The organism is Pantoea sp. S61, assembly GCF_016625145.1.
GTDB lineage: Bacteria > Pseudomonadota > Gammaproteobacteria > Enterobacterales > Enterobacteriaceae > Pantoea > Pantoea rwandensis_B.
On record NZ_JACVUO010000002.1, the window covers coordinates 346,029 to 403,699 of the forward strand.

General features: G+C 52.6%; 57 protein-coding genes and 1 tRNA gene (2 of these 58 cut by a window edge). 27 read left to right on the forward strand and 31 right to left on the reverse strand.

The window, feature by feature from the left end:
• The 7 genes from murA to mlaF all read right to left on the reverse strand — a co-directional run.
• Positions 1-512, reverse strand: partial view of a UDP-N-acetylglucosamine 1-carboxyvinyltransferase gene (gene murA / locus IAE30_RS06940; protein WP_034826598.1) — the beginning only. The gene continues 748 nt to the left of window position 1, outside the view; the window shows 512 of its 1,260 coding nt (coding positions 1-512); its start codon is at positions 510-512; the stop codon falls past the left edge of the window.
• 44 nt (positions 513-556) lie between these two features.
• Positions 557-814 carry a BolA family iron metabolism protein IbaG gene (gene ibaG / locus IAE30_RS06945; RefSeq protein ID WP_021184251.1) on the reverse strand — a complete coding sequence of 86 codons (258 nt, stop codon included), beginning with the start codon at positions 812-814 and terminating at the stop codon, positions 557-559.
• Between the two features lie 114 nt (positions 815-928).
• Entirely contained in the window at positions 929-1,234 is a 306-nt protein-coding gene (gene mlaB, locus IAE30_RS06950) for a lipid asymmetry maintenance protein MlaB (protein WP_038649484.1), read from the reverse strand.
• 2 nt (positions 1,235-1,236) lie between these two features.
• Positions 1,237-1,866 carry a phospholipid-binding protein MlaC gene (gene mlaC / locus IAE30_RS06955; protein ID WP_034826602.1) on the reverse strand — a complete coding sequence of 210 codons (630 nt, stop codon included), beginning with the start codon at positions 1,864-1,866 and terminating at the stop codon, positions 1,237-1,239.
• A 14-nt stretch (positions 1,867-1,880) separates the two neighbouring features.
• Positions 1,881-2,423, reverse strand: coding sequence for an outer membrane lipid asymmetry maintenance protein MlaD (gene mlaD / locus IAE30_RS06960; protein WP_034826604.1), 543 nt, complete (start codon positions 2,421-2,423; stop codon positions 1,881-1,883).
• A 4-nt stretch (positions 2,424-2,427) separates the two neighbouring features.
• The gene (gene mlaE, locus IAE30_RS06965) at positions 2,428-3,210 is read right to left on the reverse strand and encodes a lipid asymmetry maintenance ABC transporter permease subunit MlaE (RefSeq protein ID WP_034826606.1); all 783 of its coding nucleotides are present in this window, start codon (positions 3,208-3,210) and stop codon (positions 2,428-2,430) included.
• 4 nt (positions 3,211-3,214) lie between these two features.
• Complete coding sequence (gene mlaF / locus IAE30_RS06970) at positions 3,215-4,030, reverse strand: phospholipid ABC transporter ATP-binding protein MlaF (RefSeq protein WP_038649487.1); 816 nt, start codon at positions 4,028-4,030, stop codon at positions 3,215-3,217.
• Between the two features lie 227 nt (positions 4,031-4,257).
• Between mlaF and IAE30_RS06975 the strand changes: the two genes are divergently transcribed.
• From IAE30_RS06975 to npr, 11 genes are all read left to right on the forward strand, one after another.
• On the forward strand, positions 4,258-5,241 hold the full coding sequence (locus IAE30_RS06975) for a calcium/sodium antiporter (protein ID WP_200539079.1): 984 nt from the start codon (positions 4,258-4,260) through the stop codon (positions 5,239-5,241).
• Between the two features lie 13 nt (positions 5,242-5,254).
• Positions 5,255-6,235, forward strand: a complete 981-nt coding sequence (gene kdsD, locus IAE30_RS06980) for an arabinose-5-phosphate isomerase KdsD (RefSeq protein ID WP_034826612.1) — start codon at positions 5,255-5,257, stop codon at positions 6,233-6,235.
• Positions 6,236-6,248: 13 nt separating this feature from the next.
• Positions 6,249-6,815, forward strand: a complete 567-nt coding sequence (kdsC, locus tag IAE30_RS06985) for a 3-deoxy-manno-octulosonate-8-phosphatase KdsC (protein ID WP_200539077.1) — start codon at positions 6,249-6,251, stop codon at positions 6,813-6,815.
• The gene (gene lptC / locus IAE30_RS06990; protein ID WP_034826617.1) at positions 6,812-7,390 is read left to right on the forward strand and encodes an LPS export ABC transporter periplasmic protein LptC; all 579 of its coding nucleotides are present in this window, start codon (positions 6,812-6,814) and stop codon (positions 7,388-7,390) included. Before kdsC ends, lptC begins: the two co-directional genes overlap by 4 nt.
• Positions 7,359-7,913 carry a lipopolysaccharide ABC transporter substrate-binding protein LptA gene (lptA, locus tag IAE30_RS06995; RefSeq protein ID WP_034826619.1) on the forward strand — a complete coding sequence of 185 codons (555 nt, stop codon included), beginning with the start codon at positions 7,359-7,361 and terminating at the stop codon, positions 7,911-7,913. The genes lptC and lptA overlap by 32 nt, the downstream gene beginning before the upstream one ends.
• Positions 7,914-7,918: 5 nt before the next feature.
• Entirely contained in the window at positions 7,919-8,644 is a 726-nt protein-coding gene (gene lptB / locus IAE30_RS07000) for an LPS export ABC transporter ATP-binding protein (protein WP_034826621.1), read from the forward strand.
• Between the two features lie 48 nt (positions 8,645-8,692).
• Positions 8,693-10,126 carry an RNA polymerase factor sigma-54 gene (gene rpoN / locus IAE30_RS07005; protein WP_038649494.1) on the forward strand — a complete coding sequence of 478 codons (1,434 nt, stop codon included), beginning with the start codon at positions 8,693-8,695 and terminating at the stop codon, positions 10,124-10,126.
• Between the two features lie 21 nt (positions 10,127-10,147).
• The gene (gene hpf, locus IAE30_RS07010; RefSeq protein ID WP_034826627.1) at positions 10,148-10,435 is read left to right on the forward strand and encodes a ribosome hibernation promoting factor; all 288 of its coding nucleotides are present in this window, start codon (positions 10,148-10,150) and stop codon (positions 10,433-10,435) included.
• Positions 10,436-10,597: 162 nt separating this feature from the next.
• Positions 10,598-11,080: a PTS IIA-like nitrogen regulatory protein PtsN gene (gene ptsN, locus IAE30_RS07015; protein WP_176505766.1), complete on the forward strand. Its 483-nt coding sequence runs from the start codon at positions 10,598-10,600 to the stop codon at positions 11,078-11,080.
• Between the two features lie 52 nt (positions 11,081-11,132).
• Entirely contained in the window at positions 11,133-11,987 is an 855-nt protein-coding gene (gene rapZ, locus IAE30_RS07020) for an RNase adapter RapZ (RefSeq protein WP_038649498.1), read from the forward strand.
• On the forward strand, positions 11,984-12,256 hold the full coding sequence (npr, locus tag IAE30_RS07025; protein ID WP_034826632.1) for a PTS phosphocarrier protein NPr: 273 nt from the start codon (positions 11,984-11,986) through the stop codon (positions 12,254-12,256). Before rapZ ends, npr begins: the two co-directional genes overlap by 4 nt.
• Before the next feature lie 6 nt (positions 12,257-12,262).
• Here npr and mtgA read toward each other — a convergent pair whose 3' ends face one another.
• A complete protein-coding gene (gene mtgA, locus IAE30_RS07030; RefSeq protein WP_045815873.1) occupies positions 12,263-12,985 on the reverse strand; it encodes a monofunctional biosynthetic peptidoglycan transglycosylase in 723 nt (240 codons plus the stop codon).
• 879 nt (positions 12,986-13,864) lie between these two features.
• The gene (gene arcB, locus IAE30_RS07035; protein WP_200539068.1) at positions 13,865-16,219 is read right to left on the reverse strand and encodes an aerobic respiration two-component sensor histidine kinase ArcB; all 2,355 of its coding nucleotides are present in this window, start codon (positions 16,217-16,219) and stop codon (positions 13,865-13,867) included.
• A gap of 885 nt (positions 16,220-17,104) precedes the next feature.
• Between arcB and IAE30_RS07040 the strand changes: the two genes are divergently transcribed.
• Positions 17,105-22,636 (forward strand): glutamate synthase-related protein, encoded by a 5,532-nt coding sequence (locus IAE30_RS07040; RefSeq protein ID WP_038649510.1) that lies wholly within the window; start codon positions 17,105-17,107, stop codon positions 22,634-22,636.
• 66 nt (positions 22,637-22,702) lie between these two features.
• Positions 22,703-24,457, forward strand: coding sequence for a sulfite reductase subunit alpha (locus IAE30_RS07045; RefSeq protein ID WP_045815870.1), 1,755 nt, complete (start codon positions 22,703-22,705; stop codon positions 24,455-24,457).
• A gap of 165 nt (positions 24,458-24,622) precedes the next feature.
• On the opposite strand, the gene sspB is transcribed toward IAE30_RS07045, so the two are convergent.
• The 5 genes from sspB to zapE all read right to left on the reverse strand — a co-directional run bounded on the left by sspB (position 24,623) and on the right by zapE (position 28,281).
• A complete protein-coding gene (gene sspB, locus IAE30_RS07050) occupies positions 24,623-25,105 on the reverse strand; it encodes a ClpXP protease specificity-enhancing factor (protein ID WP_200678654.1) in 483 nt (160 codons plus the stop codon).
• 3 nt (positions 25,106-25,108) lie between these two features.
• On the reverse strand, positions 25,109-25,750 hold the full coding sequence (gene sspA / locus IAE30_RS07055; protein WP_034826645.1) for a stringent starvation protein SspA: 642 nt from the start codon (positions 25,748-25,750) through the stop codon (positions 25,109-25,111).
• A gap of 327 nt (positions 25,751-26,077) precedes the next feature.
• Positions 26,078-26,470, reverse strand: a complete 393-nt coding sequence (rpsI, locus tag IAE30_RS07060; protein WP_034826648.1) for a 30S ribosomal protein S9 — start codon at positions 26,468-26,470, stop codon at positions 26,078-26,080.
• A 15-nt stretch (positions 26,471-26,485) separates the two neighbouring features.
• Positions 26,486-26,914 carry a 50S ribosomal protein L13 gene (gene rplM, locus IAE30_RS07065; protein ID WP_034826650.1) on the reverse strand — a complete coding sequence of 143 codons (429 nt, stop codon included), beginning with the start codon at positions 26,912-26,914 and terminating at the stop codon, positions 26,486-26,488.
• Between the two features lie 239 nt (positions 26,915-27,153).
• On the reverse strand, positions 27,154-28,281 hold the full coding sequence (zapE, locus tag IAE30_RS07070) for a cell division protein ZapE (RefSeq protein ID WP_038649520.1): 1,128 nt from the start codon (positions 28,279-28,281) through the stop codon (positions 27,154-27,156).
• Between the two features lie 184 nt (positions 28,282-28,465).
• Between zapE and zapG the strand changes: the two genes are divergently transcribed.
• The 3 genes from zapG to degS all read left to right on the forward strand — a co-directional run bounded on the left by zapG (position 28,466) and on the right by degS (position 31,518).
• Positions 28,466-28,870 (forward strand): Z-ring associated protein ZapG, encoded by a 405-nt coding sequence (zapG, locus tag IAE30_RS07075; protein WP_034826655.1) that lies wholly within the window; start codon positions 28,466-28,468, stop codon positions 28,868-28,870.
• A 111-nt stretch (positions 28,871-28,981) separates the two neighbouring features.
• Positions 28,982-30,352, forward strand: coding sequence for a serine endoprotease DegQ (gene degQ / locus IAE30_RS07080; RefSeq protein ID WP_038649523.1), 1,371 nt, complete (start codon positions 28,982-28,984; stop codon positions 30,350-30,352).
• Positions 30,353-30,438: 86 nt separating this feature from the next.
• The gene (gene degS / locus IAE30_RS07085) at positions 30,439-31,518 is read left to right on the forward strand and encodes an outer membrane-stress sensor serine endopeptidase DegS (RefSeq protein WP_200678656.1); all 1,080 of its coding nucleotides are present in this window, start codon (positions 30,439-30,441) and stop codon (positions 31,516-31,518) included.
• A 68-nt stretch (positions 31,519-31,586) separates the two neighbouring features.
• On the opposite strand, the gene epmA is transcribed toward degS, so the two are convergent.
• From epmA to efp, 4 genes are all read right to left on the reverse strand, one after another.
• Positions 31,587-32,564, reverse strand: coding sequence for an elongation factor P--(R)-beta-lysine ligase (gene epmA / locus IAE30_RS07090; RefSeq protein WP_038649528.1), 978 nt, complete (start codon positions 32,562-32,564; stop codon positions 31,587-31,589).
• 159 nt (positions 32,565-32,723) lie between these two features.
• A complete protein-coding gene (locus tag IAE30_RS07095) occupies positions 32,724-32,858 on the reverse strand; it encodes an entericidin A/B family lipoprotein (protein ID WP_038649531.1) in 135 nt (44 codons plus the stop codon).
• Positions 32,859-32,962: 104 nt separating this feature from the next.
• A complete protein-coding gene (locus tag IAE30_RS07100) occupies positions 32,963-33,097 on the reverse strand; it encodes an entericidin A/B family lipoprotein (RefSeq protein WP_200678658.1) in 135 nt (44 codons plus the stop codon).
• Between the two features lie 56 nt (positions 33,098-33,153).
• Complete coding sequence (gene efp / locus IAE30_RS07105) at positions 33,154-33,720, reverse strand: elongation factor P (protein ID WP_034826669.1); 567 nt, start codon at positions 33,718-33,720, stop codon at positions 33,154-33,156.
• A gap of 41 nt (positions 33,721-33,761) precedes the next feature.
• Between efp and epmB the strand changes: the two genes are divergently transcribed.
• Positions 33,762-34,790 carry an EF-P beta-lysylation protein EpmB gene (gene epmB, locus IAE30_RS07110; protein WP_200678661.1) on the forward strand — a complete coding sequence of 343 codons (1,029 nt, stop codon included), beginning with the start codon at positions 33,762-33,764 and terminating at the stop codon, positions 34,788-34,790.
• Between the two features lie 71 nt (positions 34,791-34,861).
• Here the strand turns inward: epmB and IAE30_RS07115 are convergent, their stop codons facing one another.
• From IAE30_RS07115 to IAE30_RS07130, 4 genes are all read right to left on the reverse strand, one after another.
• Positions 34,862-35,209, reverse strand: a complete 348-nt coding sequence (locus IAE30_RS07115; protein ID WP_034826674.1) for a DUF4156 domain-containing protein — start codon at positions 35,207-35,209, stop codon at positions 34,862-34,864.
• 198 nt (positions 35,210-35,407) lie between these two features.
• Positions 35,408-37,060, reverse strand: coding sequence for a chaperonin GroEL (gene groL, locus IAE30_RS07120; RefSeq protein ID WP_038649541.1), 1,653 nt, complete (start codon positions 37,058-37,060; stop codon positions 35,408-35,410).
• 45 nt (positions 37,061-37,105) lie between these two features.
• Entirely contained in the window at positions 37,106-37,399 is a 294-nt protein-coding gene (locus IAE30_RS07125) for a co-chaperone GroES (RefSeq protein WP_021507766.1), read from the reverse strand.
• Positions 37,400-37,594: 195 nt separating this feature from the next.
• Complete coding sequence (locus IAE30_RS07130) at positions 37,595-38,047, reverse strand: FxsA family protein (protein WP_038649546.1); 453 nt, start codon at positions 38,045-38,047, stop codon at positions 37,595-37,597.
• Between the two features lie 375 nt (positions 38,048-38,422).
• On the opposite strand from IAE30_RS07130, the gene aspA reads away from it, so the two are divergent.
• The 8 genes from aspA (at position 38,423) to arsC (ending at position 46,743) form a co-directional block, all read left to right on the forward strand.
• The gene (gene aspA, locus IAE30_RS07135) at positions 38,423-39,859 is read left to right on the forward strand and encodes an aspartate ammonia-lyase (protein ID WP_007886584.1); all 1,437 of its coding nucleotides are present in this window, start codon (positions 38,423-38,425) and stop codon (positions 39,857-39,859) included.
• Positions 39,860-39,976: 117 nt separating this feature from the next.
• Positions 39,977-41,278 carry an anaerobic C4-dicarboxylate transporter gene (locus IAE30_RS07140; RefSeq protein WP_200678663.1) on the forward strand — a complete coding sequence of 434 codons (1,302 nt, stop codon included), beginning with the start codon at positions 39,977-39,979 and terminating at the stop codon, positions 41,276-41,278.
• A gap of 83 nt (positions 41,279-41,361) precedes the next feature.
• Entirely contained in the window at positions 41,362-43,062 is a 1,701-nt protein-coding gene (locus IAE30_RS07145) for a protein-disulfide reductase DsbD (RefSeq protein ID WP_200678665.1), read from the forward strand.
• Between the two features lie 66 nt (positions 43,063-43,128).
• Complete coding sequence (locus IAE30_RS07150) at positions 43,129-43,707, forward strand: transcriptional regulator (protein ID WP_038649555.1); 579 nt, start codon at positions 43,129-43,131, stop codon at positions 43,705-43,707.
• A 239-nt stretch (positions 43,708-43,946) separates the two neighbouring features.
• Positions 43,947-44,022, forward strand: a tRNA-Phe gene (locus IAE30_RS07155).
• 534 nt (positions 44,023-44,556) lie between these two features.
• A complete protein-coding gene (locus tag IAE30_RS07160) occupies positions 44,557-44,910 on the forward strand; it encodes a metalloregulator ArsR/SmtB family transcription factor (RefSeq protein WP_154181999.1) in 354 nt (117 codons plus the stop codon).
• A gap of 73 nt (positions 44,911-44,983) precedes the next feature.
• The gene (locus IAE30_RS07165; RefSeq protein ID WP_200678666.1) at positions 44,984-46,267 is read left to right on the forward strand and encodes an arsenic transporter; all 1,284 of its coding nucleotides are present in this window, start codon (positions 44,984-44,986) and stop codon (positions 46,265-46,267) included.
• A gap of 47 nt (positions 46,268-46,314) precedes the next feature.
• A complete protein-coding gene (gene arsC / locus IAE30_RS07170; RefSeq protein WP_200678675.1) occupies positions 46,315-46,743 on the forward strand; it encodes a glutaredoxin-dependent arsenate reductase in 429 nt (142 codons plus the stop codon).
• A gap of 42 nt (positions 46,744-46,785) precedes the next feature.
• Here the strand turns inward: arsC and arsH are convergent, their stop codons facing one another.
• The 7 genes from arsH to IAE30_RS07205 all read right to left on the reverse strand — a co-directional run bounded on the left by arsH (position 46,786) and on the right by IAE30_RS07205 (position 53,611).
• Positions 46,786-47,508 (reverse strand): arsenical resistance protein ArsH, encoded by a 723-nt coding sequence (gene arsH, locus IAE30_RS07175; RefSeq protein WP_200678684.1) that lies wholly within the window; start codon positions 47,506-47,508, stop codon positions 46,786-46,788.
• The gene (locus IAE30_RS07180) at positions 47,505-47,840 is read right to left on the reverse strand and encodes a helix-turn-helix transcriptional regulator (RefSeq protein WP_097098149.1); all 336 of its coding nucleotides are present in this window, start codon (positions 47,838-47,840) and stop codon (positions 47,505-47,507) included. The genes arsH and IAE30_RS07180 overlap by 4 nt, the downstream gene beginning before the upstream one ends.
• A 44-nt stretch (positions 47,841-47,884) precedes the next feature.
• Positions 47,885-49,096 carry an MFS transporter gene (locus tag IAE30_RS07185; RefSeq protein WP_234472680.1) on the reverse strand — a complete coding sequence of 404 codons (1,212 nt, stop codon included), beginning with the start codon at positions 49,094-49,096 and terminating at the stop codon, positions 47,885-47,887.
• 252 nt (positions 49,097-49,348) lie between these two features.
• Entirely contained in the window at positions 49,349-50,353 is a 1,005-nt protein-coding gene (locus tag IAE30_RS07190) for a site-specific integrase (protein ID WP_154181995.1), read from the reverse strand.
• 76 nt (positions 50,354-50,429) lie between these two features.
• Positions 50,430-51,914: a TraI domain-containing protein gene (locus IAE30_RS07195; protein ID WP_200678691.1), complete on the reverse strand. Its 1,485-nt coding sequence runs from the start codon at positions 51,912-51,914 to the stop codon at positions 50,430-50,432.
• Between the two features lie 128 nt (positions 51,915-52,042).
• Positions 52,043-53,029, reverse strand: a complete 987-nt coding sequence (locus IAE30_RS07200; RefSeq protein WP_200678693.1) for an ArdC family protein — start codon at positions 53,027-53,029, stop codon at positions 52,043-52,045.
• A 78-nt stretch (positions 53,030-53,107) separates the two neighbouring features.
• Positions 53,108-53,611 carry a hypothetical protein gene (locus tag IAE30_RS07205; protein ID WP_200678695.1) on the reverse strand — a complete coding sequence of 168 codons (504 nt, stop codon included), beginning with the start codon at positions 53,609-53,611 and terminating at the stop codon, positions 53,108-53,110.
• Between the two features lie 146 nt (positions 53,612-53,757).
• Between IAE30_RS07205 and IAE30_RS07210 the strand changes: the two genes are divergently transcribed.
• Positions 53,758-54,666, forward strand: a complete 909-nt coding sequence (locus tag IAE30_RS07210) for a putative phage abortive infection protein (RefSeq protein ID WP_200678697.1) — start codon at positions 53,758-53,760, stop codon at positions 54,664-54,666.
• Here the strand turns inward: IAE30_RS07210 and IAE30_RS07215 are convergent.
• Positions 54,661-55,548, reverse strand: a complete 888-nt coding sequence (locus IAE30_RS07215; protein WP_200678699.1) for an integrase domain-containing protein — start codon at positions 55,546-55,548, stop codon at positions 54,661-54,663. The genes IAE30_RS07210 and IAE30_RS07215 overlap by 6 nt on opposite strands.
• A gap of 822 nt (positions 55,549-56,370) precedes the next feature.
• Between IAE30_RS07215 and IAE30_RS07220 the strand changes: the two genes are divergently transcribed.
• Positions 56,371-56,709, forward strand: coding sequence for a hypothetical protein (locus IAE30_RS07220; RefSeq protein ID WP_200678701.1), 339 nt, complete (start codon positions 56,371-56,373; stop codon positions 56,707-56,709).
• A 1-nt stretch (position 56,710) separates the two neighbouring features.
• On the opposite strand, the gene IAE30_RS07225 is transcribed toward IAE30_RS07220, so the two are convergent.
• Positions 56,711-57,671, reverse strand: partial view of a conjugal transfer protein TraG N-terminal domain-containing protein gene (locus IAE30_RS07225; protein ID WP_200678703.1) — the 3' portion only. Its footprint extends 551 nt past the window's final position; 961 of the gene's 1,512 nt are visible here — the last part of the coding sequence; its start codon lies beyond the right edge, outside the window; it ends in the stop codon at positions 56,711-56,713.

Consider the following 57,671-nt stretch of genomic DNA (forward strand, 5'->3'; position numbering starts at 1 on the left):
CTCATGATGGTCACGGTCGCGCCAACGCTGACTTTGTCCATGACGATATGCGCGCCTTTCAGGCGGCCATTAACGGAAGCTTTGACATAACCTTCTTCCAGTTTAATTTCCGCACCCAGTTGCTCAAGGCCAGTGATGTGCAGATCAACCGGACGTGCACCAATAGCACAGCCGCCTGGCAATGAAACCTGACCCTGACCAAAACGCGCCACCAGCGGACCCAGTGCCCAAATCGAGGCACGCATGGTTTTCACCAGATCATACGGCGCGCTGAAGACATTAACTTCGCGAGCATCAACGTGAACCGAACCATTACGCTCAACGCGCGCACCCAGCAAATTCAGCAGCTTCATGGTGGTATCGATATCACGCAGCTTCGGCACGTTCTGAATTTCAACCGGCTCTTCTGCCAGCAGCGCAGCAAACAGAATTGGCAGCGCAGCATTCTTCGCCCCGGAAATGGTCACTTCACCACTTAAACGGGTGGGGCCTTGCACACGAAATTTGTCCATTAACGGCTCTCAATTATCTATCAACAAATCAACCGGCGAGATACTTAGAAACCGTTGAGTTTACGGTCGCGCGCCCACTCGGCTGGGGTATAAGTTTTAATGGAAACCGCATGAATACGGTTATCCGCAATGTATTCCATCAGCGGCGCATAAACAGCCTGCTGTTTTTTCACACGGCTCAGTTCACCGAACATCTCACCCACCGCGATCACCTGAAAATGACTGCCGTCGTTGCTGAGAACATGTACTTCATCTAATGGCAGCGCCTGCATCAGCACGGCTTGAACTTCACTATTTTCCATCGCTCTTTGCTTCACTTAATAATAATAAGGCGGATATCTTAGAGGAAAGCGCCTGACTCTTAAATACGCAAAAGCCCCTGAATAAATCAGGGGCTTTTGGCGATGACAACGTAATCAGGCGATTTTTTCCGCAGAAACAATAATCTGCTGTAGGTTATACAGCGCAATTAATGACTGGAGTTTGTCGTTGATACCGGTGAAAACTGGCGTGCTACCTTGTGCCCGCGCGATCTCGCGAAGATGGACTAACAAAGCCAGCCCCGCTGAATCCACTCGCTCCAGCGCCGCGACATCAATGGTCGCGACATCCACCATGGCGGTTTCACGGTCATGCCACAATGACAGCAGGGTATCGCGATCCAACATGCCGCTTAAAGATAGCGTGCTGGCATTGCGCTGCCAGCGTAACGGTTCGCTCATGCTTACTGTTTATCCAGAGTGATAGGCTGTGCTGCGTAGGTCTTCAACTGCGCGGTCAGACCATCAATGCCCTTGGTACGCAGCAAATCACTCCACTCATTTTGTTTGGTGGTGATCATACTGATGCCTTCAGCCACCATATCATAGGCCTGCCAGTTGCCGGTCTGGCTGTTCTTGCGCCACTGGAAATCAAGACGCACAGGCGGACGGCCGTTCGGATCCAAAATAGTCACGCGAATCGCCACGATATTCGCATCGCCAATCGGCTGCGGTTGCTGAATCTGGTAGGTTTGGCCATGGTACAGCGCCAGCGCCTGGCCATAAGCCTGCGCCAGATAATCGCCAAATGCGGCAAAGTAAGCGTCGCGTTGCGCGGGCGTTGCTTCACGATAATAGCGGCCCAGCACCAGCGCACCCGCGTACTTGATCTGTACATACGGCAGCAACTCCTGACGCACTACCTCACGCAGATAGTTAGGATCCTGCTTGATTTTAGGTTGCTCGTTTTTCAAGCGGGTGAAGGTCTTCGCCGCCGCTTCATTCATCAGTTTATAAGGATCGCTCTGATCCGCTGCATTGGCCGCCAGCGGCACAATCGCCAGCATGGCAATCATCAGGAAACGTTTAAACATCGTGTTTTACCTCTCTATTCCGTTGTAGCAGGTGCTGCCGGAGCAGGCGCACTCTCGGTGCCCTGCTTTTGATTATCGTTTTTGTTATCGCCGCTCTTGTAGAGGAACTGGCCGATCAAATCTTCCAGCACCATCGCGGATTTGGTGTCACGCAACGTGCCGCCATCTTTCAGCATAGCCGAACCCAGTTCTGGATCATCAAAGCCTAAATTCAGTGCGAGGAACTGTTCACCCAGCAGACCTTGCGTGCGAATGGCCAGCGAGCTGGTGTCCGGGATTTTGTCGGCATATTGATCGCTGATGTCCATGGTGACACGCGGCGACAGCGTTTTATCATCCAGCGAAATATCCGTGACACGACCAATCACCACACCACCAATTTTCACCGGTGAGCTGACTTTTAGGCCGCCAATATTATCGAAAGTGGCATACAGCTTCCATGTCGGTTCGGTGCCAAGTGACTTGAGATCGGCCACGCGCAGGCTGAGGAATAACAGTGCCAACAGTGCTGCCAGCATGAAGACGCCAACCCAGATTTCGTTTTTCTTGCTTTGCATTGCATCAATTCCCAAACATCAGTGCTGTCAGCACAAAGTCCAAACCGAGTACCGCCAGTGAAGCATGCACTACGGTACGCGTTGTCGCCCGACTAATCCCTTCCGAGGTCGGGATGGCATCATAGCCATTGAACAGCGCAATCCAGGTTACCGTCACGGCAAAGACTGCGCTTTTAATGATGCAGTTGATGACATCGGTGCGGAAATCCACGGCATTTTGCATCGCTGACCAGAAGAAGCCAGGATCGATGCCTTTCCATCCCACGCCCACCAACGCCCCACCGGCAATACCGACTGCCGTAAAGATCAAGGCTAGCAGCGGCATGCTGATAAACCCTGCCCAGAAGCGCGGCGAAACCACGCGACGCAGCGGATCAACGGCCATCATTTCCATACTGGAGAGCTGTTCGGTGGCTTTCATCAAACCAATCTCTGCCGTCAGGGCTGAACCCGCACGTCCTGCAAACAGCAATGCCGTGACCACGGGACCCAGTTCACGTAGCAGCGATAAGGCCACCAGCATGCCGAGACTGGTTTCAGCGCTGTAGGTCGTCAGCACCAGATAACCCTGCAGGCCCAGCACCATACCAATGAATAAACCCGAGACCACGATGATCAGCAGCGACAGCACACCCACGCTGTACAGCTGTTTTACCAGCAGTGGCGCGTGGCGACGGAAAGCGGGTTTACCCACTAGCGCATGAAACAGCATCAAGCCTGCACGGCCAAACGCCGCGCAAGTATTAATTCCCTGACGTCCAAGTGACGCCAGCGCCTTTAGCAACATCAGTTTACGTTCTCCCTGCACGAGTCAGATCGCTGAGGTAATCCCCGGCAGCGAAGCGGAATGGCACTGGACCGTCCGCATGACCCTCAATAAACTGGCGCACGCGCGGATCGGGATTTTCCCGCAACTCCGGCGCGCTGCCCTGGGCAATAATCTTTTGACCGGCAACAATATAGGCATGGTCAGCAATGCTCAAGACCTCTGGCACATCGTGTGAAACCACAATGCAGGTCACACCTAACGAGTGGTTCAATTCATCGATCAATTTCACCAGCACGCCCATGGTAATCGGATCCTGGCCGACAAAGGGCTCATCGAACATGATCAGGTCCGGCTCCAGCGCAATCGCGCGCGCCAGTGCGGCACGGCGCGCCATACCACCAGAGAGCTCGGCCGGCATCAGTTTGGCTGCACCGCGCAGGCCGACTGCTTCCAGCTTCATCATCACCGTGCTGTGCAGCAATTCCGGCGGTAACTGTGTGTGCTCACGCAATGGCCAGGCAACGTTATCAAAGACGTTAAGATCGGTAAAAAGTGCACCCGACTGGAACAACATGCTCATTTTTTTTCGCACTTCATACAATTTAGTGCGGGAAAGCGTCGGGATATTCTGGTCACGGAACCAGATTTCCCCATTATCCGGTTGCAACTGACCACCAATCAGGCGCAGCAGCGTGGTTTTTCCAATCCCGGATGGCCCCATAATAGCGGTCACTTTACCCGCTGGCACGGTAAGCGAAATGTCATCAAAGATGACGCGGTCTCCGCGAGTGAAGCTGACGCCACGAACCTCAACCAGATTCGTTTTTTGCTGGATCATCGTTACCTCTTTATGCGGATCGGGCGTAATCAAAGTCGTGGATGGTAGCCTGGTAGACCACAATGCACGATAGTTTTACAGAAACTTACCCGTCAGGTGTGGCGAAAACGGCCTTAAAATTTACTTTTGCCTCTCAGACAGTCAAAATCAGCGCCTGTTTCCGCGCGCGCAATGTATTTACCTGTCGGACAAGGTTTGCCGACACACCTATCCATCAAGGATTTTTCATGTTCGTAGCCACTGCCCTGCTGTTTATTGGATTGATTTTACTGGCTTACGGTGCTGACCGTCTGGTTTTCAGTGCCGCGATCCTGTGTCGATCCTTCGGCATTCCTCCGCTGATCATCGGCATGACAGTGGTAAGCATTGGCACATCGTTACCCGAACTGATCGTTTCTTTTTCTGCAGCGCAGCATGGGCAAATGGATTTAGCTGTAGGGACGGCACTGGGCTCAAACATTACCAATATTCTGCTGATCCTCGGCGGTGCCGCACTTTTGCACCCATTGACAGTGCACTCCAATCTGATTCGGCGCGAACTCCCCCTGATGCTGCTGGTCTCACTGCTGAGTGGCATCATGTTGTTTGATAATCACCTTAGTCGACTTGATGGCATCGCGCTGCTGCTGATTGCGTTGGGTTATCTGCTGATCGCCATTCGCATCGCCCGCCGCGCAGAACGGGATAACAACGACACGTTAACGCGCGAACAATTGGCTGAGCTGCCGCGCGATGAAGCTGGTAATACCGTGGCCTTTCTGTGGCTGGCGGTGGCGCTGATTATTCTGCCGATGTCGACGCGGATGGTGATCGATAATGCCACCGTGTTTGCCGACTATTTTGGTGTCAGCGAGCTGGTCATGGGTCTGACGTTGATTGCCGTGGGCACCAGCCTGCCTGAACTGGCTACCGTACTGGCGGGTGCATTGAAAGGTGAAGACGATATCGCTATCGGTAACCTGATTGGCGCTAATATCTTTAATCTGGCCATTGTGCTGGGCCTGCCCGCGCTGGTGCACCCCGGCAGCGTTGATGCACACGCTTTCGCACGAGATTACTGGGTGATGTTAGGTGTCAGCGTGCTGTTCGCCCTACTCTGCCTGTTACGCAAACGCCGGATTGGCCGCATAGCGGGCTCTCTTTTGTTATCGGGATTTATTGCGTGGGTTCTGTGGCTGTGGCTCAGCCCTGCGCTCATCACAAGTTATTAAGGACGGACTGACCATGTCACATCAGCAACCGGTTTTTGATTACCAACAGGCAGGTAAAGCGGTACTGCGCATCGAACGCGAAGGGCTGGAGCAGCTCGATCAGTATATTAACGCCGACTTTAGCCGCGCCTGCGAAATGATCATTGCCTGCCGTGGAAAAGTGGTGGTGATGGGCATGGGCAAATCCGGTCATATTGGTGCAAAAATGGCAGCGACTTTCGCCAGCACCGGCACGTCTTCGTTCTTTGTTCATCCTGGTGAAGCCAGCCATGGTGACCTCGGCATGGTGACAGCTAACGACGTGGTGATCGCTATCTCTAATAGTGGCGAGTCGAACGAAATTCTGGCCCTCATCCCGGTCCTCAAGCGACAGAAAGTGCCGTTGATTTGCCTCACCAGTCGTCCGGAGAGTGCCATGGGGCGTGCCGCTGACGTGCATTTATGCGTGAAGGTTCCACAGGAAGCGTGCCCGCTCGGTCTGGCACCGACCTCCAGTACTACCGCCACGCTGGTGATGGGCGATGCGCTGGCGGTTGCGCTGCTGGAAGCACGCGGCTTTACGCAGGAAGACTTCGCGCTGTCGCATCCCGGTGGCGCACTGGGCCGCAAACTGCTGCTACACGTGAGCGATATTATGCACAGTGGTGACGAGATCCCACACGTCAGCCGCGATGCGTCGCTGCGGGATGCGCTGCTGGAAATTACGCGCAAAAACCTCGGCCTGACGGTGATTGTCGACGACCTGATGAAAATCGAAGGCATTTTCACTGATGGCGACTTACGCCGCATCTTCGATATGGGGATCGATTTCCAGTCAGCCAGCATTCAGGATGTGATGACGCGCGGCGGGATTCGCGTGCGCCCGAATATGCTGGCTGTCGACGCACTGAATCTGATGCAAAACAAAAACATCACTGCGGTGTTGGTCGCCGATGACGATCGTCTGCTCGGTGTGGTACATATGCATGACATGCTGCGCGCTGGCGTAGTTTGAACAGGAACAAAGAATGAGTGTTGAAACCACGATGATCGATACCTGCTATGGCCCGGTGAGTGCCGATGTAATGGCTCGGGCGGCGCGGATTCGCCTACTGATTTGCGATGTCGACGGTGTGATGTCTGACGGCGTGATTTACATGGGCAACAACGGCGAAGAATTGAAGGCCTTTAACGTCCGTGACGGCTATGGTATTCGCTGCCTGCTGACCTCTGATATCGAAGTGGCTATTATTACTGGCCGCAAAGCGAAGCTGCTGGAAGATCGTTGCCAGACGCTCGGCATTACGCATCTTTATCAGGGACAATCAGATAAGCTTTTGGCGTGGCGTGAACTCCTGGATAAACTGTCATTATCTGCTGAGCAAGTGGCTTACATCGGCGATGATTTGATCGACTGGCCAGTGATGGCGGAGGCCGGTTTGAGTGTGGCCGTCGCCGATGCCCACCCCGTGTTATTACCTCGTGCACACTTCGTCACCCGCATTGCCGGTGGCCGTGGTGCGGTACGTGAACTCTGCGATCTGATTTTGATGGCGCAGAACAAATTTGAGGATGCCAAAGGGCAATCAGTATGAGTAAGAGCAGGCGTTGGATAACGCTGATTTTGGCCTTGATCGCCCTGGTGCTGATCGGCTGGAATCTCACCAACCAGGACGATAGCGAAGCGCCGGTGGCGACCAATAGCCAGGAGCCAACCTATACCAGCGAGAAGTCCCATTCTGTGGTGTACAACCCCACGGGCGCGCTGGCGTACAAACTGATCTCGGATAAAGTGACTTACTTTGCGGCAGATGAGGTGAGCTGGTTCGATAATCCGGTTGCAACCACGTATGATGAAAATAAAGTGCCCACCTGGACGATACGTGCCGATAAGGCAAAGCTGACCAAAGATCGTATGCTTTATCTTTACGGTCACGTTGAAGTGAATACCCTGACCCAGGATTCTCAACTTGAGCGCATTATTACCGATACGGCTCAGGTTAATCTGGTCACCCAGGATGTGACATCTGACGATCAAGTCACCCTATTTGGCCGCAGTTTTAATTCCACTGGCATGAAGATGCGCGGCAATTTACGAACCAAGAATGCCCAGCTGCTTGAAAAGGTCAAAACTTCCTATGAAATCCAAAATGAACAAAAACAGCCTTAAGTTGTTGTTGGTGAGCGCCTTACTGGCGACCAGCCTGCCCGCGCTGGCCCTGACGGGCGATTCTGACAAGCCCGTTAATATTGATTCGGTGAATCAGGCGCTGGATCTGCAAGGCAACGTGGCGACCTTTACCGGCAATGTCATCGTGACTCAGGGTTCAATCAAAATCACCGCTGACAAGGTGGTGGTCACACGTCCAGGTGGCGACAGTAAAAAAACTATCGTGGATGCCTACGGCGCTCCCGCCACCTTCTACCAGATGCAGGATAACGGCAAACCCGTGCAGGGCCACGCCTCAAAACTGCATTATGAGCTGGCGAACGATTTCGTTGAACTGACGGGCAATGCCTTCATTCAGCAGCTGGACAGCAACATCAAAGGCGATCGCATCACTTACCTGGTGAAAGAGCAGAAAATGCAGGCGTTTAGCCAGGGCGAAAGCAAACGCGTCACCACCGTACTGGTGCCGTCGCAGTTGCAGGACAAAAACGGCTCGTCCACGAGCCCTAAAAAGAGTAACTGATCGCTATGGCCACATTAGTCGCTGAAAACCTGGCGAAAGCCTATAAAGGCCGCCGCGTGGTGGAAGATGTCAGCCTGCAGGTAAAATCTGGCGAGATTGTCGGCCTGCTAGGTCCAAACGGTGCCGGCAAGACTACCACATTCTACATGGTTGTCGGGATTGTGCCGCGTGATGCAGGCCGCATCGTGATCGATGACGAAGATATCAGTATTCTGCCGCTGCATGCGCGAGCGCGCCGTGGTATTGGCTATCTGCCGCAGGAAGCGTCAATCTTCCGCCGTCTAAGCGTGTTCGACAATTTGATGGCAGTGTTGCAAATCCGCGATGATTTAACGGAAGAGCAGCGTCAGGATCGTGCCAATGAATTGATGGAAGAGTTCCACATTGAGCATCTGCGTGACAGCATGGGCCAGGCGCTTTCCGGTGGTGAGCGACGCCGTGTTGAAATCGCTCGCGCTCTGGCAGCCAACCCCAAATTTATCCTGCTGGATGAACCTTTTGCCGGTGTTGACCCGATCTCAGTCATCGATATCAAAAAAATCATCGAACACCTACGCGACAGCGGTCTTGGCGTGTTGATCACCGATCACAACGTGCGTGAAACGCTTGCGGTGTGCGAACGTGCTTACATCGTGAGCCAGGGACATCTGATCGCGCATGGCACGCCTGATGAAATTCTTGCAGATGAGCAGGTTAAACGGGTTTATTTGGGCGAAGAGTTCAGACTCTGATAAGGTGTCGTTATTCACGACATTTGCTTAGGAAATTCAAGCAGAATTATGAAGCAAGGTTTGCAACTCAGGCTCAGCCAACAGCTGGCGATGACCCCACAGTTGCAGCAGGCCATTCGTCTGCTGCAACTCTCTACGCTTGAACTCCAGCAGGAACTGCAACTGGCGCTGGAAAGCAATCCGCTGCTTGAGCAAACCGATCTACATGAAGAAGTCGATTCACGTGAGCATCAGGAGAGCGACTCGTTAGACACACGTGAAGCCCTCGAACAGAAAGAGATGCCCGAGGAGCTTCCACTCGACGCCACCTGGGATGAAATCTACACCGCGGGCACGCCTTCTGGCACGGGTACCGATTACCAGGATGATGAGCTGCCGGTTTATCAAGGCGAAACCACCCAGTCACTGCAGGACTACCTGATGTGGCAAGTGGAGCTCACGCCGTTTACGGATACCGACCGCGCGATTGCCACTTCAATTGTCGACGCCATTGATGACACGGGCTATCTCACCGTTTCCGTCCAGGACATCTGCGACAGCATTGGTGATGAAGATCTGACGCTGGAAGAGGTTGAAGCGGTGCTGAAGCGTGTTCAGCGCTTTGATCCTGTCGGTGTCGGTGCTCGTGATCTACGTGACTGCTTGCTGGTGCAACTTTCACAATACGCTGCCGATGCGCCAATGCTGGCAGAAGCGCGGTTGATCGTCAGTGAACATCTGGATCTGCTGGCCAACCATGATTTTCGCAGCCTGATGCGTGTCACACGCCTCAAGGAAGACGTGCTGAAAGACGCGATGCTGCTGATTCAGTCACTCGATCCCCGTCCCGGCCAATCGATCAACACCAGCGAACCCGAGTATGTGATTCCTGATGTACTGGTGCGTAAAACCAGTAAGCGCTGGACCGTTGAACTGAATTCAGACAGTTTGCCGCGCCTGAAGATCAATCAACATTACGCCGCGATGGGCGGCTCCGCGCGTAACGACAGCGACAGCCAATTCATTCGCAGTAATTTGCAGGAAGCCAAATGGCTGATTAAAAGCCTCGAAAGCCGCAACGACACACTGCTCAAAGTGACGCGTTGTATTGTCGAGCAGCAGCAGGCGTTCTTTGAACAGGGCGAGGAATACATGCGGCCGATGGTGCTGGCAGATATCGCCCAGGCCGTGGATATGCATGAATCCACCATTTCCCGTGTGACCACGCAAAAGTACCTGCACAGCCCGCGTGGCATCTTTGAATTAAAATATTTTTTCTCCAGCCATGTGAATACCGAAGGCGGTGGCGAAGCCTCTTCCACGGCGATCCGTGCACTGGTGAAGAAATTGATCTCCGCGGAAAACCCCGCAAAACCCTTGAGCGACAGCAAACTCACCTCCATGTTATCCGATCAGGGCATCATGGTGGCGCGACGTACGGTTGCTAAATATCGCGAGTCTTTATCTATACCGCCATCAAACCAGCGCAAGCAGTTGGTTTGACCGAACGAAGAAGGAAGACCTATGCAGCTAAACCTGACCGGACTGAATGTTGAAATCACTGAACCGCTGCGCGAATTTGTAAATAGCAAATTTGCCAAACTGGAACACTACTTTGATCGTATCAATCAGGTTTATATTGTTCTGAAAGTGGAGAAAGTGACGCAGATTGCGGAAGCAACACTGCACGTCAACGGCGGAGAGCTGCACGCCACAGGGGAAGCGGAAGACATGTACGCGGCCATCGACGGGTTAATCGACAAGCTTTCCCGTCAGCTGACCAAACACAAAGACAAACTGAAAAAACACTAACCTTCATGCTTGCAGAGTGCTGACCGATTCGGCACTCAGAGCGCAAATGGGGCGGGTTAACCGCCCCGTTTTGTCATCTGCGCAAGCGCCAACGGGAGACTCGCCATTGTGCTATGAATGGCGTTAACCTTGCGGCTATGTGAACTCGCAAGTGAAACGATGATGAACAACGATCTGACACTGGAATTGAGCTCGGTCCTCTCACTGGACTGTACCCGTAGCGGCGTACACTGCCAGAGTAAAAAACGCGCGCTGGAAATTATCAGCGAGTTGGCAGCAAAGCAGCTCAATCTGCCGCACCAGACACTATTTGAAGCCATTCTGACCCGCGAACGTATGGGCAGTACGGGCATTGGCAACGGTATCGCCATTCCGCATGGCAAACTGGAAGAGGATACGCTGCGCGCCGTTGGTGTGTTTATCAGCCTCGACCAACCGATCGCCTTTGACGCCGTGGACAATCAGCCGGTTGATCTGCTGTTTGCTCTGCTGGTGCCTGCAGACCAGTGCAAAACCCATTTGCATACGCTGTCGCTGGTCGCTAAACGTCTGGCGGACAAAACCGTCTGCCGCCGTTTGCGTGCGGCACAGAGTGATGAAGAACTCTATGCCATTATCACAGAAGCTCAGGAAGAACACTCTTAAGCGACAGACACATTTACCGACCTATTCGTCGGTTTAAAACGGGAGAAATGTGATGGTGCTGATGATCGTTAGCGGTCGGTCAGGCTCAGGAAAATCGGTCGCACTGCGTGCCCTGGAAGACATGGGATTTTACTGTGTCGATAATCTGCCCGTGGTGCTGCTACCGGAATTAGCGAACACCTTAACAGAGCGCAATATTTCGGCGGCCGTCAGCATTGATGTGCGCAACATGCCTGAATCGCCGGAGGTGTTTGAAACGGCGCTCAATAATCTGCCGGATTCGTTTTCACCACAGCTACTGTTCCTGGACGCCGATCGCAACACACTGATACGGCGTTACAGTGATACTCGCCGCATCCATCCGCTCTCCAGTAAAAATCTGTCACTGGAAAGCGCGATTGATGAAGAGAGTGACCTGCTTGAGCCTTTGCGTTCGCGGGCAGACCTGATCATTGATACTTCCGAAATGTCGGTCCATGAGTTGGCTGAAATGCTGCGTACGCGCCTGTCTGGCAAACGTGAGCGTGAGCTGACCATGGTGTTTGAGTCCTTCGGCTTCAAACACGGCATCCCAATTGATGCCGATTACGTCTTCGATGTGCGTTTCCTGCCAAACCCGCACTGGGATCCCAAGTTGCGCCCGATGACCGGACTAGATCGTCCGGTTGCGGCTTTCCTCGACCGCCACACTGAAGTGCATAACTTCATTTACCAGACGCGCAGCTATCTGGAGCTGTGGTTGCCGATGCTGGAAACCAACAACCGCAGCTATCTGACGGTCGCGATTGGCTGTACCGGTGGTAAACACCGTTCGGTTTACATCGCCGAACAGCTGGCAGATTACTTCCGTTCACGCGGCAAAAATGTGCAGTCTCGTCATCGCACTCTGGAAAAACGTAAATCATGACCGTGAAGCAAGTCGTTGAGATTCGCAATAAGCTGGGCATGCATGCGCGCCCGGCAATGAAACTGTTCGAGTTGGTGCAGAGTTTTGACGCAGAGGTACTACTGCGCAATGAAGCCGGTACGGAAGCCGAAGCCAGCAGCGTGATTGCGCTGTTGATGCTCGACTCCGCGAAAGGCGGCCATATCGAGATTGAAGCCAGCGGCCCGCAGGAAGTAGAGGCGCTGGCTGCGGTGATTGAGCTGTTTGAAGCCGGGTTTGACGAAGACTAATTGCTGTTAATGCAATTTGTAGCGAGCGAGGAAACCTTCCCCACCTAACTGACGCATCTGGCGCATTATCCACTGCTGGCGCATTCGTATATACCCGGAAGGTGCATCAGCGCGGAAGCGAATCGGGTTTGGTAGTACCGCCGCCAGCAGCGCCGCTTCAGAAATCGTCAGACGACTGGCTGGTTTGTGGAAGTAGCGCTGTGAAGCCTCTTCCACACCAAACACGCCGTTGCCAAACTCCGCAATATTCAAATATACCGTCAGAATGCGGCGTTTGGTCCACACCGTTTCGAGTCCAACGGTTAAACCGGCTTCGAGCCCTTTTCGCACCCAGCTGCGGCCATCCCATAAGAACAGGTTTTTTGCGGTCTGCTGCGACAGCGTTGAGGCACCACGCATCTGTTCTGAGCCATCGTTATCCAGCACTTTTTGTATCGCATCAACATCAAAGCCCCAGTGCTCCGGAAATTTTTGATCTTCAGAAGCGATCACGGCCAGCGCCATCCACGGAGAAATCTCATCCATGCTGACCCAATCGGAGTGCGCCACATAGTCGAACCGACCACTGAACCAGGCACCCAGTTGACGCTCCACCATCACCGCAGAAAACGGCACTGGTAAAAAGGCAAAGATCACGATGCCGGCCAGCCAAATTCCCAACCACGCCAGCAGCACTTTAGCAATCAGCACTTTAAGGCGTTGCCCCATTTTCCCTTTACTCTTACTCATGCAATTTACTCTTACCTGTTCCCTGCATTAATCAATGCACCCCGGTCACAATTTTGATTACCTGTAATCCTGGGCAAAACTTTACCGCCTATCGCGTGAAAGTTAGAGATGAAGTTATTACCTGCGTCATCATCGTTCCTCTATTAGAGCCAATCACATCAAGCACTTCCATCATAAGGGAATCGGTTCCATGGTGAAAAACCCAGCAAAACCCTTACAATCGGATACTTCATACAAAGTGATAAAGATCACGTTTAAACTTTCACAACACTTAACAATAAACTTTCAAAGCATTTGAATAAGCGCACTGATGCGCGCAGCCGTTTCAATAAACGTGGCTGAAATCGCGTCAACATCATCATGATTAGCCCTGACAATGGTAAAGGATTTAGCCTTCCGTTTGGTTTACATTGCACCGCAAAACCTTAAACTGGAACTTTCTGCAGAGGGTTTCCAAAACGTTTTGGATAACCCACCAGAACCACCTTATTTGTTACCTAATATCAGCATGTTAAGCTCACTTAACTCTGATTTTTCGGCTGATTAGGAATTTCGGCGCAGCTGTCAGGCTTTTCCTGCTTCCGGCTGAAGGAAATTCAGGCAAAAAGCAGAACAATTGGTCAAAAATAGTGCAATACGGCAAAGAAATTAATTCCTTGCTTGACTGTGTCAGCAAATTAATGTTTTCTGTATTTAATCGCTGCTCAACTTCACACAATTTAATGAATCTTGTCACAAGCGTTGGCGAATTTGTTAAGGTGATTTCGAAGCGTTAACCAATACCATACTGTTGCTGATCCATTCGACTTCTAACGATAGCAGCAGTACCCATTTCCCTGGTGTTGGCGCAGTATTCGCGCACCCCAGTTTCGACTGGGGTCATTTTTTTCTGGCGTCCGAAGATTTTTCCCTTTCAGCTACCCACTCGCGTAACACGTTAACGTCATGCAGCCACTCATGTTTTAATTCGTCGATCCACTCCTGCACGTTGTCCCACCATGCTGGCAGTTCCGGTGACTGTATCTGTTTCGCCAGTTTCTGCAGATGCAACAGTCCTACTGAGCCCGCAGCCCCCTTAATTTTATGCCCTTCTTCCGCAATCCCTTTTTGATCGCGCGCCATCATGTTGGAATCCAGCACGTCGAGATACCCCGGCATCATCTGTTCAAACATCGTCAGGCTTTGTGTAATCAATCCTGGGCCGACCAATTCGATATACTGCTCCAGCATCTCCACATCGAGCAGCATGCGCGAGTGTTCGTCTGAGGAGGTCTGAATCTCTTCTTCCGGCTCGCCCTGGTAATCCCAGAACTTTTTAATCATCGCCGTTAAGGCCGGCACCGCCAGCGGTTTGCTCAGCACATCATCCATACCGGCATCGAGATACTCTTTTTTGTCTTTCAACACGTTGGCGGTCAGTGCCACCAGCGGCGGTAGTGTCACGCCCGCATGGCGCTGATGAATGGCGCGCGACACATCCAGCCCGGTCATATCCGGCAATTGGATATCCAGCAGCACCAGGTCAAATTCCTGCGGATCGAACATTGCCAGCGCTTCAGTGCCGGTCATCGCCACTTCCACGCTGCATCCCAGTTTCTCCAGTACTGAGCGCGCCACAATGACGTTCAGTTCAATATCTTCAACCAGTAATACGTGCAGCGCCGGCAATGGCATGCTGTCGTCGAGATCTTCGTTTTCCACTTCATCGGCCACACGAGGTGCATTTATCTCGACCACAAAGCATGAGCCCTGCCCCGGCGCACTACTCACGCTAATATCACCGCCCATCGCCTGTGCCAGACGACGAGAAACCGCCAAACCAATGCCGGTACCGGTGGCGGGTTTTCCGCCGTGCTGATCTTTTACCTGGTAATACATGGCGAAGATCTTGTCCTGCTCTTCCTGCGGAATTCCCATGCCAGAATCCTGCACTTCAAAGCGCAGCGTTTCGTCCTGGTGATAGGCGACGCGCACCACAATTTCACCCTGCTGGGTGAATTTCACCGCGTTACCGATCAGGTTCCACAAAATTTGACGCAGGCGCGTGCCGTCAGCAGAGATGATGTGCGGCAGCGGCAGCTCCGGTGCCATCACGAACTTCAGTCCTTTCGGCTGCGCCAGTAACCCGGAGAGGTTTTCCAGATCGGCAAGGAAGCCGGTGAAGTCGAGCGGCTGATTATCCAGCTGCACTTTGCGGCGCTCGATTTTGTCCACTTCAATCACGTCATTAAAGATGTTGCCAAGCGTGATGGCCGAGACATGGATGGTTTTCAGGTACTTCAGTTGTTCCTGATTGAGATCGGTGTCCAGCAGAATGCGGCTCAAGCCGACAATGCCATTCAGTGGCGTACGCAGTTCATGGCTGATGGTTGAAATAAAGGTGGTCTTCTCACGGCTGGCATTCTCCAGCGCGTCCTGATAACGCTTACGCTCAGTAATATCGCGACCAAAGCCCATCAGGCCGCTGCGTTTACCGACGCGATCGTAATACGGCACTTTGCGGATTTCGAAGCAGGCTTTGCGCCCATCAGGATATTGCAGCCACTGTTCGTACGTCAGGGAGACGTTATGGCGGAAGACCTTTTCATCCGTCTCCAGCACCTTGGAGGCGGCATCTTCATCGTAAATGTCGCGCGGCGTCAGGCCAATCAGTTGCTTCTCGCTCATGCCCGTTAGCAACTCCATCGCGCGGTTACAGCCCGAGAACTGCTTGTCGATGTTGCGATAGAACACCAAATCCGGTGAGGCATCGAGGAAGGAGCGTAAGAAAGAGGATTGCTGTTCCAGCTCGATTTGCGCCTGTTCACGGCGCGCCATCTCTTCGCGCAGTTTATCCATCACCTGCTCGCGGGCCTGCTCCGCTTTGATACGATCGTTAATTTCCTGATTCAGCTGAGCGATGGTCTCTTTCATTTGCTGGTTAAGTTCAAGATCGCGCGTGCGCATCTCTTCCAGCTTATCGACCAGCTTCGTCAGGCGCTGGCGAGACTCTTCCAATTGATCAACCACCACCGAGAGAAAATAGACGGCCCAGGGCGTGATCAACAGGCCGAAGAACACCGATCGCACCACATCGATACTCTCAACATGGCCACGCAGTACCATGGTGACAGCCATTTGCACCACCATCGCCAGCACTACCAGTGCTGAGGCTAATAGCAGCGAGAAACGCACCAGCCCCAGCTTGACCATCAGATCAACGTAGTACTGCGCTAAAAGACGAATCTGTTTCATCACGAGCTCCCTGAACGAAATCTGGCTCATGATAGCGTAATTATCGCGGCACTGCGCCGACTCAGCGTGTCATTGCCTGCTGACTTTGCCTCATTATGGTGCATCGCAGCGCCTTTTCGCCGATGTTCGCGTCGTTATGCGTAAAGCGCTTGACTAAATCTGCCAACTGAATAATCTGGAGGGCCGCGCTTTTGCGACCCTTTTGTAACATCCCGTGCTATTCCGCCTCCCGGCAGCCATTTCATCTGATGGCTGGGCCTTGTTATTGCATATTCATTCAACTTTAACGCTATTTTACTCACAATCAGCCTGATTAATTTTACTAATGACAGCCCTATTTTGATTCAAATATGACGCCATAAGAAAAACAGATACATGCTGTGCGTGAAACCGCCCCAACAGAATTTTATGCTGATGGAATAGAGTTATTCAGCATTGTTTAGATATCTGAGGCGTACCTCACAGTGAGACGGCTCACACTTCATAGGGGAATCAGAATCGTCAGATTGACAGTTATTTACGTAATAAATTGTTCATAATCATAAAGTTAATTGGCAAAACAGCCGATTACCCGCAACAAAGCTGGCTATTTGACCTGAGTTCGCTTTCCCGATAAGTTGGAATTCCGCTGGATGCTTTCCAGTCGGGACTGAGTCTCGGCATATCTATGCAGCAAGAAACTCCCTCTGGATGCAAGTTATCTCCCGTAAGAGACCGGAAGTAAGAGCAGCTCATCAAGGACGAGACCATACTCTCTTGAGAGCCTTTGCTCGGTATTGCGACGTCCGCGTTTAAGCGGCGAAAACGAATTTGATACAGCACGCAGCAGTGCTCTGTGCTTGAAATAATGCAGGTAATGTCAAAAGCAGTTTAAGGAGACCCTCAATGTCCACTCAAAAACCTCATCCCTATGGTTTGTATGATCCCTCAGCCGGTAGTGATAGCTGTGGTGTTGGGTTTATTACCCGTAAGGACGGCGAGCAGACCCATGAGATCCTGCAGATGGCGCACAGCGCACTGTGCACAGTACCGCACCGTGGCGGTATGTCTGCTGAGGGCGTGGGCGATGGCGCAGGTGTCAACGTCGACCTTTCTCTGAACTTCTTCCGCAAAGTGACAGGCCAGCCACTGGAAGCTGGCCGCTTTGGTGTGGGTAACTTCTTTGTGCCAAAAGATGCTGAGCTGCGTGCTAACGCAGAGCGTCTGGTCGAAGAAACCCTGGCCGCCCATAACTTCCCTGTGCTGATGAAACGCGATATGCCGTTGGACGGCAGCGTGACACGTCCAGCCGCCCTGCCATTCCAGCTGCCGATTGTGCAGTGGATTTTTGCGGCGCCACAGGAAGTCACTGAACAGATCGAATTCGAGCGTCACATCTATCGTGCGCTGCTGGATATCGAAGCGCGTGCCTTTACAGAAAGCGAATTCGGCGGTCTCTATCCGCTGTCGCTCTCTTCCCGTACTCAGGTATTCAAAGCACGCCTGAACTCAAATGAAGTGATCCCGTACTTCAAAGATTTGACCGATGTGGACCATCAGGTGCGTGGGCTGTTCTTCCATACCCGCTTCTCCACCAACACCGATCCGCACACCACCATGGCACAGCCGTTCCGCCTGATGGCGCACAACGGTGAGCTGAACACCGACCGTAAAAACCGCATCGCAGAAGCGGCATTGATGCTGGCGCGCGGTAAGAAAATCGTGCGTCCGAAAGGCCAGTCCGACAGCTCGCGTCTGGACCAAAGCATTCATAGCCGTTTGATGGAAGATAACCTCGACCTGATCAACGCCGTCGTCTCAATGATGCCGCCAGCGTGGGAAAACGACACCTCACTGTCAAATGAAGTGCGCGCGATGCTGGAGTACTTCTCTCTGTATGAAGAGAAGAACGATGGCCCGGCAGCGTTGATCTTCGGTAATGGCGAAGTGATCGGGGCGCGCCTTGACCGCCTGGGCCTGCGCCCATTGCGTTCTGTCGAAACCGCCGAGTACATCGGTGCGATGTCCGAAGCGGGTCAGATTGCCTTCCCACCGGAAAGCGTACTGCGTCGTGGCCGTATCGAAGCGGGCGGCATGCTCTATTACGATCACAAAGAAAAACGCTCTTACACCACGGTGGAAGCGCTGGAAAAACTGGCAGCAGAGAAAGATTACCTTTCACTGCTGAGCGCGGCTCGCGTGGACCTGCACGATCTGCCGGAAATTCAGGCAGAACAGCTGGGTTCACCGCTGCGCTATCGTGGTGACCTCAAAACCTATCAGCGTTTTGTGGCGTACTACTACAACCAGGAAAGCTTCAAATTCATGATGGACCCGATGCTGCAAACCGGCGCTGAGAAGATCTCGGCGATGGGTTACGGCAACGCCATCAATGGCCTGTCCGACCACGAAGGCGGCATGGCGCACTACTTCTCACAACGCTTTGCTCAGGTCACCAACCCGCCGCTGGATTCGATCCGCGAAGCGGACGGCATGACATTGCGCGTGGCACTGGGTGCGAAGCCGCACTTGGGCCGCAGTAAAGGTCAGCAGGTTATCGTGCCCACGCCGATCCTGACACACCTCGATATGCTGCGTCTGCGCGAGCAAACCGTCGCACCTTATGCGCGTTTCGAGATGCTGTATGAGCCGGTCATCGGCAAAGATATCGTCAGCCGCGCCGCCAACGCCAAAGCGCTGGAAAACGCCATTGATAATCTGGCACAGCAGGTCGTGGATTTCGCACGCCAGCAGGGCGGCATTGCGGTGATCACCGACCGCCACATCTCTTCAACTCACGCGGCGATTCCTATGCTGTTGATGGTCTCTGCCATCAACCAGCGTTTGGTGCAGGAAGGTCTGCGTCTGGATGTTTCTCTGGTGGTAGAAAGCGGCCAGAGCATCTCTTCACACCACATCGCTGCAACCTTGGGCTTTGGTGCGTCAGCGGTTTACCCGCTGGGCGTACAGATGCGCGCGGAAGAGAAATATGGCGAAGGCGAAGAAGGTAACAAAGCCTTCAAACGCTATGCCAAAGCAGCCGAAAAAGCCTTGATGAAGACCATGGGTAAAGTGGGTCTCTGTACTGTTGAGAGCTACAGCTGTGGCGAATTCTTTGAACCTAACTTCCTGAATACCGACGATCCGGTTCTGAAGAAGTACTTCCCGAATATCAAAACACCGGTCGGTGGCGCGGGCTTCCCGGCTATCGCCCAGATGGCGGTTGACTGGCACCAAAGCGCACTGAAAATTCAGGGCGAGGCCGAAGTGCCACTGCTGGGTCTGTTCAAAGAGCGTGCGGAAGGTGCAGGTCACTCTTACGGCACCATCGCCGTGCGTACCTTTATTGATATGACGGAACAGCCGATTCGCTTCGCGGACAAAGCACGCGAAGAGGACAACTTCATCCGTCTGATGACGCTGGCCAAACTGGACAATGCCTTCAGCATTAAAGCTGACGCATTCAAAGACAGTAGCTTCGAACGCATCCCGAACGAGGTCATTGACTCACTGGCGATCACGCCGGATTACCGTCAATTCTCCAGCCTGATGCACGCCGAGCGTAAACGTCGCCCAGCGGCACTGCGTGACATCCTCGCGCTGCCGTGTGATTTGACCCACGTTGACAGCGAAGCGGAGTTTGGTCGCAAACTCGGCCGTTACTCACTGGTCAACAACGGTTTTGCCACCCGTGGATTGAAGTGTGAAGCCGTGGAAGGCAGCCTGAACCAGTTCGAGTTGCGCCTGATTGATTCCATCGCGGGCCTGAAGCCAGAAGATGAACGTCTGGAAGCGCTGGCACGTGCACTGAAAACCCGCTTTAGCAACGACATCGAAAGCAGCAGCGTGGCCGATGGTGTATTGCACATCACCGCTTACGGTAAAGCGGCAAATTACCTGTCACTGATCTTTACCGCGTTGCCTTCGCTGCCACTGGAAGAAATCCAGCCGGCACACGAAATTACCCGCACTTTCGCCTCCGGTGCGATGAGCCACGGAGCGCTGGTTGCGCCTGCGCACGAAGCCGTAGCGCACGGTACCAACATGGTTGGTGGCATGAGTAACTGTGGTGAAGGTGGCGAGCACTATTCGCGTCACGGCACCATCCGCGCTTCACGCATCAAGCAGTTGGCATCGGGTCGTTTCGGCGTATGGGCGGCATATCTGGCCGACCCGATGCTGGAAGAACTGGAGATCAAAATTGGTCAAGGCGCGAAGCCAGGTGAAGGCGGACAGCTGCCTGCACCGAAAGTGACCGTGGAGATCGCCGCAGCGCGTGGCGGTACACCAGGTGTTGAGTTGGTTTCACCCCCACCGCACCACGATACCTACTCTATCGAGGATTTGGCACAGCTGATCCACGATTGTAAAGCCGCACGTGTTCGCGTCATCGTGAAACTGGTGTCCTCTGAAGGCATCGGCACCATCGCGGTTGGCGTGGCGAAAGCGGGCGCAGACGTGATTAACGTGGCAGGTAACACCGGTGGTACCGGTGCGGCCTCGGTCACCAGCCTGAAATACACCGGCCGCGTTGCTGAAATCGGTATCGCGGAAGTGCATCAGGCGCTGTGTGCTAACGGCCTGCGTGACAAGGTGCAGCTGCGTTGCTCCGGTGCACAACAAACCGGTAGCGACGTGATCAAATCTGCCCTGCTCGGTGGCGACAGCTTCGAGTTCGGCACCACCGCGCTGATGATGCTGAAATGCGTGATGGCGAAAAACTGTAACGTTAAATGCCCAGCCGGTTTAACCACCAACGCCGAAGCCTTTGATGGCGATCCGCGTCAGCTGGCGCAGTACTTCGTTAACGTGGCGCAAGAAGTGCGTGAATTCCTCGCACGCCTCGGCCTGCGTTCACTGCGCGAAGCACGTGGCCGTTCTGACCTGCTGCACCTGATGGATCATCCACTGGAAGTCGGCAAGCTGGATCTGCGTGCGATGTTGACCGTGGTGCCAGAGCAGAAAATCGCGAAGCCGGTCTATCTGGAGAAAGATTTTGAGCTGGATGATAGCTGGGTTGAAGAGCTGAAAACGCAGCTGATCGGCCAGGCGAGCCGCGATATCGCGCTCGGCGCAGGCATCACCCTGAACAACCGTAACAAGAGTGTTGGCGGCCAGTTGGCCATCGACATCGAACGTATGCTGAACCACGAGCTGTCTGCTGAACAACGTGCTGCACTGCCAGCGGTGTTCAAAGACGATCGCGGCCGTCATTACCTGGCACCGCGTACCGTAAACATCCACACCAGCGGATCTGCCGGTCAGTCATTTGGCGCCTTCTGCAACGATGGTATGCAGATGAAGCACTACGGCACCTGTAACGACGGCGTAGGTAAAGGTCAGTGCGGTGGCGAGCTGGTGGTGATGTCACCAGGTGGCGGCGCACAAGACAGCGACGGCAACGTGCTGATTGGTAACTTCGCGCTGTTCGGTGCGACCGGTGGTCGCTTGTTCGTACAGGGCCAGGCGGGCGACCGTTTTGCGGTTCGTAACTCTGGCGCTACTGCGGTAGTCGAAGGCGTCGGCGATTTCTGCTGCGAATACATGACTAACGGTGCGATTCTCAACCTCGGCACCTTTGGTAAAGGTTTCGGCAACGGCATGAGCGGTGGTTTCGCTTACCAGTATGACCCGTACGGTGCACTGGCAGGACACGCAGCGGGTGATTCCGTGCTGTTCGGTTCAATCGCTGACGAAGATGAATTGGCGCAGGTTCACAAGCAAGCAGTGCTGACCATGCTGAACTGGCACCTGGAAGCCACCAACTCGCCGCGCGCAGCCTGGCTGCTGGAGAATTGGGAAACCGAGTGCCACCACTTTGTCTACGTGATGCCGCGTTCGCTGCTGCTCTATCAAGATGGTGGCGAGATCCTGAAAGCGAAATCACGTAAGGATTTGCTGGAAGAACTGTCAACCTCACTGGCTGCGCATCAGGTTGCCAAATTCAAGGCAGCATGGCGCACCGGCAAAACCATTGCGGATGGCGCCGTACCGGCTTACGGTGCGACGGATACAGCGGAAATGTTCGTGCTGCTCAACAACTACACCGTATTGAGCTTCGCGCAGCAACTGGCGCTCGGCAAACTGCCAAAAGGTACTGCCGTTGAAGACCCTGCGGTTGAGAAAGCGGTACGCAATTTGCTGATGACGGAAGACTTCGCGCTGGTGAGCAAACTGCAACGCCATGCACGCTCAGCGATTGAAAGCTACAGCGATGACGAACTGGCTAGCCTGATTGCAGCAAAACGTATGTCCGATTACAAAGCAGCCTTAACGCAACGCAACATTCGCTCCATGGACAGCCTGGCGACCTATGGCTGGATCATTTATCAGGATGCCCGCAACCGTGAGGTGCTTGGCCATCTGCCTGATTTCGAAGAGCTGTTTGCACGCGCCGCGCTGCCAGAAATCGCCGCTGCTGTCGGGAAACTTTCCTGATAGCAGCACCAATGAATGTGTGTATATTGACTGAACATCACGAGACGGGTTTGAGTACAGATATCCATGAAGATTCCTTACATTCCTGAAGATGCGCCGTTTAACGGCGAACAGAAATACTGGCTGGCGGGTTTTCTCGCCGGTCTCCACTCGCGTCTGTTGGTATTAGAAGATAAGCAGACGGCACCTGCGGCCGGTGGCGCCACCAACACGCAGTTGCACATTCTGTTCGGTTCACAGACCGGCAACGCAGAAGCGCTGGCGCAAACTGCCGCTAAAGCCGCGCGTGCCAAAGGTCTGGTGCCGGTGGTTCAGGCATTGGGCGAAGTAGACCTGGACGTGTTCGCCACCATGCGTCATGTGCTAATTGTCACCTCCACCTACGGTGAAGGCGAGATGCCGGACAATGCCCAGCTGTTCTGGCAAGCACTCTCAGCCAGCACCGCGCCACGTCTGGAGCAGATGCACTTTGCTATCCTGGCGATCGGCGATACCGGCTACGATGGCTTCTGCCAGGCCGGTAAATTCTTCGATATGCGTCTGGAACAGCTGGGTGCAAAACGCGTCTTTGACCGCATCGACTGCGATATTGATTTTGAAGAGCCTTCCAGCGCATGGATTGGCGACGCGATGCCACAGTTTGCCGCCAGTGCCGGTAGCAGCGGCACGGTGTTAGAGAGCGCGCCAGAAGCACCGGTGATTCCAGGTAGCAACAAGCAAAACCCTTATGCTGCAGCGCTGGCGACGAACAAGCGTCTGTCTGGCGAATCATCGGCGAAAGATATTCGCCACTTTGAATTCGATCTCACTGACAGCGGCCTGAAATATGAAGCCGGTGACGCATTGGGTGTCATCCCAGTGAACGATGCTGAGCTGGTTAGCCTGTTGCTGAGCGAGCTGAAAGCGGACTATGAAACCCCGGTGCCAGGCTTTGATCGTAACCTCGGCGATCTGCTGACCTACCAGTTCGAGATCTCCGAACCATCGCGCAAGCTGATTGAGTGGGTGGGTCAACACACTGCCAACCAGGAACTGCTGCACGTATTACAGCACGACGATAAAGACACCCTGGCTAACTGGCTGTGGGGCAAAGACACGCTGGACCTGCTGCAGCTTGAGCTGAAGCGCACTCTGTCTGTGCCAGAGTTCGTGGCGATGCTGCGTCCGTTGCAACACCGTGCGTACTCCATCTCCTCCAGCTCCAAAACGCATCCGAATCAGGTGCACCTGACGATTGCTTCCGTGCGCTATCACAGCGGTGGCCGTGAGCGTAAAGGCGTCTGCTCTACCTATCTGGCCGAGCGCGTGCGCCGTGGCGAGAAGCCAGCGATCTTTATTTCGCCAAACAAAGCGTTCCGCGTGCCGGCTAACGGCAATGCTCCGCTGATCATGGTTGGCCCTGGCACCGGTATTGCTCCGTTCCGTGCGTTCTTGCAGGAACGTCAGTCAACGGGTGCTGAAGGTAAGAACTGGCTGTTCTTTGGCGATCAGCATCAGGAACACGACTACATCTATGAAGATGAGCTCAACGGCTGGCAGCAAAGCGGTCTGTTAACACATCTCGACCTGGCGTTTTCACGCGATCAGGAAGAGAAGATCTACGTACAGAACCGTATGCTGGAAAAAGGCGCTGAACTGTATGCCTGGCTGCAGGATGGCGCGTACTTCTATGTTTGTGGCGATGCTTCACGCATGGCGAAAGACGTGGATGCAGCGCTGTATGAAGTGGTGCGCCAGTTTGGTGGCCTCTCCAGCGAACGTGCAGCGGCTTACATTGACCAGTTGAAGAAAGATAAACGCTATCTGCGTGACGTCTACTAAGACCCATAAGAGGAAGCTGATGAGCTTCCTTTTTAACCTCTGCTGTCGCAGCACGCTGAATCGCGCCATGTAACAGCGGTTCAGATGTGCGATCAATCGCGCCGTTATTGAGAAGTGCATCCATAAAGAAACGGGCCAATTGGCCCGTTTCTTATTTCATGCGATTTACTTCACCACGCGTAATGAAGGGCGCCCACCACGCGGTGGCGGTTCATCATCCGGCGAGTGATCGTTATCAGCCGCATCGTCGGGACGATCGCCATCAATCACAGACATCATCGTCTCTTCCTGGCCTTCCTTTTCGTTGGTTTCCAGCTCGTAAGCCGGTTCCGGTTCGAACATGGTACCTGCACCGTTTTCACGTGCGTAGATGGCCAGCACAGCGGCCATTGGCACAGAAACTTGGCGCGGCACGCCGCCGAAGCGCGCATTGAAACGCACTTCGTCATTGGCGAGGTCGAGGTTACCGACAGCGCGCGGCGCAATGTTCAGAACGATCTGGCCATCACGCGCATACTCCAGCGGCACCTGCACACCAGGCAGATTGATGTCGACCACCAGATGCGGCGTTAACTGGTTGTCGAGCAGCCAGTCATAAAACGCACGCAGCAGATATGGACGACGAGCCGTTAGTTGCGACATTTCCATACATTAGCCCCGGGCTTGCAGGCGCATTTCACGTTCCGCTTCCGTTAATGAAGCGAGGAAAGAGTCACGTTCAAATACGCGCGTCATGTAGCCTTTCAGCTCTTTAGAACCGGCACCAACCAGTTCAACGCCCATTTGCGGCAGGCGCCACAGCAGCGGTGCCAGGTAGCAATCAACCAGGCTGAACTCTTCGCTCATAAAGAACGGCGTGCGAGAGAACAGCGGGGCAATCGCCAGCAGCTCTTCACGCAGTTGTTTGCGCGCGGCATCTGCTTCAGCGTTGTTACCGGTTTCGATTGCGCGCATCAGGGTGTACCAGTCCTGCTCGATGCGGTGCATCATCAGACGGCTTTCACCACGGGCAACCGGATAAACAGGCATCAGCGGTGGATGCGGGAAACGCTCATCCAGGTATTCCATGATGATGCGTGATTCATACAACGTCAGTTCACGGTCGACCAGCGTTGGTACAGTGCGATACGGGTTGAGGTCAATCAGATCCTGCGGCAGGTTATCCGTTTCAACCTGCTCGATCTCCACGCTGACGCCCTTTTCAGCCAGTACAATACGTACTTGATGGCTAAAAATGTCAGTCGGACCGGAAAACAGCGTCATTACCGAACGTTTGTTGGCAGCGACAGCCATGAAAACCTCCAAGTTTGTTCACAAAAAGATACTGCGAATAGCCAACCACGCGGCGACTCACCTGCTCATCAGATTCGCACGCAGCCAACGTCAGTGGCGCTTTTCCGTCGTCCCGACAGAAATAACGCGCACAACGCTCCGGCTTGCGGGCGCAAAGTGTCAGTGAGTTTACCAGATTTTAAGCAGCTTGTGGGGCAGGGATAATGATTTGCGGGCAAAATGCGGGTAAAGCTCGCGTTTTTAGCGTGAAAAATCGTGAATGGCGGCAATAAAAAACCCGCCGAAGCGGGTTTTTTGAGCAAATTGTGTCTGCCGAAGCAGCAACAATTAACGCTTAGAGAACTGCGGACGACGACGTGCTTTACGCAGGCCGACTTTCTTACGTTCAACTTCACGTGCGTCACGGGTAACGAAGCCCGCTTTACGCAGTTCAGGACGCAGAGACTCGTCGTATTCCATCAGAGCGCGTGTGATACCGTGACGGATCGCACCAGCCTGACCAGAAATACCACCACCTTTAACAGTGATGTACAGGTCAAATTTACCAACCATATCAACCAGCTCCAGCGGCTGACGCACGACCATGCGTGCAGTCTCGCGACCGAAGTATTGCTCCAGTGAGCGCTGGTTAATTACGATGTTACCGCTACCCGGCTTGATGAAGACGCGAGCGGCAGAGCTTTTGCGGCGACCAGTGCCGTAGTTTTGAGTTTCAGCCATTGCCTATAATCCCGATTAAATGTCAAGAACTTGCGGTTGCTGCGCCGCGTGAGTGTGCTCGTTGCCTGCGTAAACTTTCAGTTTACGGTACATAGCACGACCCAGTGGGCCTTTCGGCAGCATGCCTTTAACCGCGATTTCAATCACACGCTCAGGACGGCGCTCGATCATCTCTGCAAAGGTCGCTTGCTTGATACCACCGATGTGGCCAGTGTGGTGATAGTAAATCTTGTCAGTACGCTTGTTGCCGGTTACAGCAACTTTCTCAGCGTTCAGAACGATGATGTAATCACCGGTATCAACGTGCGGAGTGTATTCCGCTTTGTGCTTACCACGCAGACGGCGCGCCAGTTCAGTCGCCAGGCGACCCAAGGTTTTGCCCGTTGCGTCAACAACATACCAGTCACGCTGTACGGTTTCTGGTTTAGCTGTAAAAGTTTTCATTGAAAAGCTTACCCAAATAAAAAGTTACACGTTGGTGAAATCCCAAACGCTAAGTAAACGATTGAGGCTCACACGACCATTTTGCCCAGCAAGCCACCCCTTCAAGTGAGTTACCGGATCACATCGAGTTCTTGGGAAAGAAAACCGATGCTGTAACGTGGGGTCGCAAGATTATAGAGAAGTCGAACTCAAAGATCGAACCTTTTTGCATCGAAATCCTGCGATTTTTGCCCACGTCATTAGGGCAGATGCGGCAGACGCAAATACTCTTCGCTTTGCATCTCCTGCAAACGCGACAAGCAGCGTTGATACTCAAACTTCAGGCGCGTGCCCTGATAAATTTCAAACAATGACGTTTCGGCCGCCACCACCAGTTTCACGTGGCGCTCGTAGAATTCATCGACCAACGCCAGGAAGCGGCGCGCCTGATCTTCCGTCTTGTAAATCATCACCGGCACATCATACAGCAATACGCTGTGGAAGCGGCGTGATAGCTCGATGTAGTCATGCTGGCTACGCCCGGTGCCGCACAGCGTGAGGAAATCGATCGCCAGCACGCCTTCGTTAACGCCCAGCGTTGGCATCTCACGATGGTTAATGTCCAGCACGGGGGCATCTTCACGCGGCTTACCTGAAAGCGCGCGGAACATGCGCTCCATTTCGGCATGCGTGTCCTCATTGAGCGGGAAATTCCACAGATGGGCTGACGTGAGGGTACGCAAGCGATAGTCGATACCCGCATCGACGTTCATCACATCACAATGACGTTTGATCTGCTCGATGGCGGGCAGAAAACGCGGGCGCTGCAGGCCATTGCGATAGAGATCGTCAGGCGGAATATTGGAAGTCGCCACCAGCGCAATGCCGCGATCAAACAGCGCTTGCATTAGCGTACCCAACAGCATCGCATCCGTAATGTCTGAAACGAAGAATTCGTCGAAGCAGAGAATATCGGTCTCCGCTTTAAAGCGGTCGGCCACGATCAGCAGCGGATCGCTATGGCCTTGTAACTGCGTCAGTTCTTCATGGACGCGCAGCATAAAGCGGTGAAAATGCAGACGAAGTTTGCGGTCGCCAGGAATAGACTGAAAAAACAAATCCATTACCCAGGTTTTACCGCGACCCACGCCGCCCCACATATACAGCCCGCGCACCGGGGCTTCGCTGCTGCTTTTCTCTTTACCCATCAGCTTTGACAGGCGGCCAAACAGCCCTTTCGCCGCAGGTTCCTGCGAGGGCTTGCGGGCAATCAATCCTTGCTGGATAGCATCTAAACGGGTAATGGCTTCACGTTGTACATCATCCGGGCGGAACTCGCCCTGTGACAGCGCCTGCTCATAGCGGGCAAGCGGAGATGAGGTTTGCATGGTTCTCTCAGAATCCCTGAAAAAGTCCGATTCACGGGTCGGTTGGCGAAAATTAGGCCGCTCTACAGTAAGCGATGCAGCCCGATAGTTCCACTTCCATAAGATTATTGGTTATAGTGGCTGCTATTGAAGTGGAAACAGAAGCAATGCCCTACGAAGCAACGGAAATTACACGGGAGTCATTATGACCTGGGAATACGGGCTGATTGGTTTAGTGATTGGCATTATTGTCGGCGCAGTCGTTATGCGTTTTGGCAACAAGAAGCTGCGTGAGCAGCGAAGCATGCAGTACGAACTGGAAAAATCGAAGGCTGAGCTGGCAGATTATCGTGAAGAGCTCACCAACCACTTTGCGCGCAGCGCAGAATTGCTGGACAACATGGCACATGACTACCGCCAGCTGTATCAGCATATGGCGAAGGGTTCGAATGACCTGCTGCCAAATCTGCCGGGCGAAAAAAATCCGTTTGCTTATCAGTTAACGGAAGCCGAAGCGGACAATGACCAAGCACCGGTGCAAATGCCGCGTGATTACTCTGATGGCGCATCGGGTTTGCTGCGTGGTAGCGACCGTACTCCGCGTAAATAATCCTTTTGGGGCACAGCTTAGCTGTGCCCTTTTTGTTTTCCGAACACTTACGCCAAACTACTGTCACACTTTCTATCCCCTTTCTTCTTTCGCAGCGAGAGCGTTGTAGCAATGAAAAAACAAGCACGACTGTTAAGCGCATTAGCCTTGAGTATTGGGATGAGTCTGGCGGCAACGCCTGGCGCGATGGCGACGCTGCCCGCACAGGTGCAGGGACAAGCACTGCCGAGTCTGGCACCCATGCTGGAAAAAGTTCTGCCCGCGGTCGTTAGCGTGCATGTTGAAGGCACCGACAGCGGCCAGCAGGCACAGGATATTCCTGAACCGCTAAAGCGCTTCTTTGGCCAGGCACCGGGACAATCCCAGCCGCAGCCGTTTGAGGGCCTTGGTTCAGGTGTCATCATTGATGCGGCTAAAGGTTACATTCTCACCAACAATCACGTGGTAAACGGTGCCGATAAAATCAGCGTCCAGCTCAGCGATGGCAATGAATATGATGCCAAGCTGATTGGCCATGATGAGCAAACCGATATCGCGCTGATCCAGGTTGAAGGCGCTAAAAATCTGACGCAGGTGAAAATCGCCGACTCCGACGCGCTGAAAGTGGGCGATTTTGCCGTGGCTATCGGTAACCCCTTCGGTCTTGGCCAAACGGCCACCTCCGGCATTATTTCGGCGCTCGGCCGCAGCGGGTTGAACCTTGAAGGTCTGGAAAACTTCATCCAGACCGATGCAGCAATCAACCGGGGTAACTCTGGCGGTGCGCTGGTGAACCTGAATGGCGAGCTGATTGGTATCAACACCGCGATTCTGGCCTCCAGTGGCGGCAACATCGGTATCGGCTTCGCGATCCCAAGCAATATGGCGATGAACCTCGCGCAGCAGCTGATTCAGTCTGGTGAAGTGAAGCGTGGTCAGTTGGGCATTAAAGGCACCGAAATGACGCCTGACATCGCCAAAGCCTTTAACGTTGACGCGCAGCGCGGTGCCTTTGTTTCTGAAGTGCTGCCTAATTCAGCGGCGCAGAAAGCGGGCATTAAAGCGGGCGACATCATCACCTCCATCAATGACAAAGCGATCACCAGCTTTGCCGAGCTGCGCGTAAAAGTGGGCACCACCCCACCAGGTCAGCAGGTGAAAATTGGTCTGCTGCGTGAAGGCAAACCGGTGACTGTGACCGTGACGCTGGAACAGAGCGCGCAAACCACCGCCAGCGCCCAGCTGATGTCTCCGGCGTTACAAGGTGCCACCTTGAGCGATGGTGCCTCTAAAGCCGGTGATAAAGGCGTGAAAGTGGATGCCATCGAAAAAGGCACGCCAGCGGAGCAGGCAGGTTTGCAGAAAGATGATGTGATTGTCGGTGTGAACCGCGATCGTGTGACCTCGCTGGCTGAAATGCGTAAAGCGCTGGAAAGTAAACCCGCGATCCTGGCACTGAACGTGGTGCGCGGCGACGAGAGCATTTACTTACTTATGCGATAATCCTCGTAACAGGCGGACAAGCAGGTGTTTGTCCGCCTTTCTCATGTTATTCTGCCCAGCGATCCCACCTTTCCTGAAATAACACCATGTTTCTTAAACTTTTGCGTTCTGTGGTGATGGGCCTGATCGTAGCGGGTTTGCTGCTGGTTGCGATTCCTGCGCTGCGTATGAGCAGCAACGTCACCTTTGATCATGACAACAGTGATGATGAATCCCCCGTGAGTTTCAATCAGGGGGTGCGCCGCGCTGTGCCTGCGGTGGTCAACGTCTACAACCGCAGTGCCCATGGCAACAACAATCGCGGTATCACCACGCTGGGTTCTGGCGTGATCATGAACATGAAAGGCTACATTCTCACGAACAAGCATGTGATTAATAACGCCGACCAGATCATCGTGGCGTTGCAGGATGGCCGCTTCTTTGAAGCCACTTTAGTGGGTTCAGATGCGATGACCGATTTAGCGGTGCTGAAGATCAGCGCCACTAACCTGCCGGTGATTCCGATTAACGCGAACCGTATCGCACATATCGGCGATGTGGTGATGGCGATTGGTAACCCCTACAACCTCGGGCAGACCGTCACTCAGGGCATTATCAGTGCCACCGGGCGCGTGGGCTTGAGCTCATCAGGTCGTCAAAATTTCCTGCAGACCGATGCATCCATCAATCAGGGCAACTCAGGCGGTGCGCTGATTAACTCGCTCGGCGAACTGATGGGCATTAACACCCTGACATTTGATAAAAGCAATGATGGCGAAACGCCGGAAGGGATTGGCTTTGCGATTCCAACCGCGTTGGCAACCAAGATCATGGATAAGTTGATTCGTGACGGTCGGGTCATTCGTGGCTATATCGGCATCACCGGCCGTGAGCTGCCGCCGCTACACGGTCAGGGCAGCAGTCTGGATCGTGCACAGGGTATTATCGTCAGTGAGGTTACGCCAGGCGGGCCAGCCGACCAGGCAGGGATTCAAGCCAATGATGTGCTTTTACAGGTGAACGGCAAACCGGCGCTGTCGGCGCAGGAAACCATGGATCAGGTCGCCGAGATTCGTCCAGGATCGGTGATTCAGGTGCAGGTTCTGCGTAACGAACAGAAGATGATGCTGCCGGTCACTATTCAGGAGTTTCCAGAGGCACCTGCCGCTCCCACGACACAGCAGTAACGATGAAATGAACAGCGGCGCAATATGCGCCGCTGTTGTCTGAATCACCCTATCCCGAGCAAGAATAATTAGCTACGATCCACCGGGAAGGCAATCACGTCGCTTAATGCATTGGCTTTCAACGCCAGCATAATCAAACGATCCACACCCAACGCCACACCTGAACAAGCAGGCATGCCATGTGCCAGCGCATCCAGCAGGTTGGTATCAATCGGATGCTGCGGTAAGCCACGCGCTGCACGGCGACGATTATCCTGCTCAAAGCGCTGACGCTGTTCGCGGCTATCGGTTAACTCGCGGAAGCCGTTAGCCAGCTCCACGCCTTTGTAATACACCTCGAAACGCTCAGCGACGCGATGATCCTCAGTGCTGATTTCGGCCAATGCCGCCTGACTGGCCGGGAAGTGATACACGAAGCACGGTTTGTCGTTACCAATCTTCGGTTCAACACCCAGCATAAACAGCAGCTGCAACAAGGTATCACGGTCTTCTTCACGGTTCGCCAGTTCACCCTCACCCAACTTCGTCGCGGCTTCACGCAGCTGCGTTTTATCCGCTGACAAAGGATCAAGTTCCAGATGGCGAATAAACGCCTGCTGATACGATAAAGATTCGGCGCTATCGCACTCCAGCACCTGCTGCATCAGATCATCGACTTCATTCATCAGGCGATACATATCATAGTGAGGACGATACCACTCCAGCATGGTGAACTCTGGATTATGATGACGACCTGCCTCCTCATTACGGAAGCAACGCCCCATCTGATAGATCGGGCCACTGCCCGCCGCCAGCAGGCGCTTCATATGATATTCCGGGCTGGTCATCAGCCACAGATCGCGCCCTTCCGCTGCGCCTGGACCCACAAAGCGCGTCTGGAATGGGACCAGATGGATATCCGTGATGGTCGCCTGGCTCATTGCCGGGGTATCGACCTCCAGCACGCCGCGATCGGCAAAGAAACGCCGAATTTCCGCTAAGATAGCGGCGCGTTTCAACAAATTGGCAATGGGTGCGCTCGGCTGCCAGCTTGCCGTTTCGCTCATGTTGGTGACTCCTTATACACATAAGGGGGAGAAGTCTACCCGTATTGGCTACGGCAAACAACGGCGTGACGGGATCGAAGGCGTTAGCGGTGCTTTTTCAGACAAAGAAAGAGGGAGTCAGGAAATCCGGTACGAAATCGGGTTTCGCACCGGTTTGGATCACTGTGCGCTGCGCTGAATCGCTTTGCCACCGGCCTGAACGTCCTCGCCAACACCACGGGTGGTGTTGCAGGCGGTCAACACAGAGGAAAGCACCAGAACAGAAAGAATCGCGACAATACTTTTCTTTAACATAGCCATATCCTTGTTGGTTGCAATAAAAGTACAGCCATTCAAGCATAGACCTTATACACGACCTTGCTGGCTAAGCCGCTGAGAAAAGGCGGCGCCCTCGCAATTTATTTATCAGTTGCGCGTGAAATGGCACCGCCCAAATGGGAGACGTCTTCACCAAAGCCGTGGAAAGTGTTGCAGGCACTCAAAGCAGAAGAGACCAGCAACGCAAAAACAGCCAATTTCGCCATCTTTTTCATTATTCTGAACTCATAAAGGAAAAAAGGCGCATCGAGTGATGCGCCTGATTTGGCAATTATTTTACGCGCGAAACGTATTCGCCAGAGCGGGTGTCAACTTTAACCACTTCACCAATCTGCACGAACAGTGGAACTTTGATCACTGCGCCAGTAGACAGGGTCGCTGGCTTGCCGCCGGTACCGGCAGTATCACCTTTCAGACCTGGATCTGTTTCGATGACTTCTGCTTCGATGAAGTTCGGTGGCTGAACAGCGATCGCTTTATCGTTCCACAGGGTAACGATACAATCCGCATTGTCCTGCAACCATTTGGTCACGTCGTCCAGCACTTTAGATTCGATCTGATACTGCTCGAAAGATTCTGGGTGCATGAAGTAATAGAAGTCGCCGTCGTTGTAAGAGTACTGCAGCGTCATATCACGAACGTCTGCGCCTTCGGCAGAGTCGGTAGATTTGAAGGTCTTCTCAACGCGAGAACCGGTCAGCAGACGACGCATTTTAACGCGTGCAAATGCCTGGCCTTTACCCGGTTTAACGAACTCACTGGCTTCGATGGCATATGGCTCGCCTTCGAACATGATTTTAAGACCGGGACGGAAATCGTTGCTAAGATAAGTCGCCATAAAGGCCCTCTGTAAATATTGAACTGGTAATAGCCAAAAAAATGGCAAACATTGTAACCCTAAATCCCCCCATCAGAGAAGATTGGTTGCAGCAACTTGCTGATGTTGTCACCCATCCTACTGAATTACTGCAACTTTTATCTCTCGAACAGCATGCGGATCTGGCCGCAGGCAACGATGCGCGCAAGCTTTTTGCGCTGCGCGTGCCGCGTGCCTTTATTCAGCGCATGACGCCAGGCGATGCAAACGACCCCCTTTTGCTGCAGGTGGTGACCAGCCGTCAGGAGTTTGTTGATGCGCCAGGTTACAGCACTGACCCGCTGGATGAGCAAAGTAGCGTGGTGCCCGGTTTATTGCATAAGTATCGCAACCGTGCGTTGTTGCTGGTGAAAGGTGGCTGTGCGGTTAACTGCCGCTACTGCTTCCGTCGCCATTTCCCCTATCAGGATAATCAGGGCAATAAGCGCAACTGGCAGGCGGCGATTGATTACATCGCTGAGCATCCAGAGCTGGATGAGATTATCTTCTCGGGTGGCGATCCGCTAATGGCCAAAGACCATGAGCTGGCGTGGCTGGTCGGCGCGCTGGAGAAAATCCCGCACCTGAAGCGTCTGCGCATTCATAGCCGCCTCCCGGTAGTGATCCCCGCACGCATTACCGAAGGGTTATGCCAGATTCTGGCCGAAACGCGCCTGCAAGTGCTGATGGTGAGCCATATCAACCACGCGCAAGAGATTGACGATGAGCTGCACTACGGCATGCAGATGCTAAAACGTGCGGGCGTCACTTTACTTAATCAAAGCGTGCTGCTGCGCGGTATCAATGATGATGCACAAGTGCTGGCTAACCTGAGCAACGCGCTGTTTGATGCCGGCATTCTGCCCTATTACCTGCACGTGCTGGATAAAGTACAGGGCGCGGCGCATTTCTTTGTGTCGGATGATGAAGCCCGTGCGCTAGTGCGCCAGTTGTTAACCATGGTATCGGGTTATATGGTGCCGAAGCTGGCGCGCGAGATTGGTGGTGAGCCGAGCAAAACACCGCTGGATTTACAGCTACGTCAGGAATAACCGCCGCGCGAGACATTGCGCCCACAAAAAAAAGCCGCATCAGCGGCTTTTTTTACATATCTTTCATACCATTACGGGCACTTATACACCTGACCAGACATTTTGCTGTCAAGCGGTGCGAAAGCTGAGAGCAGGTTCTGCGTTGGGCTGGTTGCACCGTAAATCACGTTGCCACCCATCTCTGCCGCGCGGTTACGCAGGTCATTGGCTGCGCCACGCAAAGAACTGCCTTCACCGCCTGATCCGCTCAACCAGTTGCTCTGTGAGCCGGTGACATTGCCCAGCAGCTGACATTGGCTTCCAGGCTGTTGGTCAACGAAAGTGACACGCTGTCCGCCGGAACTCAGTTGATTGGAGCTGCTGCAGCCCGCTAGCAGTAAAGTCCCTACCGCCAGTCCGAGCAAGAGGTTAATCCGCATTGTAATCCCCATTTATTATCATCAGTGTCGGGCGGCAGCTTAGCAGAAAAGCACACTTTATTTCTGAACATTCATTGCCCTAAACCCGCAAAGCCGAAGTATTGCGCTCATACTTATACCTTGTTCGCCACCAAAAGAAAAACCCCCGACCGTTTCCGATCGAGGGTTTTTCACGTGACTTAAGCAGTCAGGGGCAAATTACATCATGCCGCCCATTCCGCCCATGCCACCCATGCCGCCAGCGCCACCTAAATCAGGAGCATCGCCTTTAGGCAGGTCGGTCACCATCGCTTCGGTGGTAATCATCAGGCCCGCAACAGAAGACGCGTACTGCAGCGCAGAACGGGTCACTTTGGTTGGGTCCAGGATACCGAAGTCGAGCATGTTGCCGTACTCTTCAGTCTGTGCGTTGTAGCCGTAGTTGCCGTCGCCCGCTTTCACGTTGTTAGCAACAACAGATGGCTCCTCACCGGCGTTAGAAACGATCTGACGCAGAGGTGCTTCCATTGCGCGCAGCGCAACTTTGATACCCACGTTCTGATCTTCGTTCTGACCTTTCAGGCCGGAAGCAGCGATTTTCGCTGCAACGCGAACCAGTGCAACACCACCACCAGCAACCACGCCTTCTTCAACCGCAGCACGGGTAGCGTGCAGGGCATCTTCAACGCGTGCTTTCTTCTCTTTCATTTCAACTTCAGTGGCTGCGCCCACTTTCAGAACGGCTACGCCGCCTGCCAGTTTCGCTACGCGCTCCTGCAGTTTTTCTTTGTCGTAATCAGAAGTGGCTTCTTCGATCTGCTGACGGATCTGAGTGACACGGCCCTGGATTGCGCCCTGATCGCCCACGCCATCGATGATGGTAGAAGTATCTTTGTTGATCACAACACGCTTAGCCTGACCCAGGTCTTCCAGGGTGGCTTTTTCCAGGTCCAGACCGATCTCTTCAGAGATAACGGTACCGCCAGTCAGGATAGCGATATCCTGCAGCATTGCTTTACGACGGTCGCCGAAGCCTGGTGCTTTAACCGCAGCCACTTTCACGATACCGCGCATGGTGTTAACCACCAGTGTTGCCAGTGCTTCGCCTTCAACATCTTCAGCGATGATCAGCAGTGGTTTACCGGCTTTTGCAACCGCTTCCAGTACTGGCAGCAGTTCACGGATGTTAGAGATTTTCTTATCGGCTAACAGGATGAATGGAGCATCCAGTTCGATAGCACCCGTCTCTGGCTTGTTGATGAAGTACGGAGACAGGTAGCCGCGGTCGAACTGCATACCTTCAACCACGTCCAGCTCGTCCTGCAGGCCGGTGCCTTCTTCAACGGTGATAACGCCTTCTTTGCCCACTTTCTCCATCGCGTCAGCGATCAGAGTACCCACGGATTCGTCGGAGTTAGCAGAGATGGTACCTACCTGAGCAATCGCTTTAGTATCCTGGCAAGGAACAGACAGCGCTTTCAGCTCTTCAACGGCTGCAGCAACGGCTTTATCGATACCGCGCTTCAGGTCCATTGGGTTCATGCCAGCCGCAACAGCTTTCAGGCCTTCGTTCACGATAGACTGAGCCAGAACGGTTGCAGTGGTGGTGCCGTCGCCCGCAGCGTCGTTCGCTTTAGAGGCCACTTCTTTCACCATCTGTGCACCCATGTTTTCGAACTTGTCTTCCAGCTCGATTTCACGCGCAACAGAAACACCATCTTTGGTGATGGTCGGTGCACCAAAAGATTTATCCAGAACCACGTTACGGCCTTTCGGGCCCAGGGTAACTTTTACTGCATCTGCCAGTACGTTCACGCCACGCAGCATTTTTACGCGCGCGTCATTACCGAATTTTACGTCTTTAGCTGCCATTTCAAATATCCCTTAAATTCGTTTCGTTCAGTGAATTACGCGTAATTACGCTTCGACAATCGCCAGGATGTCGCTTTCAGAGATGATCAGAACTTCTTCGTTGTCGATCTTCTCAGTTTTGGCGCCGTAGCCTTCGCTGAAGATAACCAGATCGCCAACTTTCACGTCCAGCGGCTTAACATCGCCGTTTTCCAGGATGCGGCCATTACCCACAGCCAGAACTTCACCACGAGTTGATTTGCCAGCTGCAGAGCCGGTCAGAACGATACCGCCAGCAGATTTAGCTTCAACTTCTTTACGCTTGACGATAACGCGATCGTGCAACGGACGAATTTTCATTTGGTAGCTCTCCTTTGAGAAATCCAATCATTCAGTTTTTTGGGTTGAGCCGGACTGCATGGCTTCCGGCCTCGTGGAGAGAGAGATAGGGTCACTAAAAAGGGCTTTCAAGGGGAAAAAAATAAAAAATTTTCGTTTGCGTAACAGATGGCGAAAAAGGCAGCAAAAAGGCGGCTTACGCCGCCTTGGTTAGACTCAGTGATCTTTATCGTGGCCAATACGATCCTGATCCTTTCGTTCGTATTCACCATCCATGGTATAGCCACTGTCCGGCCCTGCGCCGGGTCCGCGCCACACACGCAGATGCGGCATTAATTTCAGCGTCAGGTGCTTCTGTACCGGCGGTAACAGCAGCAGCAGGCCAAGAAAGTCAGTAAAAAATCCCGGCAACAGCAACAGAAATCCTGAGATGATCAGTGAAACGCTTTTGGTCATCTCCGCCGCTGGGCTTTCATTGCGCGCCAGCTTCTCCTGCATCAGACGGAAGTTCTTCATACCCTGGTTCTTCACCAGCGACACACCGATGCACGAGGTGAAGATCACCAGTAGCATGGTGAGCAGCACGCCGAGGGCATGTGCAACCTGAATGAAAATTGAGATCTCAATCCAGGCCAGAACAAAAAAAATCACGAACGGTATCCAGCGCACCGATATCTCCTGTGAGTAGGGCTGCCTCGCTTCTTGCCAGGCAGCAGAAAGGGATGGTCTGTCTGACCGTATTGATAGAGATGGGCATCTCAACCCGTGATTTCAACCGATCCTGCCAAATTTTTCCCACTGACTTAAAATTGCGAACTACATCACATATCGTTATTACCGCTGGGCCAGTAAATGCCCGTAAAGTGATCTGTGCACAAACAATTCTGTAACAACAGAATATGATCGTGCCCGCCAGCCCGAAGATGGATAATATGTCGGCACTGGTATTCCACGACAATATAATTGCTTCACCTGCACAGTGATTGTCGCCCGACCATCCCGGTCGCCCGGCAGTGACACCGCAGAAATAATAAGAAGGTAATCATGGCGAACAACATTCGTATCGAAGAAGACCTGTTAGGCATGCGCGAAGTCCCGGCAGACGCTTACTACGGTGTTCATACTCTGCGTGCGATTGAAAACTTCTACATTAGTAACAACAAAATCAGTGACATACCGGAGTTTGTTCGCGGTATGGTGATGGTGAAAAAAGCAGCCGCGCTCGCCAACAAAGAGCTGCAAACAATCCCTCGCAACATCGCAAACACCATTATTCAGGCCTGTGATGAAGTGCTGAATAACGGTAAATGCATGGATCAGTTCCCGGTTGACGTCTACCAAGGCGGCGCGGGTACCTCGGTTAACATGAACACCAATGAAGTGCTGGCGAACATCGGCCTGGAGCTGATGGGCCACCAGAAAGGTGAATACCAGTACCTTAACCCGAACGATCACGTGAACAAGTGTCAGTCCACCAACGACGCTTATCCTACCGGTTTCCGTATCGCGGTTTACGCCTCCATCCTGAAATTGCTGGATGGCATTAGCCAACTGAGCGAAGGCTTCCAGCGTAAAGCGGTCGAGTTCGAAAATATCCTCAAGATGGGTCGTACCCAGCTTCAGGATGCGGTACCGATGACGCTGGGCCAGGAGTTCCACGCGTTTAACGTGCTGCTGAATGAAGAAACCCGCAGCATTCTGCGCACGGCTGAACTGCTGCTGGAAGTAAACCTGGGCGCCACGGCAATCGGGACTCGCCTCAACACGCCGGATGGCTACCAGCAACTGGCGGTTCAGCGTCTGGCGGAAGTCAGTAATCTGCCAGTGGTACCTGCAGAAGACCTGATTGAAGCGACGTCCGACTGCGGTGCTTACGTGATGGTGCACTCCGCGCTGAAACGTCTGGCGGTGAAACTGTCGAAGATCTGTAACGACCTGCGCCTGCTCTCTTCCGGGCCACGTGCGGGTCTGAACGAAATCAACCTGCCAGAACTGCAGGCCGGTTCGTCAATCATGCCAGCCAAAGTGAACCCGGTCGTGCCAGAAGTGGTGAACCAGGTGTGCTTCAAGGTTATCGGCAACGACATTACCGTGACCATGGCGTCCGAAGCGGGTCAGCTGCAGCTGAACGTGATGGAACCGGTGATTGGCCAGGCGCTGTTCGAATCGATCAGCATTCTGACCAACGCCTGCTTCAACCTGCTGGAAAAATGCGTCAACGGCATCACGGCTAACAAAGCCGTATGTGAAGCTTACGTGTTCAACTCCATCGGTATCGTCACTTATCTCAACCCGTATATCGGCCACCATAATGGCGATATCGTCGGCAAGATTTGTGCGGAAACCGGTAAGAGCGTGCGTGAAGTGGTGCTGGAGCGCGGGTTGCTAACCGAAGCGGAACTGGATGACATCTTCTCGATTCAGAACCTGATGCATCCGACCTACAAAGCCAAACGCTATACCGACGAAAACGAACAGTAATCCGTTCCGGATCAAGTCGCAAAAAAGCACGCTTGTATACACTACGGCGTGCTTTTTTCTTATTGGCGGCTACAACTTTAAGAGTCAGGATCTCCCCCCGACTCAGGAGCGGAACGAATGGTGGTAGTGGAATTACTGATTGTCCTGCTGGCAATCTGGCTTGGTGCGCGTTTAGGCGGCATTGGGATTGGATTTGCTGGCGGTTTAGGTGTGCTGGTGCTAACGCTGTTCTGCGGCATGAAACCGGGTGCGATTCCTTTTGATGTGATCGAAATTATTATGGCGGTGATTGCCGCGATAGCCGCCATGCAGATTGCGGGCGGGCTCGATTACATGGTCGGCCTGGCGGAACGCCTGCTGCGCCGCCATCCACGCTACGTCACCTTCCTCGCGCCACTCGTCACCTATGTAATGACGCTGCTGGCAGGTACCGGACACACTGCGTTCTCGACGCTCCCCGTCATCGCCGAAGTGGCCAAAGAGCAAGGTGTACGCCCTTCACGACCATTGTCGATTGCGGTGGTCGCCTCACAAATCGCCATTACCGCTTCACCGCTTTCTGCGGCGGTGGTGTTCTTCGCCTCAATTCTTGAACCGCGCGGCGTCAGCTATCTGGCGCTACTGGGCGTATCGATCCCAGCCACGATGGCCGCAATATTCTGTGCCGCCGTGATTACCAGCTTTCTCGGTAAAGAGTTAAAGGATGATGAGGTTTACCAGGCGCGGCTCGCCAAAGGCGAAGTCACCCTGCGAGGCGAGCGCGTTTATGAGATTAAACCCGGAGCCAAGCGTGCCGTGCTGCTGTTCCTGATCGGCATCACAGCGGTGGTGCTCTACGCCACGGCCATCAGCGACAGTGTTGGGTTAATCAGCAACCCAGTGCTGCCTCGTAACGAAGCGATTGTGGTGTTTATGCTCACCGTTGCCACACTGATTTGCCTAACCTGCAAAGTCGATACTGGCGAAATCCTCAGCGCCAGTACTTTCAAATCCGGCATGAGTGCCTGTATCTGCGTGATGGGCGTGGCATGGCTGGGCGATACCTTTGTCAAAGCCCACCTGGCGGACATCCAGACTGCAGCAGGCGATATGTTGCAGAGCTACCCGTGGATGCTGGCGTTGATATTGTTCTTCGCTGCTACCCTGCTCTATTCACAGGCAGCGACCACCAAGGCGTTGATGCCTGCGGCACTGATGCTCGGCGTTTCCCCGCTGGCCGCAGTCGCTTCCTTTGCCGCGGTTTCGGCACTGTTCGTGTTGCCGACCTATCCCACCTTATTGGCCGCAGTAGAAATGGATGACACCGGTTCGACCCGAATCGGCAAGTTTGTGTTTAATCACTCCTTTATCATTCCCGGCGTGTTGGCGATTGCCTTCTCCGTGGCGTTTGGCTTCCTGTTTGGGAGCCTGATTCTGTAGCGCCGTTACATCCTGAAAACCTCGTGGCGAGGCGGCCGTGCTATCATCGCGGCTCATTCGCCACCGGAGCTGATTACATCCTCATGGCTGCACGACTTTCTCGCCTGATGGGCCTTTGCCTCGCAGTGCTGTTTTGCTTTTCAGCACAGGCCAATATCTTCTCACCTAACAATAACAGCCGCTTTGTGCCGGTGGATCAGGCCTTTGGCTTCGATTTCAGCCAGCAGGGCAACCAACTCACACTGAGCTGGAAGGTGAAGGACGGCTATTACCTTTATCGTCAGCAGATTCATGTGACGCCGCAGAAAGCACAGATGGCACCGCTGGCTCTGCCGTCAGGACAGCCGCATGAGGATGAGTTCTTCGGCAAGAGCGAAATCTATCCGCAGGATTTACAGGTGCCTATCACTCTGCATCAGGCTGAGTCCGGTGCCACGCTCACGGTGACCTATCAGGGCTGTGCGGCCGCCGGTTTCTGCTACCCGCCCGAAACCCGCTCAGTGCCGCTCACTCCGGTTGCCGCCAATCTCGATGCACCCGCCGTGAACGCGCAGCCTGCGCAACAGCGTACGCCACTGCCGTTTTCACCGCTGTGGGCGCTGCTGATTGGCATCGGCGTCGCCTTCACGCCGTGCGTATTGCCGATGTATCCACTGATCTCCAGCATCATTCTCGGTGGCCAGCGTCGCTACTCTGCTGGACGCCTGTTCGCGCTGGCGATGGTCTATGTGCAAGGGATGGCGTTGACCTATACCGTGCTCGGCATGGTGGTGGCCGCTGCAGGGTTGCGTTTCCAGGCTGCGCTGCAGCATCCATACGTGTTGATTGGCCTGTCAGTGCTGTTCATGGTGCTGGCGTTGTCGATGTTTGGCCTGTTCTCACTGCAGCTGCCTTCCCGTCTGCAAACACGCCTGACGCTGTGGAGCAACCGTCAGCAAGGCGGTTCATTGCCGGGCGTATTTATGATGGGCGCACTGGCGGGATTGATCTGCTCGCCCTGCACCACCGCGCCGCTGAGTGCCATTCTGCTGTATATCGCACAAAGCGGTAACCTGTGGGCCGGTGCGGGCACGCTGTGGCTGTATGCCTTCGGCATGGGCCTGCCGCTGATTGCGGTCACGATGTTTGGCAATAAGTTGCTGCCGAAAAGTGGTCCGTGGATGCAAAGCGTCAAAGAAGGTTTCGGCTTTGTGATTCTGGCGCTGCCGGTCTTTTTGCTGGAGCGAGTCGTTGGCGATGTCTGGGGATTACGTCTGTGGAGCCTGCTCGGCGTGGCCTTATTTGCCTGGGCGTTTAGCCTCAGCCTGCGCGCTAATGGCAAATGGCGCATTCTGCAAATTGTGTTGCTGGCGGCAGCACTGGTGGTCGCGCGTCCGTTGCAGGATTGGGCCTTTGGCAGCAGCGTCACTGCGCAATCTGTCGCACATCTGCCGTTTAAAACGGTGGCCAGCAGCGAGCAGCTTGATAGCGCATTGCAGCAGGCACAAGGCCGCATCACCATGGTCGATCTCTACGCTGATTGGTGTGTGGCGTGCAAAGAGTTTGAGAAATATACCTTTAGCGATGAAGCCGTGCGTGCCGATTTAAGTCAGGTACAGTTACTGCAAGCCAATGTCACCGCAAATAATGCACAGGATAACGCCCTGTTGCAGCATTTACAGGTATTAGGCTTGCCGACCATTCTGTTTTTTGACGCGCAAGGCAAAGAAATCCCTGACTCTCGCATCACCGGTTTCTTGAGTGCCGCCGACTTCCGCGCGCATTTGCACAATCTGTCGCGTTAAACGACACTGGTTGCAGGACACTGCCCGTTCGTGCGCGAGCGGGCCCGCACTCCAGAGGAGAGTCACTTGCAACGTGAACAGATTCTTGAGCATGCGCTGAATGTGCTTGAGCAAAGCGGCCTTGCCGCCACCACTTCCCTGCAGCAACTGGCGGGGGAAACCGGATTAGCACCCGAACATCTTGAACGATATTGGCCCGATCGCGATGCCCTGCTGTATGACGCGCTGCGCTATCACGGTCAGCAGATTGACAGCTGGCGCCGCCAGATACAGCTTAATGAACATCTCACGGCCCAACAAAAACTGCTGGCGCGCTATGACGTGTTATCCGAACACGTGAGCAAAGGACGTTTTCCTGGCTGCCTGTTTATCGCCGCCTGCAGTTTCTATCCGCAGCCTGACCAACCCGTGCATCAGCTTGCCGAGCAGCAGAAACGCAGCTCATGGCAGTTCACTCATGAGATTCTGGTGGATTTGGCACTGGATAACCCGACCATGGTGGCCGATCAAATGGAGCTGATTCTTGAAGGTTGTCTGAGCAAACTGTTGGTGAAACGCAACGTGCAGGATGTCGCCACCGCGCGTCGTCTGGCGGAAGATGTGCTGAGCATTGCGCTGTGCCGGCAGAATGGGGCATTAACCTGAACAAAAGGCTGCGGCAGAGTCGTCCGTTTAGTCCGCGACAACGTACAATCTTGCCATCTACCTTATCGCCCGTTCAGGTGGAGACACTGCGAGCCTCTTCACGGCCAATCCGATCGCCGATGCGCACGTTGAGATTTTGCACGACCTGCCTGAAAAGCAAGCAATCAGTCACGATTGCTACGCTTTTTTGACGAAAGCCGTTGACGGCTGAAAGCCATTAAGGTTTAATGCGCCCCGTTGCCCGGATAGCTCAGTCGGTAGAGCAGGGGATTGAAAATCCCCGTGTCCGTGGTTCGATTCCGCGTCCGGGCACCATACATCGAAGCACACTGGTTAGAAGTGAGATCTCTAACGGGTGTCTAAACGAAGATGGTGTTCAAAGCAACGGTGACTGCATTGACAGATGCATCATCCAAGATTGAACATAAAAATCTTCAAGAAAGGGTATCAGTTGCTGCTGATGCCCTTTTCTCGTTGGCGTAAATAATTGCAATCATTGTTGCATCTGTCAACCAAACCTCAAAATTCGTAAGATTTAATTAACCTCATCAATGTTAACCACCACCCATAAAAGTCGATTTCGGTTGTTACCTGATTAATTTGTTTCTTGGCATTCGCTGTAAAAAGACTGCGTGAAGGCCACTCACCGACTGCATAATCCTTCACAAATACACTCGTTACACAAAACATCACCTCATACGCGCTGTGCGCCTCCATCGAGGTAAAGTTCAAATTCATCAACAGGTGAGATAATAGCTATTCTTTTAAAACACATTACTTTTAATGAATGTGTTTTTGTTCTATCCTTTTCCAGCTGCCCCTATGGGCTTTCCTGAATAGGGACTAAGAATGCTTGCTCTGACCCCACTACAACTGTTTAAAAACCTTTCGGACGAAACGCGCCTGACACTGGTGCTGTTGCTGAAAGAAAAGGGAGAGCTCTGCGTGTGTGAGCTATCAGGGGCACTGAAACTTCCTCAGCCTAAAATTTCCCGCCACCTTGCAATGCTTCGATCCAGCGGATTACTCAGCGACCGTCGCGATGGAAAATGGATTCACTATCGCCTGTCACCACACATGCCAGTGTGGGCGGCTTCTGTCATCGAACAGGCGTGGCTGAGTCAGCGTGACGAAATTCGTGACATGGCCGATCATTCACAGCTGGACCATGCCACAACTAACGGCAGGGCTGTCTGCCTGTAAAAAAAATTTAGCTAAACACATACGAATTATCGAATGTGTTTTAGGGCTTTTAATAATTATAAACGGAGGAAGCATGCTGCTGGCAGGCGCAATTTTTATTCTTACATTGATATTCGTTATCTGGCAGCCACGCGGGCTCAGTATCGGATGGAGCGCAGTAGCCGGAGCCGTGCTGGCGCTGGCCACCGGCGTGGTTCATATCGGTGATATTCCCGTGGTCTGGCAGATTGTCTGGAACGCAACGGCCACGTTTATTGCGGTGATCATCATCAGTCTGCTACTGGATGAATCAGGATTTTTTGAGTGGGCGGCACTGCATGTTGCGCGCTGGGGCGGCGGCAGCGGAAAGCTGCTTTTCACCTATATTGTATTGCTGGGAGCGGCGGTAGCAGCACTGTTTGCTAATGATGGTGCGGCGCTGATACTGACGCCTATCGTGATAGCCATGCTGCTGGCACTCGGATTCAGCCGAGGTGCAACGCTGGCGTTCGTGATGGCGGCGGGATTTATCGCTGATACGTCAAGCCTGCCGCTAATCGTGTCTAACCTAGTCAATATCGTCTCAGCTGACTTTTTCCATCTGGGATTCAGCGATTACGCTTCGGTCATGGTGCCGGTCAATATCGCTTCAGTGCTGGCGACTCTCGCCATGCTGCACCTGTTTTTCCGCAGGGAGATCCCCGCGCAGTATGATGAGGCTAAACTCAGAAGGCCGCGTGAGGCCATTCGTGATATCAGCACCTTCCGCGCCGGATGGGTGGTCCTCGTTCTGCTGCTGACAGGCTTCTTTGCGCTAGAGCCGCTCGGGGTGCCGGTAAGTATTGTTGCGGCCATTGGTGCGCTGATCCTCTGGCTGGTCGCACGGCGCGGCCATGTAATCGATACCCGCAGAGTGCTGCGCAACGCACCCTGGCAGATAGTGGTATTTTCACTAGGCATGTATCTGGTGGTCTACGGACTGCGTAATGCCGGACTGACGGAATATCTGACCAGGTTGCTTAACGATTTTTCAACTTCAGGTGTATGGGGCGCGGCGATGGGAACCGGATATCTCACCGCACTCCTCTCATCAGTCATGAACAACATGCCAACGGTGCTGATTGGCGCACTTTCCATTGATGCCAGCGCTGCGCAGGGTGTTGTGCGTGAGGCAATGATTTACGCCAACATCATCGGCTGCGATCTTGGACCGAAAATCACGCCGATTGGCAGTCTGGCAACGCTGCTGTGGTTACACGTACTGTCACAGAAAAACATCCGCATCAGCTGGGGCTACTACTTCCGGGTCGGCATCGTCATGACGCTGCCGGTACTGACCGTTACGCTTGCAGCGCTCGCGCTGCGCCTGTCTGTCTGATGATAATCCGGGGCGGCGTATGCAGCCCCACTACACGAGGTTTTACCATGTCTGACATCACCATTTATCACAATCCCGCCTGCGGCACCTCGCGTAATACGCTGGCGCTGATCCGTAACAGCGGTGCAGAGCCTACCGTGATTCATTACCTTGAAACTCCGCCGACGCGTGAAACTCTTCAGACGCTGATTGAAGCGATGGGAACAGGAGTGCGGGCGCTGCTGCGTAAAAACACTAACCCCTATGAACAACTGGGCCTCGCCAGCGACAGCTTTTCTGATGAACAGCTGCTGGATGCCATGCTGGCTCACCCGATTCTGATCAATCGTCCGATAGTGGTGACGCCGCTGGGAACGAAGCTTTGCCGCCCTTCCGAAGTCGTGCTGGACATTCTGCCAGATCCGCAGAAAGGTCCGTTCACCAAGGAGGATGGCGAAGTAGTGATTGGCGCGGACGGTAAACGCGTCAGCCAGTAATCAGGCAACATAAAAAGAAAAACCGGCGTTTCGCCGGTTTTTTCAGATACTGCGCTGGTTAACCCTGGCTGAGAGCTGCTCCGCGCTCTCCTTTCTCTCGCTGTAGCGATCGGTCAGATATTCGCTGCGTCCGCGCGTTAACACGGTGAACTTCATCAGTTCCTCCATTACGTCCACGATGCGCTCGTAATAGGCCGACGGCTTCATCCGTCCTGCTTCATCGAACTCCGCCCAGGCTTTTGCAACCGATGACTGGTTAGGAATAGTGATCATGCGCATCCAGCGTCCCAGAATGCGCATCTGGTTAACCGCGTTAAATGACTGAGAGCCGCCGCTGACCTGCATCACCGCCAGCGTTTTGCCCTGTGAAGGCCGAACTGCGCCGGTTGAGAGCGGGATCCAGTCAATCTGCGCTTTCATCACGCCGGTCATTGCGCCGTGGCGCTCTGGTGAACACCACACCATGCCTTCAGACCACAATACCAGTTCACGTAGTTCAGCGACTTTAGGATGTGTTTCGGGGGCATCATCGGGAAGCGGCAGCCCGGATGGATTAAAAATTCTGACATCGGCGCCCATCGCCGTCAGCAGGCGGGCCGCTTCTTCCGTGGCAAACCGGCTGAAAGAGCGTTCACGTACAGAACCGTACAGCATCAGTATACGTGGCGCGTGAGCTGGCTCAGCAGTGGCCAGCTTTGCGGTTGTAATCGGTGCATCAAACAGGCCTGCATCAATATTGGGTAGCGACATATCCGTAAGGTTCATTCTGTTCTCTCTGTTAACTGTGTTGGCAGGCTCAGGCCACAGCCACCTTCTCCGCTGCAGCACTCCTCGACGAGAAAGGCCAGCAACTGCTCCAGACGTTCATACTGTGGCAGGCAAAACAGTGTGCGACCCTGACGATCCTGCCGGATAAGCCCGACAGACATCAGAGCGGAAAGGTGATGGCTCAGCGTGGATGCCGGTATATCCAGCTGCTTCTGTAAATCGCCGACCGGCAGCCCGCCGTGTCCTGCCTTAACCAGCGTTTTGTAAACGGCCAGCCTCGTAGGATGGCCAAGCTCTTTTAATGCGCTGGCCGCCGTATTCAGGTCCATAAAACCTCCTTAAATCCATACTTCCAGAATAATGGAAATATAATTTAAGTCAAACGACGTTCTTCTACTGACTTAGCCGCCTGCAGCGTTTGATTCGGCGCGCCCCGTTTGCACATAACAACCGAAATGGCAGTGATCACCAGTGCGAACATACCGCTTAATACCAGTGTACCCGGCGTGCCCAGAAAACTCAGAAGCGCAGCATATGCTGATGGTGCAAGTGCAGAGAGGATGAACCCAGGCATCAGCAGCACGCCAGTTTTGCGAGCGTATAGCTTCGGGTCAAAGAGCACCAGCGGAAGAATTGCTTTCACAACGGTTCCCAAGCCGTTAACCGCTCCATAACCCAGCACAAAGGCAGCTGTAGCAGCCGGTGTAACTGCGCCAGCCAGCCCTACAGCAAAGCAAAACGGCATTAACAATCCCGTGTACAGATTCAGACGCAGCGCAGGGACGCGACTGCCAGAGGCCACATCAAGCAGACGTGCGCCCACCTGACCGATCCCCCACAAAGCTCCGGTCAGTGCCGGTGCTCCGTAGCTGGCAAGTATCGCGGGAAAATGGGTTGAAATACCGGTTGAGACGAAGCTTATTAGCGCGATCAGTATCGAATAGAGAAAAGCATTTATGCTGTCATCACGACTGACCAGCAATGTTGGCTCCGCGCGAGATGGACTGGCATATCCCGCGTAGTGGAAGGATGGCAATATGAAAATACATGCCGCGCTGAACAATCCTGTACAACCATAAACTATCAATGCTGTACGCCAGTCAGTCACAGTCAGTAGCCCGGCGGCGACTGGCCAGAACGCGGCTGAAGCTAGGCCGCCAAGCAGCGTTACCTGAGAAATTGCTTTTCTTGCACCGGCTCCCGCAGCAGCTACCAGCACAGCAAAGGCAGCATCATAAAGAGAAAGCCGCATCCCGATCCCCGCGACTATCCAGGCCGCGATCCAGTGGATCTCTGAATGCGCGAGAGACATCATGAAGCATCCAGCACAGATCAACACGGTCCCGCTCACCATCATCTTGCGGCCACCGAAACGTGACAGGAAACGGCTAGTGAAAGGGGAAACTATACCCATGACCAACATGGCGACAGTCAGCCCGGAGAATATGGTCACCGATGACCAGCCCGTATCGTTCATGATGGCTATGCCAAATGCGCCTGGCATGTAAAACGTAATGCCCCAGTTAATAAGCTGAGATATTCCTATAATCAGCACAGATCGCGCTGTCAGTTTGTGGCTGGCCAAGTTACTACCCCTTTAGCTACCGTTGTCAGAACAGGTATTGCATCAAAAGAGATACAGCTTAATGAGTTGGTGTGGCAGGAAGATGTCTGTGCATATCTGGTTTGAAAGCACGTCAAATTTTTCTTAGCCCAAGGAAAAGGGCGAGATTGTTTTTGCTTATAACGAATAACATATTTCACTATTTATATTTTTTTCACTATAAAACAATATATATCGCGCTACATATCAAATAACATGTAGCGCATTTAAATTTCATCTAACTGGGTGTTTATCTAAATATAAACCCAGCTCGGACTCTAACGTTCTACATGTTACATCTAAATTAATATCTATATAGCCCATTGTAGTTGTGATACTTCGATGCCCGAGTAGTCCCTTTACCATTTGCAGGTTCCGATCAGGTGATTTCATTAACTCAGTAGCTAATGTATGCCTGAAACGATGGGGGGAAACGGCAAAGCCACATTCTTTGGATAATCGTCGGAAAAATGATTTTACCGGCTGTAATGTAGCAACAGGAGGTAGGTTTTCCCTTTCTTTCTCCGTCCAAAGAAACCGATTAACATCAAAAACAGCACTAATTGAATCTGCACCATTTTCAATCGCACGGCTGATCAGTAATTGAAGCTGAGGTTTTAATGGACCAACGATAGGAACTCGCCATTCTCTGTGAGTTTTACTACCGTCGAGGCGCAATTCGATCCAGTTCTCTTCAAGATTAATGTCCATCAACCTCACATGCATTAATTGGTTCACGCGCATGCCGGTATAACGCAAAGTGTCTAAAACGGTGGTCCAGAACCAGGCCGGATGCAAGGCGCAGCGCTTCATCTCAGCTATTGAGAGATCAGTGTCCAGATTAACGTGCTGCTGCATAAGCAGATAGACACGGGTCAATTGGGGTTTAGATAATGTTTTTTTACGCTTGTTATCAGCCCGAACTAGAACCTCATTGAACGGATTTTCAGTCTGAGGGATAAGATTCGCTTTCATGGCATAATTTACGATGGCGCGCATATGCGCCACTTTGTTATTCCATGTGACCGCAGACGAGCATTCGACGTTGATAACATGCCGTCGCCATTCCTGAACGTCGCGGCGAGTTATCTCACCGAGCTTCTTATCAAGGCCATAATATTTCCTGAATCCATTGACTACTTTTCGGTAACTCCACTCCGTGTGAGGGCGAAGAAATTTTACGAAAAAATATTCATCTAACAAAGATTCCCAGCTTGTATCAGTATCAACCTGACTCATAACCTTTCCTTCGATCAGCAATTAAAAGACCGCCCGATGGGCAGCAGCACTCCTCCATACACCTTCAAGAAAAGCGTCAGGGAACCACTAAAAACTGACTGTCATCCGGCACATCAGAACTACGGATGATCATCGTGGATTTGACCAGATAGCCTTTCACACGTTTATAAGGGCCGTTACGGTCGGCACTGTTGTAGAGAGTGGCAAACGTAAACCGTTTGCCGTTGTTACGCCGATGTCGGTTGAGTCTTTCAAACCCTGCCTGAACATTTTCACGCTCATCAGCAGACTGACCGGTTTGCTTCAGATATCGATAAAATATGCCCGGTACAAGCAGGAAAACAAAACCAGCGACCAGTTGCACGCGTGAATCTGCTTCATTGCACGCTATCGTTCCATTTTCGAGACCCTCAACCAGCCAGGACCAAAATGTCTCGCCGATCTGTTTCTTAGAAATCTGTGAGGTCATCTCAGGTGTGACGGGGATCGATTCTTGATCATGCGGCTGCGTTTGATAACCATCGTTGACGTATTTTTGATCACTTTCGGAAGATCCGTAGGTTGGTATCTCAGCACAATCAGAATTGTTCGCTGTAATTCGACTACCATTCTGGATGTGAAATTCAGTTATATCAGCGCCATGATCGGTTTTCTTATAATCCTCGGCGCTGATTTCAATTTCACCGTTAGTTAGATGGCTATTTTTCTTAACATCAATCTGACTAAAGTATTCCTCATAAACAGCGTCGTCATACTGCTCTGCGGGGATTTTGGCGGGTAATTCACTGACAATTTCCTGATGTAAATTGGGATTTATTGTCGCCAAATTACTAACGTTATTTAATTCGTCTGGTAATAATTTCTGCCGCACTTTGTTTAGTAATAAATGGATCTGATTTTCTGCCGAATTAATTCCGGCCAGTTCAAGAAACAAGCAATCCCTCGCATTGCGCTGTTTTTCCAACCAAGTTAACGCGCTTTTGGGCAACATTGAGACGGTAAACGCTAGCCTGATGACGCTGTCTTTTGCTGACGCTTCGGTTTGGCGCTCTACTTTGAAGCGAAATTGCATACCCGGCGCATTCGAAATCGGCTGCCAAACGTGCCCATCTTCCAGTTCTGCTTCGATGTAGAGCAATTCAGGAACGTGCCAGTAAAGTGCCAGCCAGAACACCACGCAGTTCCAGTGGCTGGACTGGGCGGCCTGATCTTCAGGTGCAGCATTGGCAGGAAACACCATGCCTTTCGATAGCTGCAGCGTGCTGACGATCTGCTGCAGAGTGAGATCCAGCAACCCGCCGACCTTGTTCCAGTCGGTGATACGTGCAGCTGGCAAATTTTGATAACGCTCGGCAAGGTTTTGCAGCGGCTCCAGGCAAAATTCTTCATAGGCAGATTTAGACAGTAACGAGCTCTGCCAGATCTTCTTGAGCAGTGCCTGCCGTGTTGATGTGCGGAGCAAAGACTGATGATTTTGCGGTGTGAAGTAGCCTTCTCGTTTAGCCGGTAATGAAGGCTGAAAATTGCTGCGTCTGAACTTGTTTTGTAATTTTGGGAACATAATTCACCTCCAGATCGGAGGCACTATCGTTCCAGGCAGCAAGTAATCACAGCCTAAAATCATTTTTGGAAAATGTGATTAAATTGCTCACTGAAAAAGAAACCATCCCCGAGGAGATGGTTTTGGTTTCAGGCGGCGTCTTCTCCAACCTCTTCATTGAGCGGCGTCAAAAGGTATTCAGATGCTTCACGTGCCATGCGGCTTGCGCGGAACAGCGCCCTTTTGTCTGACTTCAATATCGTCAACCAATGATCGATATAGCTGTCATGCTGCACTTCACCGTACACACTTAAGTGAGCGCACAGGAATGCGCTACCCAGTTCAGCGATCAACTCTTCGAACGCGTAGACTGGATCACCAAATCGACGAGTGGTTGAAGTGATGCCTTCACGATTTAAGCGCTTAATGTGCCCGCTGGAGTGTACCAGTTCATGCAACAGCGTTGACCAGTAATCCGCGCTGGTAAAAAACTGCGAAGTTTTCGGTAAGACAATTCGGTCAGCAGCAGAATTGTAATACGCGCGATTTTGTTCAATTGAAGTCACTTGAACGCCTGAAGCGTTTAGCATTTCAATTATCTGACCGTGCGTGTCAGCATCCAACTCGTCATCATCCTGATAATCCAGATTTATGGCAGGTGTTGGTGCAACTGAATCGGGCAGGTCATCGCATTGCTGCACGTTAAACAGCGGGATGCTGCGTAACATAATGCGTTGCTCCATTACCGGTTCGCCTTGTGCATTTCTGCGTGTCTGGCCAGCTTTGTCAGTGGATTCCACCTCGAAAGGTTTAAAGAATACAGCGATGGTTGATTTCTCACCCTTGCGAACATGGCCACCCAGCGCTTGCGCCTGTTTCCATGTCAGCCAGCGGTTAGATTGAAAACCTTGCTCCTCGGCAGCTAACCACAACAGCATGATGTTTACGCCGTTGTAATGGCGGCGGGTAGCAGCGTTGAATGGTATAGGTGATTCAGCGGAACGCTTGCTGTCTCTCCACGGTTTACGCCACGGTAAAACACCGCGCTCAATCGAAGCGACGATTTTGTCGGTTACTTGCTGGTAGAGATCAACTTGGTTGGTTTGTGACTTACGGGATTTGCGTTTGGTCGGCATGGGATACTCCTTACGTGGCGTATCCTTTCCCGTAATGGCGAAGTGATACGCCACTGGGCAGGTTGAAATTGAGAGTGATTACTCGGGGTTATTGAGGATTGCTTCAGGTATTGGCCATTGGCCACCTAAGTGCTTAGTTAACCACTCCTGAACATCAAGCCATTCAGCAAGCGTGCCATCCGATGAGATGTCATAGCAGCCGATGCAGAATCGATGTGCTAGCAGTAGCGTGGCTTTCACCATGAAGTCATAAGGCCGGTCTGGTGACCAGTTAAATGATGTCTTGCAGAATTCACTGCCAGACGAATGTTGGCCAAGGAAGAAACTTTCATACTCAAGATCTTCCTTCTCTTCGCCGTTAAAAGAGATAGCGGGTTGTCTGATACCGCTTTGTACAATCAGATCAGCTGGCTGCAAAAGTGGATAACGGCCATCGCTTGTGCAAAGCACCAGAGGTTGCTTATAGCCGGGAACATGCCGGTTTTGTATTATCAAGAACACGTTTGATAGCTGTACGGTGAACAGTAACCACTGATCGTCAGGTACTGATTTCAGTTGGGTGTAGCAATGACAATAGCCCATAGGTAAATCCTCCAGATGTGAAAAATGGGGGATTTATCCACTAACGGGAGTAAATCCCCGTCAGGGTGGGTAATGCGTGCCGTGCGGCGAGGTGATGAGAGAACCTTTACCATCGTGGATGGCACCCGCTCTAAAGGTGTGCGGGTATGGGGACCGGCGATTGGCGCTTCTTTCAGGTCCGTGAAGCATTCTACCGAACAAATATTTTCATAAATTTTAAGGGCGTGTCAAGATTAATGAAAGACAATCAATCTCGATGGAAAAAAATTAAAACTCATTTCTTAGCACATAAAATGAAATACATTTCACTTTCTGTTTTAGGAATGGTGATGTTTTATGCAGCAATAGTCTTGATCTTAACTTGGCCAATAGATGTGTATTCCGTTGAGAAAGCCGGTGTTTTTGGTGATAGCTTTGGCGTCATAACGTGTTTTTTCACTGCATGTGGGTTTATAGGTTTGCTAATAAATTTAGATGAACAACGGAAGTATTCTGCTCAGCAACAAGTAAATGTTAGAAAACAGGACTTTGAATCAAAGTTTTTTTACATGATGAATAATTTAAATGAAATAGTGATGGATGTTGAGTATACGATTAAAGAAAGAGGAGTAGTAACATCATTCAAAGGTCGCAGTGCAATAGAAGAACTTTTGGGTGTACTGCAACAGTATTATAGAAGATCCAGTCAGGATGGTTTTTTTGACATTGTTACGCCTGAAATTGAAAAGTTTGATGATTGTTATGAGAAGTATTGGAATCAATGGGGGCGTTTCTTATCACACTACTATACTTGGATATATAGTATATTAAAGTTTATTGATGATGATGAAAGCATTGACAAGAGTTTTTATGCGAATCTTCTGAAGGCTAAACTATCAAAACAGGAAGCCATAATTATTTTCTACACAGCATCAACAAGGCGAGGGAAAGACCTAAGAATTTTGGTCACTAAATATAATTTTTTCGACACTCTAGAAGTTAATGATCTCTTTTTCGAAGAGCATGCAGCATTTATCAATGGTGTAACTCTAATTCAAAGTTTCGGTGATTTATAAATTATAAATTCTTGCAACATAAGCACCTCGGCTATCTCCATGACCAAGATCCATTGAAACCATCGCCTCGGCTTCTTTTCTGCTGAGGCCGTTTTTCATATGCCACTCTGTAGCCTCACGCGAATACGCATATCTCAGGCTATGCGGTGCATCTTTGCCTGTAAGCCCAGCATCCTTAGCCACATTTCGGTAGCGATCGATCGCGCTCCTCAGCCCGGCTCTATCAACCAACTTGCCACTATGTTTTGCCGAATATGCCACTGCAGCTTTCAAGCTCCGCACCAGTTCATCACGTCTGACGATCGTTGTGTCTCTCGGTCTACCGCCTTTTGTACCGAAAACTACGCGCAACCGTTCATCCCCACGCGCTAGCGCCTGCTGCCACGTTTTAAGCGATTTTGCCGACTGTACGGCTTCTTCTGTTCGCAATCCGAGATAACGCGCAATCTCCATCGCCAACGCGACACCTTCGTCTTTACTGCGTACGAGGGCGAGCGCCTCGTGAAAGCGCTCGTCCGTAATCGCTGTCTTTGATCCGGCTCGACTTGCACCAGACAGGTTGAGCGCATCATTACTCAACTTCTCATGCTTAGGATCAGCCAGTTTGGTCCTACCTGCAGTGGCCAAGATCGCTCGCAGTGCCGCCATCTCGTTTTGCAACGTACGCTTTGAAATATCATCTGTTAGTCGGCTACGTACGTAATTCTCAATGTGGTGCGTCTTAATATGGTTTACATCTCTGATCTGAATGTTGAGCTTCAGCATCTGCTCAGCCAGCCGTGCTGCTATGCGCGAGCGATCGGCGACGGTTTTGAAACTACCGCCAGATTTTCTGGCCAACGTCACCAATTGTTTGCTGAACTGCTTGTTTCCTCGCGACATACATTCTCCAAAACATCTCTACCCCGACGGCACGGTTTCAGGTTGCGCTTCCTGCATCTCAGCGGATATCTGTGCATCGGGGCGGCGAAATGTTGAGTTGTTGCGAGGTCTCCACAGCTCTCAGAGCTGATCGCGGCTAATGCCGGTTCCTGATTTCTCAGGACGCCTCCGTCCGTCAGGTTCTCTGACGTCGCCTTGATATCGCGTTGATTTCCTCCTCAGATAAGTTGCCAACGTTCACTGAATGTTGGTGCGGTTGATAGTGGTAATAACGAACTACGTGTTGGTCAGACGGTAAGCGTCGTCGCATAAGGCCGTATTACGTGGTGTTGACGTATACGCGCTGCGCGCGTCACTTGGTTGTTGCTACGCGCCAACGCAAGTGACGCCGCGCAGCTTCTGCCTGTATTTGCGAGGTACGTTCGTCGCCAAATGTTCCAAATGGCGGAAACGATCACGCAAACTGGCCGTGCGCTGTAGCTAGTATCGATGAGATGAAGTTGATTGAACCGTAGTGAAGTGGTGGAAACCTTGGACGTTGCTTTTGCCCGCTACTTGCAAAGGTTGAGTAGCTTTGCCGGTTATCCCGGATGCAGCCGCCAAATGGCGTTTCTCACAGGCTGCTGAAACTTTCGCTGATGACCGCCATTAAGGTGCCCCTTTCAGGTCATAAGGGCTTTGTTGGTTGCGTAAACAACTATGGCAACGACTAAAACACTAGCAATATCGCCAGAAATGGTCAAACTTAAATCAAATTGCAAGGCTTGCAATGGGCGGCAGATTTGAGCTTAAAAGAGCGATTTTTTTGATATGGGGGAAGTGATGAATAATAACAGGAAATCACAGCATAGTTTTTTACATGTGATATTTGGAAAGTCTTCGGCTGCTTTAAATTCACTATCGATGACTGTCAGCCGAAGGCTGAATGTTCGGTTTAATTTGGCAAAAACAGTGCTTCTGTTTTTACTAATACTTTTAGCTTTGAGCATCATCTCAGGTAGTGTTTTCGCTATGACTGTTTCAATAGCAATTGGAACCGCAATCTGTGGAATTAACGTATTTCCTTCTTCTTCAAATGAAGAGGGTGAAGAAAAAAAAGAAAATGACCACAATTACGGTTCCAATGGCTCAAATGGATCTGATGGTTCAACTGGCTCATAATTTATTTTGTGATCTTAGAGCTGATTATTTCACCAGCACTGCCAGCCGCACTTTTCACACTTGATGCACCATCACCTGCCATTCGTGCTATTTCACCAATTCTAATTCCTGCCCATGAAAATGCCGCCATCCACAACGCAGGTAGCACAATAAACATCGCCCCCATAACAAAGTTCATAATCAAATCATCAGAGCTATTTTGAAACCCAGCAGCATTCCAGCGGCTATGCGTATCAGAACTATAAAGTGCTTCCATTAACCAGCTGTCGAGCCAGCGCGCCAGCTCCCACCAGAACGTCAGGAAATTAAGCGCAAACACCACAAAGCTGACGGTAATAACGGTTTTGAACTCATAACTGCCGAACGCCAATATCAGTGGAAGCATCACATATATCGCCATCAGCAATAAAGCCTGAACCATCGGTAACGCCTGACGCATCGCATCAAACGCCGGGAACGCAGCCAGACTACCCAGTGACATTCCCGCAATACCACCAATACGGCTGGCGGAGTTATCCAGTGTGAAATCGGCATTGCCACCATAACCGGCATAAGTGCGGCCATTCTGCGAAACGGTCAAACTCTCCGGACTCACCAGGCGGCGAACGATGCTCTCCTTATATTTTGTATTGTCTTTGCCCATCATTTTTAGCGCGGCAGACATGCGCAACCACATTCCTGGTGAAGCCTGATCGACAACGCGCGCCTCAAGGCCGGTATCGGCGCTGGACCACCATTCGCGGCAGGTTGGATAACCACCGCGACCGGTGTCAGGTCTGCCGCTGTCGCGGCCTTCATTCCATGGGAATGATGCGCGTGGCGTCTTGGACTGCAGTTGATCGTAGTAACCGCTGCCGTTCAAAAATGTGTTGCTGCCCAGCCATTCAACATCGCGTAGTGCATCTTCTTCTTTGGTTTGCCCCTGATCCTGCTGCTTCCACAGGTATAGCGCCAGCGCGTAA

Coding starts and splice junctions, on each gene's coding strand:
- ibaG (WP_021184251.1), bottom strand. CDS start 814: ATGGAAAATAGTGAAGTTCAAGCCGTGCTGATGCAGGCGCTGCCATTA.
- mlaB (WP_038649484.1), bottom strand. CDS start 1,234: ATGAGCGAACCGTTACGCTGGCAGCGCAATGCCAGCACGCTATCTTTA.
- mlaC (WP_034826602.1), bottom strand. CDS start 1,866: ATGTTTAAACGTTTCCTGATGATTGCCATGCTGGCGATTGTGCCGCTG.
- mlaD (WP_034826604.1), bottom strand. CDS start 2,423: ATGCAAAGCAAGAAAAACGAAATCTGGGTTGGCGTCTTCATGCTGGCA.
- mlaE (WP_034826606.1), bottom strand. CDS start 3,210: ATGTTGCTAAAGGCGCTGGCGTCACTTGGACGTCAGGGAATTAATACT.
- mlaF (WP_038649487.1), bottom strand. CDS start 4,030: ATGATCCAGCAAAAAACGAATCTGGTTGAGGTTCGTGGCGTCAGCTTC.
- IAE30_RS06975 (WP_200539079.1), top strand. CDS start 4,258: ATGTTCGTAGCCACTGCCCTGCTGTTTATTGGATTGATTTTACTGGCT.
- kdsD (WP_034826612.1), top strand. CDS start 5,255: ATGTCACATCAGCAACCGGTTTTTGATTACCAACAGGCAGGTAAAGCG.
- kdsC (WP_200539077.1), top strand. CDS start 6,249: ATGAGTGTTGAAACCACGATGATCGATACCTGCTATGGCCCGGTGAGT.
- lptC (WP_034826617.1), top strand. CDS start 6,812: ATGAGTAAGAGCAGGCGTTGGATAACGCTGATTTTGGCCTTGATCGCC.
- lptA (WP_034826619.1), top strand. CDS start 7,359: ATGAAATCCAAAATGAACAAAAACAGCCTTAAGTTGTTGTTGGTGAGC.
- lptB (WP_034826621.1), top strand. CDS start 7,919: ATGGCCACATTAGTCGCTGAAAACCTGGCGAAAGCCTATAAAGGCCGC.
- rpoN (WP_038649494.1), top strand. CDS start 8,693: ATGAAGCAAGGTTTGCAACTCAGGCTCAGCCAACAGCTGGCGATGACC.
- hpf (WP_034826627.1), top strand. CDS start 10,148: ATGCAGCTAAACCTGACCGGACTGAATGTTGAAATCACTGAACCGCTG.
- ptsN (WP_176505766.1), top strand. CDS start 10,598: ATGAACAACGATCTGACACTGGAATTGAGCTCGGTCCTCTCACTGGAC.
- rapZ (WP_038649498.1), top strand. CDS start 11,133: ATGGTGCTGATGATCGTTAGCGGTCGGTCAGGCTCAGGAAAATCGGTC.
- npr (WP_034826632.1), top strand. CDS start 11,984: ATGACCGTGAAGCAAGTCGTTGAGATTCGCAATAAGCTGGGCATGCAT.
- mtgA (WP_045815873.1), bottom strand. CDS start 12,985: ATGAGTAAGAGTAAAGGGAAAATGGGGCAACGCCTTAAAGTGCTGATT.
- arcB (WP_200539068.1), bottom strand. CDS start 16,219: ATGAAACAGATTCGTCTTTTAGCGCAGTACTACGTTGATCTGATGGTC.
- IAE30_RS07040 (WP_038649510.1), top strand. CDS start 17,105: ATGTCCACTCAAAAACCTCATCCCTATGGTTTGTATGATCCCTCAGCC.
- IAE30_RS07045 (WP_045815870.1), top strand. CDS start 22,703: ATGAAGATTCCTTACATTCCTGAAGATGCGCCGTTTAACGGCGAACAG.
- sspB (WP_200678654.1), bottom strand. CDS start 25,105: ATGGAAATGTCGCAACTAACGGCTCGTCGTCCATATCTGCTGCGTGCG.
- sspA (WP_034826645.1), bottom strand. CDS start 25,750: ATGGCTGTCGCTGCCAACAAACGTTCGGTAATGACGCTGTTTTCCGGT.
- rpsI (WP_034826648.1), bottom strand. CDS start 26,470: ATGGCTGAAACTCAAAACTACGGCACTGGTCGCCGCAAAAGCTCTGCC.
- rplM (WP_034826650.1), bottom strand. CDS start 26,914: ATGAAAACTTTTACAGCTAAACCAGAAACCGTACAGCGTGACTGGTAT.
- zapE (WP_038649520.1), bottom strand. CDS start 28,281: ATGCAAACCTCATCTCCGCTTGCCCGCTATGAGCAGGCGCTGTCACAG.
- zapG (WP_034826655.1), top strand. CDS start 28,466: ATGACCTGGGAATACGGGCTGATTGGTTTAGTGATTGGCATTATTGTC.
- degQ (WP_038649523.1), top strand. CDS start 28,982: ATGAAAAAACAAGCACGACTGTTAAGCGCATTAGCCTTGAGTATTGGG.
- degS (WP_200678656.1), top strand. CDS start 30,439: ATGTTTCTTAAACTTTTGCGTTCTGTGGTGATGGGCCTGATCGTAGCG.
- epmA (WP_038649528.1), bottom strand. CDS start 32,564: ATGAGCGAAACGGCAAGCTGGCAGCCGAGCGCACCCATTGCCAATTTG.
- IAE30_RS07095 (WP_038649531.1), bottom strand. CDS start 32,858: ATGTTAAAGAAAAGTATTGTCGCGATTCTTTCTGTTCTGGTGCTTTCC.
- IAE30_RS07100 (WP_200678658.1), bottom strand. CDS start 33,097: ATGAAAAAGATGGCGAAATTGGCTGTTTTTGCGTTGCTGGTCTCTTCT.
- efp (WP_034826669.1), bottom strand. CDS start 33,720: ATGGCGACTTATCTTAGCAACGATTTCCGTCCCGGTCTTAAAATCATG.
- epmB (WP_200678661.1), top strand. CDS start 33,762: ATGGCAAACATTGTAACCCTAAATCCCCCCATCAGAGAAGATTGGTTG.
- IAE30_RS07115 (WP_034826674.1), bottom strand. CDS start 35,209: ATGCGGATTAACCTCTTGCTCGGACTGGCGGTAGGGACTTTACTGCTA.
- groL (WP_038649541.1), bottom strand. CDS start 37,060: ATGGCAGCTAAAGACGTAAAATTCGGTAATGACGCGCGCGTAAAAATG.
- IAE30_RS07125 (WP_021507766.1), bottom strand. CDS start 37,399: ATGAAAATTCGTCCGTTGCACGATCGCGTTATCGTCAAGCGTAAAGAA.
- aspA (WP_007886584.1), top strand. CDS start 38,423: ATGGCGAACAACATTCGTATCGAAGAAGACCTGTTAGGCATGCGCGAA.
- IAE30_RS07140 (WP_200678663.1), top strand. CDS start 39,977: ATGGTGGTAGTGGAATTACTGATTGTCCTGCTGGCAATCTGGCTTGGT.
- IAE30_RS07145 (WP_200678665.1), top strand. CDS start 41,362: ATGGCTGCACGACTTTCTCGCCTGATGGGCCTTTGCCTCGCAGTGCTG.
- IAE30_RS07160 (WP_154181999.1), top strand. CDS start 44,557: ATGCTTGCTCTGACCCCACTACAACTGTTTAAAAACCTTTCGGACGAA.
- IAE30_RS07165 (WP_200678666.1), top strand. CDS start 44,984: ATGCTGCTGGCAGGCGCAATTTTTATTCTTACATTGATATTCGTTATC.
- arsC (WP_200678675.1), top strand. CDS start 46,315: ATGTCTGACATCACCATTTATCACAATCCCGCCTGCGGCACCTCGCGT.
- arsH (WP_200678684.1), bottom strand. CDS start 47,508: ATGAACCTTACGGATATGTCGCTACCCAATATTGATGCAGGCCTGTTT.
- IAE30_RS07180 (WP_097098149.1), bottom strand. CDS start 47,840: ATGGACCTGAATACGGCGGCCAGCGCATTAAAAGAGCTTGGCCATCCT.
- IAE30_RS07190 (WP_154181995.1), bottom strand. CDS start 50,353: ATGAGTCAGGTTGATACTGATACAAGCTGGGAATCTTTGTTAGATGAA.
- IAE30_RS07195 (WP_200678691.1), bottom strand. CDS start 51,914: ATGTTCCCAAAATTACAAAACAAGTTCAGACGCAGCAATTTTCAGCCT.
- IAE30_RS07200 (WP_200678693.1), bottom strand. CDS start 53,029: ATGCCGACCAAACGCAAATCCCGTAAGTCACAAACCAACCAAGTTGAT.
- IAE30_RS07205 (WP_200678695.1), bottom strand. CDS start 53,611: ATGGGCTATTGTCATTGCTACACCCAACTGAAATCAGTACCTGACGAT.
- IAE30_RS07210 (WP_200678697.1), top strand. CDS start 53,758: ATGGGGACCGGCGATTGGCGCTTCTTTCAGGTCCGTGAAGCATTCTAC.
- IAE30_RS07215 (WP_200678699.1), bottom strand. CDS start 55,548: ATGTCGCGAGGAAACAAGCAGTTCAGCAAACAATTGGTGACGTTGGCC.
- IAE30_RS07220 (WP_200678701.1), top strand. CDS start 56,371: ATGAATAATAACAGGAAATCACAGCATAGTTTTTTACATGTGATATTT.